This window comes from Hymenobacter fodinae, assembly GCF_004745825.1.
In the GTDB taxonomy this organism is placed as follows: Bacteria; Bacteroidota; Bacteroidia; order Cytophagales; family Hymenobacteraceae; genus Hymenobacter; species Hymenobacter fodinae.
The window spans coordinates 1,264,481-1,322,151 of record NZ_SRLA01000002.1 but is presented as its reverse complement, the minus strand read 5'-3'; the positions used below and the strand labels follow the sequence as shown (position 1 = coordinate 1,322,151).

The 57,671-nt window shown below is 55.3% G+C and carries 45 protein-coding genes (2 of these 45 running past the window's edge); 24 read left to right on the top strand and 21 right to left on the bottom strand.

Annotated elements, in window-relative coordinates; all coding sequences use genetic code 11:
- Nucleotides 1-22, top strand: the end of a protein-coding gene (locus EU556_RS12920; RefSeq protein ID WP_135434507.1) for an MlaE family ABC transporter permease. 710 nt of this gene lie to the left of the window's left edge; the window shows 22 of its 732 coding nt (coding positions 711-732); its start codon lies beyond the left edge, outside the window; its stop codon occupies nt 20-22.
- Nucleotides 23-98: 76 nt separating this feature from the next.
- Entirely contained in the window at nt 99-908 is an 810-nt protein-coding gene (locus EU556_RS12915) for an ABC transporter ATP-binding protein (protein ID WP_135434506.1), read from the top strand.
- Between the two features lie 89 nt (nt 909-997).
- Here the strand turns inward: EU556_RS12915 and EU556_RS12910 are convergent, their stop codons facing one another.
- The 4 genes from EU556_RS12910 to EU556_RS12895 form a co-directional block, all read right to left on the bottom strand.
- On the bottom strand, nt 998-1,549 hold the full coding sequence (locus EU556_RS12910) for a YfiT family bacillithiol transferase (protein WP_135434505.1): 552 nt from the start codon (nt 1,547-1,549) through the stop codon (nt 998-1,000).
- Nucleotides 1,550-1,678: 129 nt separating this feature from the next.
- On the bottom strand, nt 1,679-2,302 hold the full coding sequence (locus tag EU556_RS12905) for a bifunctional nuclease family protein (RefSeq protein ID WP_135434504.1): 624 nt from the start codon (nt 2,300-2,302) through the stop codon (nt 1,679-1,681).
- Nucleotides 2,303-2,425: 123 nt separating this feature from the next.
- Nucleotides 2,426-3,403: an electron transfer flavoprotein subunit alpha/FixB family protein gene (locus EU556_RS12900; protein ID WP_135434503.1), complete on the bottom strand. Its 978-nt coding sequence runs from the start codon at nt 3,401-3,403 to the stop codon at nt 2,426-2,428.
- Nucleotides 3,404-3,505: 102 nt separating this feature from the next.
- Nucleotides 3,506-4,246 (bottom strand): electron transfer flavoprotein subunit beta/FixA family protein, encoded by a 741-nt coding sequence (locus tag EU556_RS12895; RefSeq protein ID WP_135434502.1) that lies wholly within the window; start codon nt 4,244-4,246, stop codon nt 3,506-3,508.
- A gap of 76 nt (nt 4,247-4,322) precedes the next feature.
- Here EU556_RS12895 and EU556_RS12890 point away from each other — a divergent pair, with 76 nt between their 5' ends.
- The 9 genes from EU556_RS12890 to EU556_RS12850 all read left to right on the top strand — a co-directional run bounded on the left by EU556_RS12890 (nt 4,323) and on the right by EU556_RS12850 (nt 17,963).
- Complete coding sequence (locus tag EU556_RS12890; RefSeq protein WP_135434501.1) at nt 4,323-4,661, top strand: tetratricopeptide repeat protein; 339 nt, start codon at nt 4,323-4,325, stop codon at nt 4,659-4,661.
- Between the two features lie 132 nt (nt 4,662-4,793).
- Nucleotides 4,794-5,468, top strand: coding sequence for a response regulator (locus EU556_RS12885; RefSeq protein ID WP_135434500.1), 675 nt, complete (start codon nt 4,794-4,796; stop codon nt 5,466-5,468).
- 149 nt (nt 5,469-5,617) lie between these two features.
- Nucleotides 5,618-6,994 carry a sensor histidine kinase gene (locus EU556_RS12880; RefSeq protein ID WP_135434499.1) on the top strand — a complete coding sequence of 459 codons (1,377 nt, stop codon included), beginning with the start codon at nt 5,618-5,620 and terminating at the stop codon, nt 6,992-6,994.
- A 175-nt stretch (nt 6,995-7,169) separates the two neighbouring features.
- Nucleotides 7,170-8,261 carry an efflux RND transporter periplasmic adaptor subunit gene (locus EU556_RS12875; protein WP_135434498.1) on the top strand — a complete coding sequence of 364 codons (1,092 nt, stop codon included), beginning with the start codon at nt 7,170-7,172 and terminating at the stop codon, nt 8,259-8,261.
- A gap of 305 nt (nt 8,262-8,566) precedes the next feature.
- A complete protein-coding gene (locus EU556_RS12870; RefSeq protein WP_135434497.1) occupies nt 8,567-9,850 on the top strand; it encodes a TolC family protein in 1,284 nt (427 codons plus the stop codon).
- A 2-nt stretch (nt 9,851-9,852) separates the two neighbouring features.
- Entirely contained in the window at nt 9,853-11,007 is a 1,155-nt protein-coding gene (locus tag EU556_RS12865; RefSeq protein WP_245327616.1) for an efflux RND transporter periplasmic adaptor subunit, read from the top strand.
- 97 nt (nt 11,008-11,104) lie between these two features.
- A complete protein-coding gene (locus EU556_RS12860; protein WP_135434496.1) occupies nt 11,105-14,269 on the top strand; it encodes an efflux RND transporter permease subunit in 3,165 nt (1,054 codons plus the stop codon).
- Nucleotides 14,270-14,445: 176 nt separating this feature from the next.
- Complete coding sequence (locus EU556_RS12855) at nt 14,446-16,917, top strand: M1 family aminopeptidase (RefSeq protein WP_135434495.1); 2,472 nt, start codon at nt 14,446-14,448, stop codon at nt 16,915-16,917.
- Between the two features lie 191 nt (nt 16,918-17,108).
- Nucleotides 17,109-17,963, top strand: a complete 855-nt coding sequence (locus EU556_RS12850) for a transporter (RefSeq protein ID WP_135434494.1) — start codon at nt 17,109-17,111, stop codon at nt 17,961-17,963.
- A 78-nt stretch (nt 17,964-18,041) separates the two neighbouring features.
- Here EU556_RS12850 and EU556_RS12845 read toward each other — a convergent pair whose 3' ends face one another.
- Nucleotides 18,042-19,301: a M20/M25/M40 family metallo-hydrolase gene (locus EU556_RS12845; protein WP_167855562.1), complete on the bottom strand. Its 1,260-nt coding sequence runs from the start codon at nt 19,299-19,301 to the stop codon at nt 18,042-18,044.
- 182 nt (nt 19,302-19,483) lie between these two features.
- Here EU556_RS12845 and EU556_RS12840 point away from each other — a divergent pair, with 182 nt between their 5' ends.
- Complete coding sequence (locus EU556_RS12840) at nt 19,484-19,936, top strand: META domain-containing protein (protein WP_135434492.1); 453 nt, start codon at nt 19,484-19,486, stop codon at nt 19,934-19,936.
- Nucleotides 19,937-19,993: 57 nt separating this feature from the next.
- On the opposite strand, the gene EU556_RS12835 is transcribed toward EU556_RS12840, so the two are convergent.
- Nucleotides 19,994-23,443 carry a pyruvate carboxylase gene (locus tag EU556_RS12835; protein ID WP_135434491.1) on the bottom strand — a complete coding sequence of 1,150 codons (3,450 nt, stop codon included), beginning with the start codon at nt 23,441-23,443 and terminating at the stop codon, nt 19,994-19,996.
- A gap of 503 nt (nt 23,444-23,946) precedes the next feature.
- Here EU556_RS12835 and EU556_RS12830 point away from each other — a divergent pair.
- The 6 genes from EU556_RS12830 (at nt 23,947) to EU556_RS12805 (ending at nt 30,030) form a co-directional block, all read left to right on the top strand.
- On the top strand, nt 23,947-24,660 hold the full coding sequence (locus EU556_RS12830; protein ID WP_135434490.1) for an SDR family NAD(P)-dependent oxidoreductase: 714 nt from the start codon (nt 23,947-23,949) through the stop codon (nt 24,658-24,660).
- Between the two features lie 48 nt (nt 24,661-24,708).
- Nucleotides 24,709-26,028: a cryptochrome/photolyase family protein gene (locus EU556_RS12825; RefSeq protein WP_135434489.1), complete on the top strand. Its 1,320-nt coding sequence runs from the start codon at nt 24,709-24,711 to the stop codon at nt 26,026-26,028.
- Nucleotides 26,029-26,098: 70 nt separating this feature from the next.
- Nucleotides 26,099-26,776 carry a TetR/AcrR family transcriptional regulator gene (locus tag EU556_RS12820; RefSeq protein ID WP_135434488.1) on the top strand — a complete coding sequence of 226 codons (678 nt, stop codon included), beginning with the start codon at nt 26,099-26,101 and terminating at the stop codon, nt 26,774-26,776.
- Nucleotides 26,777-26,851: 75 nt separating this feature from the next.
- Complete coding sequence (locus EU556_RS12815) at nt 26,852-28,168, top strand: ABC1 kinase family protein (protein WP_135434487.1); 1,317 nt, start codon at nt 26,852-26,854, stop codon at nt 28,166-28,168.
- A 398-nt stretch (nt 28,169-28,566) separates the two neighbouring features.
- Complete coding sequence (locus tag EU556_RS12810) at nt 28,567-29,424, top strand: dienelactone hydrolase family protein (RefSeq protein WP_245327613.1); 858 nt, start codon at nt 28,567-28,569, stop codon at nt 29,422-29,424.
- A 135-nt stretch (nt 29,425-29,559) separates the two neighbouring features.
- Complete coding sequence (locus EU556_RS12805) at nt 29,560-30,030, top strand: Mpo1 family 2-hydroxy fatty acid dioxygenase (RefSeq protein ID WP_135434486.1); 471 nt, start codon at nt 29,560-29,562, stop codon at nt 30,028-30,030.
- 76 nt (nt 30,031-30,106) lie between these two features.
- Here the strand turns inward: EU556_RS12805 and EU556_RS12800 are convergent, their stop codons facing one another.
- From EU556_RS12800 to EU556_RS12740, 13 genes are all read right to left on the bottom strand, one after another.
- Nucleotides 30,107-30,853, bottom strand: coding sequence for a phenylalanine 4-monooxygenase (locus EU556_RS12800; protein WP_135434485.1), 747 nt, complete (start codon nt 30,851-30,853; stop codon nt 30,107-30,109).
- Between the two features lie 422 nt (nt 30,854-31,275).
- Nucleotides 31,276-31,812 (bottom strand): DoxX family protein, encoded by a 537-nt coding sequence (locus EU556_RS12795; protein WP_135434484.1) that lies wholly within the window; start codon nt 31,810-31,812, stop codon nt 31,276-31,278.
- Between the two features lie 13 nt (nt 31,813-31,825).
- Complete coding sequence (locus tag EU556_RS12790; protein WP_135434483.1) at nt 31,826-32,215, bottom strand: hypothetical protein; 390 nt, start codon at nt 32,213-32,215, stop codon at nt 31,826-31,828.
- Nucleotides 32,216-32,308: 93 nt separating this feature from the next.
- Entirely contained in the window at nt 32,309-33,625 is a 1,317-nt protein-coding gene (locus EU556_RS12785; RefSeq protein WP_135434482.1) for a helix-turn-helix domain-containing protein, read from the bottom strand.
- A 107-nt stretch (nt 33,626-33,732) separates the two neighbouring features.
- Nucleotides 33,733-34,746 carry a 3-deoxy-7-phosphoheptulonate synthase gene (gene aroF / locus EU556_RS12780; protein ID WP_135434481.1) on the bottom strand — a complete coding sequence of 338 codons (1,014 nt, stop codon included), beginning with the start codon at nt 34,744-34,746 and terminating at the stop codon, nt 33,733-33,735.
- A 56-nt stretch (nt 34,747-34,802) separates the two neighbouring features.
- Nucleotides 34,803-35,582: a tryptophan synthase subunit alpha gene (trpA, locus tag EU556_RS12775; protein WP_135434480.1), complete on the bottom strand. Its 780-nt coding sequence runs from the start codon at nt 35,580-35,582 to the stop codon at nt 34,803-34,805.
- Nucleotides 35,583-35,681: 99 nt separating this feature from the next.
- The gene (gene trpB, locus EU556_RS12770) at nt 35,682-36,878 is read right to left on the bottom strand and encodes a tryptophan synthase subunit beta (protein ID WP_135434479.1); all 1,197 of its coding nucleotides are present in this window, start codon (nt 36,876-36,878) and stop codon (nt 35,682-35,684) included.
- Nucleotides 36,879-36,912: 34 nt separating this feature from the next.
- On the bottom strand, nt 36,913-37,581 hold the full coding sequence (locus EU556_RS12765) for a phosphoribosylanthranilate isomerase (RefSeq protein ID WP_135434478.1): 669 nt from the start codon (nt 37,579-37,581) through the stop codon (nt 36,913-36,915).
- Nucleotides 37,582-37,592: 11 nt separating this feature from the next.
- Entirely contained in the window at nt 37,593-38,414 is an 822-nt protein-coding gene (gene trpC, locus EU556_RS12760; RefSeq protein WP_135434477.1) for an indole-3-glycerol phosphate synthase TrpC, read from the bottom strand.
- A 124-nt stretch (nt 38,415-38,538) separates the two neighbouring features.
- Nucleotides 38,539-39,525, bottom strand: a complete 987-nt coding sequence (trpD, locus tag EU556_RS12755; protein WP_135434476.1) for an anthranilate phosphoribosyltransferase — start codon at nt 39,523-39,525, stop codon at nt 38,539-38,541.
- Between the two features lie 102 nt (nt 39,526-39,627).
- On the bottom strand, nt 39,628-40,200 hold the full coding sequence (locus EU556_RS12750) for an anthranilate synthase component II (RefSeq protein ID WP_135434475.1): 573 nt from the start codon (nt 40,198-40,200) through the stop codon (nt 39,628-39,630).
- A 73-nt stretch (nt 40,201-40,273) separates the two neighbouring features.
- Nucleotides 40,274-41,716, bottom strand: coding sequence for an anthranilate synthase component I family protein (locus EU556_RS12745; protein ID WP_135434474.1), 1,443 nt, complete (start codon nt 41,714-41,716; stop codon nt 40,274-40,276).
- Between the two features lie 318 nt (nt 41,717-42,034).
- Nucleotides 42,035-43,345 carry an alpha/beta hydrolase-fold protein gene (locus EU556_RS12740; RefSeq protein ID WP_167855561.1) on the bottom strand — a complete coding sequence of 437 codons (1,311 nt, stop codon included), beginning with the start codon at nt 43,343-43,345 and terminating at the stop codon, nt 42,035-42,037.
- Nucleotides 43,346-44,413: 1,068 nt separating this feature from the next.
- Here EU556_RS12740 and EU556_RS12735 point away from each other — a divergent pair.
- The 3 genes from EU556_RS12735 (at nt 44,414) to EU556_RS12725 (ending at nt 50,247) form a co-directional block, all read left to right on the top strand.
- Complete coding sequence (locus EU556_RS12735) at nt 44,414-47,443, top strand: SusC/RagA family TonB-linked outer membrane protein (protein WP_135434472.1); 3,030 nt, start codon at nt 44,414-44,416, stop codon at nt 47,441-47,443.
- Between the two features lie 12 nt (nt 47,444-47,455).
- Entirely contained in the window at nt 47,456-49,114 is a 1,659-nt protein-coding gene (locus EU556_RS12730) for a RagB/SusD family nutrient uptake outer membrane protein (protein WP_135434471.1), read from the top strand.
- A gap of 92 nt (nt 49,115-49,206) precedes the next feature.
- Nucleotides 49,207-50,247: a SusE domain-containing protein gene (locus tag EU556_RS12725; protein ID WP_135434470.1), complete on the top strand. Its 1,041-nt coding sequence runs from the start codon at nt 49,207-49,209 to the stop codon at nt 50,245-50,247.
- A gap of 84 nt (nt 50,248-50,331) precedes the next feature.
- On the opposite strand, the gene EU556_RS12720 is transcribed toward EU556_RS12725, so the two are convergent.
- The gene (locus EU556_RS12720) at nt 50,332-51,192 is read right to left on the bottom strand and encodes a T9SS type A sorting domain-containing protein (protein WP_167855560.1); all 861 of its coding nucleotides are present in this window, start codon (nt 51,190-51,192) and stop codon (nt 50,332-50,334) included.
- Nucleotides 51,193-51,878: 686 nt separating this feature from the next.
- Between EU556_RS12720 and EU556_RS12715 the strand changes: the two genes are divergently transcribed.
- On the top strand, nt 51,879-52,736 hold the full coding sequence (locus tag EU556_RS12715; protein WP_135434468.1) for an N-acetylglucosamine kinase: 858 nt from the start codon (nt 51,879-51,881) through the stop codon (nt 52,734-52,736).
- A gap of 103 nt (nt 52,737-52,839) precedes the next feature.
- On the opposite strand, the gene EU556_RS12710 is transcribed toward EU556_RS12715, so the two are convergent.
- Nucleotides 52,840-55,734: a DUF4961 domain-containing protein gene (locus EU556_RS12710; protein ID WP_245327611.1), complete on the bottom strand. Its 2,895-nt coding sequence runs from the start codon at nt 55,732-55,734 to the stop codon at nt 52,840-52,842.
- A 195-nt stretch (nt 55,735-55,929) separates the two neighbouring features.
- Here EU556_RS12710 and EU556_RS12705 point away from each other — a divergent pair, with 195 nt between their 5' ends.
- Both EU556_RS12705 and EU556_RS12700 read left to right on the top strand, forming a co-directional pair.
- Complete coding sequence (locus tag EU556_RS12705; RefSeq protein WP_245327608.1) at nt 55,930-56,925, top strand: YfiM family protein; 996 nt, start codon at nt 55,930-55,932, stop codon at nt 56,923-56,925.
- Nucleotides 56,926-57,223: 298 nt separating this feature from the next.
- Nucleotides 57,224-57,671, top strand: partial view of a Smr/MutS family protein gene (locus tag EU556_RS12700; RefSeq protein ID WP_135434467.1) — the beginning only. The gene runs 662 nt beyond the window's last position; only the first 448 of its 1,110 coding nucleotides appear in the window; the start codon lies at nt 57,224-57,226; its stop codon lies off the right edge, out of view.

Here is a 57,671-nt window from a genome sequence, read left to right as displayed (position 1 = left end):
GCTGGCTGCCATTCTGCTCTAATTGGTTTTCAGGGACTTGGGCTTTTCGTCAGCTAATCCTCCACACCCCAAGCCCCTACCCTTCCAAGCTCCGACTCATGATTGAAGTACATAACGTTCAGAAATCCTTCGATGGCAACCAAGTGCTTCGTGGTATCAACTGCACCTTTGAAACCGGGAAGTGCAACTTGCTGCTAGGCGGTTCTGGCACCGGCAAATCGGTGCTACTGCAGTGCATTGTGGGCCTGATGAAGCCTGATATTGGTAGCATCACCTTCGATGGCACCGTGTTCACGAATAATAAGGTGGACATTAAGCAGGAAATACGCCGCAAAATTGGGATGCTATTCCAGGGCTCGGCCTTGTTCGACTCCATGACTGTGGCCGAAAACGTGGAATTTCCACTGAAGATGCTCATGACTGAAATGAGCCGCGAGGAGCGCCTCGACCGGGTGGAGTTTTGCCTGAAGCGCGTGGGGCTAGAAAACGCTGGAAATAAGATGCCCTCTGAAATATCAGGAGGTATGAAGAAGCGGGTAGGTATTGCCCGGGCCATTGCCCCCAACTGTACCTACCTCTTCTGCGACGAGCCTAACTCCGGCCTCGACCCCCTTACTAGCATCAAGATTGATGAACTGATTCACGAAATCACGCACGAGTATGGTATCACGACCGTGGTAGTGACGCACGACATGAACTCGGTAGTAGAAATCGGTGACCATATCATCTTCCTCTACAAAGGGCAAAAGCTCTGGGACGGCAACAAGGACGAAATCCTGAACGCTCAGGTGCCCGAGCTCAAAGAGTTCATCTTCAGCAGCAGCCTCGTGCGCGCCGCCAAGAAGGTAGATGACGAAACCGATGGTGGCCTAGCGGCCGCTACCACCGACGAAGCCATTAATATTTAAGTTAAAGTTGCTTCTACAAACACTAAGCCCGGTCCACTGCAGTAGACCGGGCTTAGTGTTTATATGACGAGTTGGGTTTCCCCAAGCCGTTACCGACGCCACCCTTCCCGGTGCACTAGGTTGCCAATATGAGCCAAGTGGTGCCGGCCGTGCCAAGCGTACAGCACCAGCGCTTGATCGAGCGTGAAGGTGCGCTTAGAGCCGGGGTGATAGAACGTGCGTTGCCATTGGGCATCGGTGAGGTTGCGCAGCAAAAAGGTCCAGCGGATGTGCAGGGCCTCTAATAGCGCCAGCGACACAGCTACGGGCGTGGCTTGGCTGTCGGGCAGTTCGGCCCACAACTGCTCCTCGTAAGGGCAAATGGTAGGCACTTCCTCCGTCAAAGCTAGCTTGAAGCGGGTATAGCTGTTCATGTGCGAATCAGGCAAATGATGGATTACCTGACGTACCGTCCAGCCGCCGGGCCGGTAGGGCGTATCTAGCTGAGCCGGCGTAAGACCCGTTACAGCGGCCCGCACCTGGTCGGGCAGCAGAGCAATTTGGGCGATGTAGGCAGTATGAGCTCCCCTATCCAGTGGCTCATCCGGCAGAACAGGGTGGCCAATGGGAAAGCGCAGGTCGGGGGCAGCAGTTGGTTCCATACAAAGGAATGAGGTAGGTAAGCGGCAAAGTAACAACAACCCGGCAGCATAGTCTATGCCGGAGTGGCCTAGCAACAGAAACGGCTTCCCTTGTGCAGAGAAGCCGTTTCTGTTGCTAGGCCTAGTGCCTTACCCGTTACGCTTGTTTAGCTCGTCGCGGATTTTGGCAGCCTTTTCGTAATCTTCTTTTTCCAGAGCCTGGGCCAGCATTTTGGTTAGCTCATCCAGGGAGACTTGTCCGCTAGGCTCGCGCTGTTCCGCTGGTGGAGCCGTTGGCGTGCCCGGCGTATCGTCGTCATCTTCATCCTCATCATCGGTATCCTCGTCGGCGTTTTCGTCGAGGTCGGAGAGGATAATGCCGGCTTCGCTCAGCACGCTTTCTACCGTGTAGATGGGCACACCGAAACGAAGGCCGATGGCAATGGCATCAGAAGGCCGCGAGTCTAACTCAAACGTTGTGGCCCCATCTGAGCACACAATTTTTGAGTAGAACACTCCTTCTTTTAGGTCGGAAATCAGAACCTCCAGCACCACCACGTGCACTTGCTCAGCAAAAGATTTGAACAGGTCGTGGGTGAGCGGGCGGTTTGGGTTGATTTTCTCTATCTGAATGGCAATACTCTGCGCCTCAAACATGCCAATGATAATTGGCAGGCGTCGGTTGCCAGTCTTCTCGCCCAAAATAAGGGCAAATGAGCCAGACTGCGACTGGCTGGACGAGAGGCCCAGAATTTCGAGCTGAATTTTTTTCACCAGGGAACGTACTGATTTCTGAAGTATTAGACCTTACCGTACTGACTATACGAAAGTGCTAAGCAATTGACGAAAAAGCGAGTTTTTCGCGAATTAATAGACTTTTCGCGCTGCCAGCGTGGCCTAGCCCAGTTCCTTAACGGCCTGGGTTAGTTTGGGCAATACGTCAAATACGTCGCCTACGATGCCATAATCGGCAGCTTTAAAGAAAGGAGCCTCCGGATCTTTGTTGATTACCACGATAACCTTCGACGAGTTTACGCCGGCCAAGTGCTGAATAGCACCCGAGATACCGCAAGCAATGTACAGGTTCGGCGACACGGTAATGCCGGTCTGGCCTACGTGCTCGTGGTGAGGGCGCCAATCCACATCTGACACTGGCTTTGAACATGCAGTAGCCGCACCCAGAGCTTTGGCCAGGTCTTCGATGAGGTTCCAGTTCTCCGGACCTTTCATGCCACGGCCACCCGATACTACTTTATCGGCTTCGGGCAGCAATACGCCGCCGGTCTGCTCCTGCATGATTACCTGCTTGGGAGCATCAGCGAAGTCAGCATCCGTCAGCTGAGCCGAGAACGACTCCACCTGAGCGGTTTTGCCGGCTTCGTGCAGCGCCTCAATGGAGTTTTTCTTCACGGCCAGAATCTTCCGGTCGCTGCTCAGCACCACATCGGCCAGCGCTTTGCCCGAGAAGGCACCGCGCTTCACCGTGAACTGGCCACCCTCATTTTTGGGCAGCTCGATTACGTTGGTAACCAAGCTAGCCTGCAAACGCACAGACAGACGCGAGCCTACGGCAGCGCCAATGTTGGAGTTAGCTAGTACAATAACTTTAGCATCTTCCTGCTGCGCGGCGGCCGCAATCAGCTTAGTGTAAGCGCCGTTCACGAAGTCCTTGAGGCGGGGCTCTGCATCATACAGCACCTTCGTGATGCCTTGTTCGCCCAGCTGGGCCAAATTGGCTTCGGTAGCTTCGCCTACGGCCACGGCGGTAGCCGTGGTGCCAAGCATCTGCGCTACCTGGCTGCCATACGAAGCTACTTCCAGCGAGGACTTCTTTACCTCGCCGCCATCACATTCAACTACTACTAGTACAGACATTTTTCTGGTTGTTTGTTTTTGGTTCTTGGTTTTTGGAGTTCAGGAGGCGCTGGCAGCTGGTTTGGCAAGACCAAACACAACCAGCCAACAACCAAAAACCAATTAGATAACCTTGGCCTCGTTGCGCAGGAGCTTAATTAGCTCGCCAGCATTTTCGGCGGGGATGAGCTTCACACCTTCCTTCTTAGGAGGCAACGCGTAAACGGCCACTTCGGTGCGCGGCGCGTCGCCTACGGGCTCCACAACTTTCAGGGGCTTGGTGCGAGCCGTCATGATGCCGCGCATGTTGGGGATGCGGGGCTCACACATGGGCTGCTGGCAGGAGGCCACGAAGGGAGTGTTTACTTCCACGATTTCTTTGCCACCTTCAATCTCACGCTCCAACGTGGCGGTGTTGCCGCTCATATCGAGCTTCATGGCAGGAGCCACCGTTGGGATGCCGAGCAGCTCGCCTACCATGCCGTGCACCTGGAAGCCATTATAGTCAATGCTCTCCTTGCCCATCAGAATCACGTCGTAACCACCATCTTTGGCGATGCTGGCAATCTGCTGCGCTACGAAGAAAGCGTCTTTAGGGAAGGCATTTACGCGGATGGCATCGTCGGCCCCAATGGCCAACGCTTTACGAATATTAGGTTCTGTATCAGCCTCGCCTACGTTCAAAACCGTAACGGTACCGCCGCCCTGAGCTTCCTTCAGCTCAATAGCGCGAGTGAGGGCATACTCATCCCATGGATTAATAACGAATTGCACGCCGGCCTTGTTAAACTCCTTATTATCGGGCGTGAAGGCAATTTTAGTGGTCGTGTCGGGCACGTTGCTGATGCAAACGAGAAACTTCATCTACGGCTGCTTGTGGTGGAGGAGAAACTAGGGGAAAGTCCCAAATTTGGGGCGAAGATACTGAAAATACTACCTGATGGAAACCACGCCAAGCCGCTTACAGCAACTGCTCGCCTTCTACGAAGACGACCCAAATGACCCCTTTACCATCTACGCCATTGCCACGGAATACCGCGAAATAGAGCCAGAAAGGGCCATGGAGTACTACAATAAGCTGCTTGCCGAGCATCCGGACTACGTGGGCACTTACTACCACGCCGGCAAGATGCTGGAGTACTTACACAAGCCCGACGAAGCTGAAAAAGTTTACCGGCTAGGCCTATCTGTAGCCCGCCGTGCAGGGCAGATGCACGCCGCCAGTGAGCTGCAACAAGCCCTAAATCAGTGTCTGGGCCTTGATTACGAAGACGATTAACAAACCAGGAGGCCGTGCAGATCGGTAACAGAATAGTAACCACTCACTCCAAGGCGCCAGTTTTCACAATATTTTTTCGCCTCGAATATTATTTGCCATTCGAGGGCAACATTTCTTTGCCGGTACTCCCCTATGAAAATTCTGCTCGTTGAGGATGAGCCCAAGGTTTCGGCGTTTATCAAGCGCGGCCTAGAGGAAGAGGGCTTTGAGGTAGAAGTGGCCTACGATGGGCGCTTTGGGCTGCAGCTGGCACTGGCTCATTCTTACGAGCTGATCATTCTCGACGTCATCCTCCCCTACCATAGTGGCCTAGAAGTGCTGGAAAACTTACGGAAACAGGATCAGCAAACGCCTGTGCTCATGCTAACGGCTCTGGGTACTACCCAAGATAAGCTGCATGGCTTCGGGGGTGGTGCCGACGACTACCTGGTGAAGCCCTTTGATTTTCCGGAACTGGTGGCGCGGGTACGTGCCCTAACCCGTCGCCGGGGCCAGCAGGTAAAAAGCTCCCTCATTACGTTTGCAGACCTCACGCTGGATACGGCCGCTAAAACCGTCAGCCGCGACGGGCACCAGATCAAGCTCACGGCCCGCGAATTTGGGTTGTTGGAGTTGTTTATGCGCCATCCCGGCCGGGTGCTGAGCCGCGCCGAAATTGCCAGTGATGTGTGGGAAGAGTCGTTTGATGCCGGCTCGAACGTAGTAGATGTGTACGTGAACTACCTGCGTAATAAAGTAGATAAAGGCTACTCGCAGAAGCTGTTGCACACGGTGGTAGGCATGGGCTATGTGCTAAGAAGTGAGTAGAAAGCTCGGTGAGGAGGTGATGCACTTTGTCTCATACTAGGCCACTCGTTCACGCATAGTCCCCCTCTTCGTTTCACGCTAGACAACGTGTTTATTAGGCCTGCCTCCCTTCCCTCCCCAATTTTCAGCTTGTCAGCCATTTATCCTGCATGACTATCCGTAACCGCCTGACGTGGCTTTTCCTTGGGATTGTGGCCTTTATTCTGCTGGCTGCGATGTCGGTGGTGTATATTTTACAGGCCGACTATACTCATGAGGAGTTTCATCAGCGCCTGCGCGACCGAGCCGAGGTGACGGGCTACGTGTTTCTGGAGCAAGATGAGCTACGGGCTGATGCCTTCCGGGCTTTTCAGCACCGTTACCTACGTACGCTCACCGGAGAGGTGCTGCAGATCTATAACTCGAAGCTGGAACCGCGCTTCATTGAAGCAGACAACCGCATTAAGATTCCGGAGAATATTCTGGCGCGCATTCTGGTTGAGAAAGAAGTGTATTTCGACTTAGGCCCGCGCCAAGCGGTAGGCCTCTTCTATAATGATAACCAAGGGCAATACATCATTGTAGCTGCCGCCGTAAACCGGTCCGGCGCAGCGCGGCTCGAGTACCTTGCCACCATTCTGTTCAGCATTTTTGTGCTGAGCCTGGTGGTGATTTACGTGGCTGGGCGGGTGTTTGCCGGTCGGGCCTTGGCCCCCATTGCCGCCGTTAATGACCAGGTAGACCGCATCACGGCACAGGACCTACACCTGCGCGTAGATGAGAAAATCAGCCATGAGCAGGATGAGCTGACCCGGTTGGCGCGCACCTTCAACCGCATGCTGGAGCGCCTGGAAGAAGGGTTTGAAAACCAGCGCACTTTCGTTAGCAACGCTTCTCACGAACTTCGCACCCCGCTCACAGCCACTATTGGGGAGATTCAGGTGCTGCTGGGTCGGCAACGGGATGCTACCACCTACCAGGAAGGGCTGGCCTCTGTGCTGCACGAGCTGCAACAGCTTAAATCCCTTATCAACAACCTACTAGAGCTAACGCAAGCCAATACAGCCAGCTCAACCGGTGAGGTTATCCGGCTGGATGAGCTACTTTGGGAAGCCCGCGAAGCAGTAGCCCCCGACCAGCGCCGTCGTCTGCAAATCAATCTGCTTGACCTACCCGAGGACCCGAGCCACCTCGAAGTTCATGGTAACCGCCAACTGTTAAGCCGCGCCCTGACCAATCTGTTTGATAATGCCCTCAAGTACTCGGGTCCGGAGGCGCCTGTGCTCGTGGAGTTTGCCTACCGGCAAGGCCACAGCTACTTGCGCATTCAAGACCACGGCATTGGCATCGGGGAGAAAGAGCTACCCCAGATTTTCCAACCCTTCTACCGCGCCGACAATGCCCGCAATGTAATCGGCCATGGCGTAGGCCTGCCCCTTGCTCGCCGGATTCTGGAGCTGCACGGCGGCACCCTGCATATTTCATCGCAGCTAGGCCAGGGGACCGTGGCTGAAGTAACGTTTTTTAGCAGTGAAAGACTGGCCTAGCGAGCGGTGTAAATCAGCCTTTACCGAACATACATAGCATCTGCGCAAGCCTGCTTGTACACCCAAAATGTAAGTCTATACCCGTTTTTAAGCCTTTCTAATCGGTTTCTAATCTACTTCTAACTGGGCTCTAATATCCGGACCGTAAGCTTGCAGGATTCATTTCCTACGTCTTATGATCCACTCCGTTCGCCTCACTCCCTTTCTTCTACTTTTCTTGGGCCTGGGCATTAGCAGCTGCTCTGAGGAAGATACAGACGCTACGCCAGCGGAAACCACACCTGCGCTAACGGCCGCTCTTGCCCGGGCTACCACCGACAGCGTACAACTAACCCCCGTGCGGTTTGATTTGCACCTCGAAGGACGGGTAGAACCCAATGTCGACCGCACAACGGAGGTATTTCCGCTAGTGAGCGGCGTGATTGAGCAAGTGCCGGTATCCCTCGGCGACCGGGTAACGCGCGGCCAAGTGTTGGCCGTTATCCGCAGCACCCACATGGCCGAGCTAGAACAGCAGCGGACGGAAGCTGAAGTGAACCTGACTACTGCCCGGCAACGGCTGTCGGCAGCCAAAGCTATGCACGAAGATGGCCTAGCCTCTGCGCAGGAGCTGGCCCTGGCCCGCGCCTCCCTACGCAAAGCGCAAGATGAGCTTACACGCATGCGCCGTCAGACCGAGGTATATGGCTCTGCCGGCGGCCGGTATATGGTGCGGGCCCCGCAGGCGGGAATTATCACGGAGAAGAAAGCGACGACGGGTATGCAGTTTTCGCCAGAGCAAATTGGTAGCCTGTTCACCCTAGCCGACCTCAGCGACGTATGGGTGCTGGCCGATGTGTTCCAGTCAGATATTGAGAAGGTGCGCACTGGCCTAGCCGTGCAAGTGCGCACGCTCAGCTACCCCGATACCGTGTTTGCGGGCAACGTAGACCGGGTATTTAACCTGCTGAACCCCGAGAGAAAAACCCTGAAGATTCGGGTGCGGCTGCCCAACCCCGACCACCGGCTGAAACCTGGGATGTACGCCCGCCTGCGATTGCAGCATACTACCTCGGAGCAATTACCTGCCGTGCCTTCTACCAGCTTGGTGTTTGCCAACGGCCAACACTATGCCCTAGTGCTGCAAAAAAACCGCCAAGTAGAAACCCGTCCGGTGGCAGTGCAGCATGCAGCCGGGGGCGTCAGCTACTTGAGCAGTGGCCTAGCACCCGGCGAGCAAGTTATTACTAGCAATCCGCTGCTCTTATACAAGGAGCTCAATGACTAGGCTACCTACCCCTGGGGCTGATTCCATCAAGGGCACCTGCCCACTTGGAGCTTACGAGCCAAACGCTGTTCCACTATCCTGCCAGTGGATGCGCCTGGCCATGTCCACCTCAGAGCGGGAGTTGCAGCTACCAGGCTTAGGAAGCGGAACTTCCGACGCATATTTTGAGAACAAAAGCTTCGTTTTTGATGCAAAAATGGGCTTTTTGAAAATATTTTCAGGTTCTAATCAGTTTCTAATATACCTCTAATTCGGGCCTAATATGGCCACAGTACACTTGCATATCCCTACATCGAAAACAGGATATGCAACGCTTTCTTTTGGCACTGTCAGCCTTCGTGCTGCTGGGCGCTACCCGCCTCTTTGCCGCCGCTCCCCTCAGCGCCGACACCGTGCGCCTCACCTTACCTGAGGCGGAACAACGTTTCACGCAGAACAACTTAAACCTGCTGGCCCAGCGCTACAACGTATCGGCGGCCGAAGCGCAGATTCTGCAAGCGAAACTCTGGGACAACCCCACCATCTCGCTGGAGCAGAATACCTACAACCCGCACACCCACAAGGTGCTGGACGTTACCAAAACCGGTAACTCCATTGTGCAGGTGCAGCAGTTGTTCGCCATTGCGGGCCGCCGCAAAGCCGCCACGGGCGTGGCCCAGCAGAACGCTTTGGCCGAGCAGTTCAACTTTGAAGATCTGCTGCGTACCCTGCGCTACCAGCTCCGCAGCACCTACTACGACCTGTACTACAAGCAGCAGAGTGTGGGCGTGTACGACAAGGAGGTAGCGAGCTTTCAGCGCACCGTAAACCTCTACCAAGGCCAGTACAACAAGGGCAATATTGCCCTGAAAGAGGTCATCCGGCTGAAGGCGTTTCTGTTTCAGCTGCGCAATGAGCGCCAGGCTCTGCTGAACGATATTGCTTCGGAGCAGGCCGACCTGCGCATCCTTATACGCGACTCCAGCGGCACCTACTACGTGGCTACCGCCGATGAGCAACGCCTGAGAGCCCTGACTCTGGCCGGACGCAGCGAAGAACAGCTCATCGACTCGGCTCAAGTAAACCGCGCCGACCTAAAGGCGCGCCAGGCCACCGTGCAACAGCAAACCCTGAACCTGCGCTATCAGCGCGCCCTGGCCACCCCCGATCTGGCCGTGGGCTACGTGTACGACCGCGCCGGCAACTACATCCAGAACTACAACGCTGTAACCCTGGGCATTGCCATTCCCATCCTCAACCGTAACCAGGGTAACATCCGGACGGCCCAGAGCCAGATTGAAGTTAGCAAGGCCCAGCTCAACCAGCAGCAGCTCGTTGTGCAGAACGATGTGCAAGAAGCCTGGCGCCAAGCCCGCCAAACCGACCAGCTCTTCCAAAGCGCCGACCGCGAAACCAGTGACTTCGACCGCCTGATGAAGGGCATTGATGAGAGCTACGCCAAGCGCAACCTCACCATCGTGGAGTTCCTCGACTTCTACGAGAGCTACAAAAACAACCTGGTACAGCTCAATAACCTGCGGGCTAGTCGCGTGCGGGCCTTCGAGCAACTCAACTACGCCGTGGGCCGCCCGGTGTTCAACGCCCAATAAGCATGCGCGCCACTTTCCCAACCTCCTCCCCTACCATTTTCTCCTTGTTCACTATGTTTCGCTTTGCCACCCTGGCCACATCGTTGGCCCTTCCGCTCGCCCTGGGCTTGGTGGGCTGCTCAAAATCAGAAGATGCCGATGCGCCGCAGAAAGCCGAAGCTGGCTTTTCTATGTCGGACCAGATGCTGCGGGAGCTGAAGATTGACACGGTACATGCTACGCCTGTGCGGAACGAGTTAACTCTCTCGGGCCAGATTGCTACCGACGGCGACAAGACCGTGAAAGTATATCCGCTGGTGGGGGGCGTGGTGGAGCAGCTCAGCGTAGAGCTCGGCGACCACGTAACCAAGGGCCAGGTGCTGGCCGTGATTAAAAGCGGCGAAATAGCCGATCTGCAAAACCAAAGCAGCAGCGCCGGCACCGACCTTGACATTGCCCGCAAAAACCTGCAGGTGTTAGAAGACCAGTACGCGGCAGGCCTAGCCTCGGAGCGCGATGTGAGCCTGGCCCGCCAGGAGCTGCGCAAAGCCCAGGGCAATGTGGGCAAGAGCCGTAAGCAGCTCGGCGTGTACGGCGTATCAGCCGATGGTACTTACACGCTACGGGCCCCCATTTCGGGCTTTATCACGGAAAAAAACGTGACCGACCACATGCAGTTTAACGCTGACAATGTGGGCAACTTATTCACCGTCAGCAACCTCGACGATGTATGGATTATGGCCAACGTGTTCGAGTCGGACATTGCTAAGGTGAAGGAGGGCTACGCTGCCGATGTCACTACGCTCTCCTACCCCGACAAGCACTTCACCGGTCGCATTGATAAGGTATTTAACGTGCTCGATCCCGAAAGCAAGGTAATGAAGGTGCGCGTGCGCCTGCCTAACCCCGGCTACCTGCTTAAGCCTGAGATGTACGCCCAAATTAAGGTAGAAAACACTGAAAATAACAAGATGCTAGCCGTGCCCGCCAAGTGCGTGGTGTTTGACAAGGACCGCAACTTCGTGATGGTGTTCAAGGACCGCAACCACGTGGAAACCCGGGAAGTGGGCATTTACAAAACGGTAGGCGACGTGAGCTACGTGCAGTCGGGTCTGAAGGATGGTGAGCGAATCATTGCCCAAAACCAGCTCTTGGTGTACGACGAGCTGAACGATTAATGCTAGAAAGCCAGCCTCTTCCTTTGCTACTGTGGGCTAGGCCACCCTTGCCTACTTTCTAGCGCTACGCTATTGCTTTCTAGCTTCTTCATAAGCCATGAATAAATTCATCCAAGGCATCATTGCCTTTTCGCTCAAGAATCGGGGCTTTGTGTTCCTCATGACCCTCGCCACCATAATTGCCGGGGTAATGAGCTACCGGAACACGCCCATTGAGGCCTTTCCGGACGTTACCAACACCGAAATCACCATCATCACGCAGTGGCCCGGCCGCTCGGCGGAGGAGATTGAGAAGTTTGTAACGGCACCGATTGAAATTGCCCTCAACCCGGTGCAGAAGAAAACCAGCATCCGCTCTACTACCCTCTTCGGGCTGTCGGTGGTGAAGGTAATTTTTGATGACGGTGTAGACGATGCCTTTGCCCGCGTGCAGGTAAACAACCTGCTCTCCCAGGCTGACCTGCCGGATGGCGCCGAGCCCGACGTGCAGCCGCCCTACGGCCCCACCGGCGAAATCTTTCGCTACACACTGAAAAGCAAGAATAAAACCACCCGCGAGCTAAAAACCCTGCAAGATTGGGTGGTGGAGCGCAACCTGAAAGCTGTGCCCGGCGTGGCCGATGTGAACAGCTTTGGCGGTGAAGTGAAGGACTACGAAATCAGCGTGAACCCCGGCAAGCTCCAAGACCTAGGCCTCACCCCCCTCGACCTCTACAACGCCATTCAGCGCTCCAACATCAACGTGGGCGGCGACGTGATAAACCAAGGCCAGCAGAACTACGTGGTGCGCGGCATCGGCCTCTTGAACAACATCAGTGATATCAACAACACCGTCATCAAGAACGTGAACGGGGCGCCCATTCTGGTGAAAGACGTGGCTCTGGTGCACGAGTCGGCGCTGCCGAAGCTGGGCAAGGTGGGCCGTGGCCTCAACGACGACGTGCTGGAAGGCATTGTGGTGATGCGCAAAGGTGAAAACCCCTCTGAAGTTATTGCCCGCCTGAAAGACAAGGTAGCCGACCTGAATGAGAAGATTCTGCCTTCCGACGTGAAGATTCAGACCTTCTACGACCGCCAGCAGCTTATTGACTTCTCCACGGAAACCGTAATTCACAACCTGCTGGAAGGCATTGTGCTGGTGACGGTTATCGTGTTCGTGTTCATGGCTGATTGGCGCACCACCGTCATCGTGTCGGTTATCATTCCGCTGGCCCTGTTGTTTGCTTTCATCTGCCTGCGCTTGAAGGGCATGTCGGCCAACCTACTGAGCATGGGCGCTATCGACTTCGGTATCATCATCGATGGGGCCGTGGTAATGGTGGAAGGCCTGTTTGTAGCTCTCGACCACAAGGCCCACAACATGGGCATGGAGCGCTTCAACAAGCTCGCCAAGCTAGGCCTCATCAAGAAGACCGGCCGCGACATGGGCAAGGCCATCTTTTTCTCCAAGGCTATCATTATCACGGCGCTGCTGCCCATTTTCTCCTTCGAGAAAGTAGAGGGCAAGGTGTTCTCGCCCCTGGCCTGGACGCTGGGCTTTGCTCTGCTGGGCGCGCTCATTTTTACGCTCACGCTGGTGCCAGTGCTTACCTCGCTGCTGCTGAAAAAGAACGTGGTGGAGAAGGATAACTTCTTCGTGCGGGGCATCAACCGCGGGGCCCAACGGTTCTTCGCTTTCACCTACGCCCGTAAAACCGCCAGCCTGTTGGTTGCCACGGTGGCCGTGGTGTTGGGCATGGGCGCCTTCCACTTCCTGGGCTCGGAGTTTTTGCCCGAGCTGAATGAGGGCTCTATTTACGTGCGGGCTCAGTTGCCGCTGAGCATTTCCTTGGAGGAAAGCAACAAGCTGTGCAACGAGATGCGCCGGGTGTTCCTCTCCTTCCCAGAGGTGGGCGACGTGGTAAGCCAGACTGGCCGCCCCAACGATGGCACCGACCCCACCGGTTTCTACAACAACGAGTTCTTGGTGCAGCTCAAGCACACCCCCGAGGTACAGGCCGAGATGAAGCACAAAGACAAGAGAGAGGCTCTGATTGAGCACATGAAGGAAAAGCTTAACCGCTTCCCCGGCGTAGACTTCAACTTCTCGCAGCCCATTACCGACAACGTGGAGGAAGCCGCCTCGGGCGTGAAAGGCTCCATTGCGGTAAAAATATATGGTACCGACCTGAAGCTGATGGAGGAGAAAGGCCGGCAGGTGTACGGCGTTCTGAAAAACATCAAAGGCATTGACGACCTGGGCGTGTTGCGCAACATTGGCCAGCCCGAACTGCACGTGGAGCTAGACGAAGGCCGCATGGCCAGCTACGGCGTGAGCAAAGCCGACGCCAACGCGGTGCTGGAAATGGCCGTGGGCGGCAAGCAGGCCTCGCAGATGTACGAGGGCGAGCGGAAGTTTCCCATTCGGGTCCGGTATCAGGAGCAGTTCCGCCAGAGCCCCCAGGAAATTGCGGCCCTGATGGTGCCTACCCAGAACGGTAAGACCATTCCCCTCTCCGAGATTGCCACTATTGGGGAAGTAAACGGCCCCTCCCTCATCTACCGCGACGACAACCAGCGCTTTGCTGCCGTGAAGTTCTCCATCCGGGGCCGCGACATGGGCAGCACCATTGAGGAAGCTCAGCGCAAAGTGAACCAAGTGGTAAGCCTGCCCAAAGGCTACACGATGAAGTGGACCGGCGACTTTGAAAACCAACGCCGGGCCACGCAGCGCCTAGGCCAGGTGGTGCCCGTTTCACTGGCCCTGATCTTTTTTATCCTGTTCATTTTGTTTGGGAATCTGAAGGATGCTGGCCTGGTGCTGCTGAATGTGCCGTTTGCCATTATTGGCGGCATTGCGGCCTTGCTCATCACCCACACCAACTTCAGCATTTCGGCCGGCATTGGCTTCATTGCCCTCTTTGGTATCTGTATCCAGAATGGTGTAATCCTGATTTCGGTGTTCAAGCAGAACATGCTCCGGAAGATGAGCCTCGACCGCAGCATTGCCGACGGCGTAACCAGCCGGGTGCGCCCCGTGGTGATGACGGCTCTGATGGCTACCATTGGCCTGATGCCCGCTGCCATTAGCACAGGCATCGGCTCCGAAACCTCTAAGCCCCTGGCCATTGTGGTAATTGGCGGCTTGATAACGGGCACCATCCTGACCCTGTTTATCTTCCCGCTGATCTTCGAGCGCACGTATCGCGCCCAGCACACCCACTACGGCGACGACCCGACGCTGCACCCCGAGCGGCACTCAGAGCCGGCATTAGCTCACTAAAACCAATTGTGTGGTACTACAAACATCGGCCGGCTCTTAGCCGGCTGTTGTTTTTTGGGCCCACTGACTCGGTGTTACTCCTCTGCTCTCATCTGAAATGCAACTGCACTCTCACGTAGCGCATCTGTGCAGAAAAGTTTGCAACTAGCAACCCAATCCTATTCTATCTTCCTTTCATGACCAAAGCTTTCCTGCTAGGCCTAGGCCTGCTGGGCGCGGCACCTGCCTTTGCCCAAAACCCGGCAGCCCGTCCCGACTCAGCTGCTCTGCTACCCTACCGCGAATCGGCCCGTAAAATCAACGCCCTGGTGCACACCAAGCTCGATGTGCGTTTCGATTACGCCAAGCGCTACCTCTACGGCCGCGAGTGGCTAACTCTACAACCAGTGGCCTACGCCACCGACTCATTGCGCCTCGACGCCAAGGGCATGGATATCAAGTCGGTGACGATGGTAAATGGTACGGATGCCAAAACCCTGCGCTTCGATTATAACCAGGAGCAGATGCTGGTGCATCTGGACAAGCTGTACACGCCCGGCCAGCAGTACACCGTATACATTGAGTACACCGCCAAACCCGATGAGCTGAAGGTGAAAGGCAGCGCTGCTATTTCCGACGCCAAAGGCCTGTATTTCATCAACCCCGACAGCACCGAGGCGGGAAAGCCCCGCCAGATCTGGACCCAGGGTGAGACGGAAGGTTCTTCGGCCTGGTTCCCGACCATTGACCGGCCTAACCAGAAAACCACCGCCGAAATCAGCATGACGGTGCCCGCGCGTTACGTCACGCTCAGCAACGGCCGCCTCGACTCGCAGAAGGCCAACAACGACGGCACCCGCACCGACACCTGGAAGCAGGAGCTGCCCCACTCGCCCTACCTCTTTATGATGGCCGTGGGCGACTTCAAGATTGCCAAAGACATATGGCGTGGCAAGGAAGTGAGCTACTACCTCGAGCCTAAATACGCCCCCTTCGCCAAGCAGATTTTCGGTAATACGCCCGAAATGCTGGAGTTTTTCTCCCAGCGCCTGGGAGTAGATTACGCTTGGAACAAGTACGCCCAGATTGTGGTGCGCGACTACGTGAGTGGCGCCATGGAAAACACCTCGGCCACCCTGCACGGCGACTTTGTGCAGAAAGATGCCCGCGAGCTGCTGGATGCTGAGTATGCCAACGGCGAATCGGTAATTGCCCACGAGCTGTTCCACCAGTGGTTTGGCGACCTGGTAACGGCCGAAAGCTGGAGTAACCTGACGGTAAACGAGTCGTTTGCCGACTTCTCCGAGGCGCTCTGGGCTGAGCACAAGTACGGCCAGGATGCCGCCGATGCGCACGCCTATATGAACATGCGCAACTATCTGCGCAGCCCCGCCGATGCCCAGAAAAACCTGGTGCGCTTCCACTACGCCGATAAGGAAGACATGTTTGACCTGGTGAGCTACCAAAAGGGCGGCCAGATTCTGAACATGCTGCGCAACTACCTCGGCGACGACGTGTTCTTTGCGGGCCTGAAGAAGTATCTCACCGACAACAAGTTCGGCAACGGCGAGGCTCACCAGCTGCGCCTGGCGCTAGAGGCCACCTCGGGCCAAGACCTGAACTGGTTCTTCAACCAGTGGTACTTCAGCTCGGGGCACCCCGTTGTGAGCATTGACTACGGCTGGGATGCCGCCCGCAAAGAGCAAACCGTTACCATCAAGCAAAACCAGCCGGGCCAAGTGTTTCAGTTGCCGCTGACTGTAGACCTGTACGTGAACGGCAAGCCCCAGCGCCACACCGCTATGCTGCGCCAGCGCACCGAAACCCTGCGCTTCCCAGCGGCCAGCAAACCTAGCTTGGTAAACGTGGACGCGGAGAAAGTGCTGCTATGGCAGAAAACCGATAACAAGCCCTTCGAGGAGTTTGTGTATCAGTACAAGAATGCCCCTCGCTTCGTTGACCGTCGCGAGGCCGTAGCCGCCGCCGCGGCACGTCCGGCCACCGATGCTGCCGCCCGTGCCCTGCTGATTTCGGCCCTGAATGACAAGTATAGTGGCCTACGTCAGTCGGCGCTGGCAGGCTTAAAGCTCGATGATAAAGCCGTGCAGAAAGCTGCCGTGCCAGCCCTGCGCCGCCAGTTGGCCCAAGAGAAAAACACCAATACCCAAGCCGCTATTCTGACTGCTCTAGGCCAGTTGAAAGACAAAAAAGACGAGAAAGTCTTCACGCAGTCGCTCAACAGCCAATCGTACGCCGTGCAGGGTGCCGCACTGAGAGGCCTAGCCTCGGTACAGCCGGCCAAGGCTTTGACCCGCGCCAAAACGTTGCAGGACGACACGCACAGTGCTATTAGCAATGCCGTAGCCAGCGTATACGCCCAGCAGGGCGACGCTAGCAGCTGGAGCTTCCTGCGCAGCCGCTACGATGCCGCTGGGGTGCAGGGGAAATTCAACATGTTGGAAAGCCTGACCACCTTCATGACTCGCATCAACGACGCTACTGTGCTACGTGAAGGCACGGAGCGAATGCAGAAGCTTGCCATCGAGTACAAGAAGTACGGCGTAGATGAGCCCATCTTGGGGCTGCTAGATAAGGTAAGTAAAGCTAAGCCCGCCGATCAGCAGGCTACTGTGCAGCAAGCTATGCAAGCCATTAAGCAAGCACCCTAGACCAGTATAAGTTATTGGCTTTTTATCTAAGCGCCCCAGCTGAGCTGGGGCGCTTTCTTTTACGCTAATCTGGTAGTTAGCGGCTAGTTAGGCTTGGTGTATAGGTGCCGCCGACTACGATAATTTCTGCTATAGGTTTCACGGTTTCGCAAAAAATCGAACCATTAAAGTTTGAAACGTGTCGAAGGGAAATGAGAAAGACCATCCTGCTGACCGCCGCCGGGCTTATGCTCGCCGGCTCGGCCCGCACCCTGGCCCAGACCACTGACTATCGGTTGGATAATGGCGAGTCGCCATTTGTGCGCCTGATTCGCCCGGACCGTCCGGGCCAGACCATCACCACGAACATGCTGTACCCGGGCCAGTTTCAGATAGAAACTGGGCTGAACAGCTACGACCGGACTAGCAGCGTGGGCTACGCTGGCCGCTCCGCTTGGGTCAATACGCTGCGGGTGGGCTTCTTCAATCATATTGAGCTGCGCGCTACTCAGAATTACTTGCTCACGCCGGGCACCGCTAGGCCACTTAACAGCGAAGGAGCTCCAACTCCTTATGCCGGGCCAACGGGCTTTGCTCCGCTAAATGTAGGCGCGAAGTTTTTGGCTTCTACGGTGCAAAATAGCCGCTCCCAGGTTGTGGTGCTATTGGATATGAACCTGCGCAACGGCGACGCCAGCTTCGGTGAGAAGCAGTATGAGCCCGGTGGGCGGCTGCTCATATCACAGCAACTTGGGCAGCGCTTTGGGCTGGAAGGCAACTTCGGTTTTCGGCAACGCGGCTTTAAAGCCGAGGGCACCAAACAAGGACAATACCTCACCACCTTGGCTCTCAATGGGCCACTCACGGCCAGCAACCACGTAGGGTTCTTTGCTGAAACGTATGCCACGTGGCAGCGGCAGCAGGGCTGGTTACCGGGCGTAACCTCGGGTCTGTACTGGCGCCCCCTACCCGGTCTCCGCTTCGACGTAACGGCGGGCCATGGCCTGACAGGTGCCGCGGGTGGCTTCAACATCGGGGGCGGATTAAGTGCCCGCCTAGGCAAGTAGCCACCATTGAAAAAGCGCTAGGCCACTCTGCACGTGTTTGCAGAGTGGCCTAGCGCTTTTACGCAGACTGATAACTGTCTACTGCTTCACTTGCTCAGGGGCAATGCGTGTGGGGGTTTGTTTGCCAGAAATGATTCCGGCGGCACTACGCCCAACGGCCGAGATTACTGCAGTCATGTTCGCCAAATCCAGTGATTCTACCTCATCATTCACGCTGTGGTAGAGCTTGTCGGTTGGAATCTGGTCGGTGCTGATGGTGTGAGCCGGCACGCCCAGCCGAGCCAGCGTGGCGTTATCGGACCGATAGAACAGGTTTTGCTCGGGATACGGGTCGGCCTCGAAGCGGAATACTGCCCCCTTGGTATTTTCCTGCAGCAATTTGCCGAAGTCTGACTTATCGAAGCCTGTGATGAAGGCAGTATTGGGACCGAACTTAGCTTGCTTGCCGATCATTTCGATATTGAACATGGCCACCACCTGCTTGGGGTCAAGCTGCTGCGAGAAGTAGCGGGCCCCGAAACCGCCAATTTCTTCGGCAGCAAAGGCCACAAATACCAAGGTGCGGGCATTGTCAGCCTTCTTCTTAAAATACTCTGCCAGCGCTACTACAGCGGTAGTACCGCTAGCGTCATCATCGGCGCCATTGGCAATAGAGTCGCCCTGCACTGCCGGAATGATGCCTAGATGGTCGTAATGTCCGCTGAATACAACTTGCTCCGTGGCACGAGCAGCATCTTTCCCAGGTAACACGCCCACCACATTCCGCAGCTCTACCGTCCGGATGGTGGTAGTTGCGGCCACCCGAAACTTGACGGGCGCCGGCGGTGGAGTTCCTAGCACAATTAGAGTGGTAAATTCAGCGGGTTTGTCGGCCCGTAAACCGCCTCGCTTCACGTATCCGGCCAACCGGTTGAAGGTAGCCGCGTGGCTGGGGTCCACAAACACGATGCTGTTCTCGCGCGGCTCCAGCAAGGGTCGTACCTCCCGCATCAGATTACCGTCGGCGGCCACGGTTACCATCTTAGGCACTGGCTCATCAGAGTCGGTCCAGTTTAAATGAGGCTTACCCGAAATCAGCAGCATCTTGTCGGGTGTGATGTTGGCGCCGTTTATATTCACAAATGCCGCCGCCGTCCGGACCTCATACGTTGGGAATGATTGGGCATAGCTGGTCAGGCCGGGTAGTGGCTCTAGGCCTATGCGCTTAAACTCGGCGGCCAGAAATTCGGCAGCCTTTTGAGCCCCTGGCTTTCCTGATGCTCTCCCCTGCATATCATCGGCGGCCAGCGTGCGCAACACCCGTTCAACGGTAGCCGGAGCAACTCCCGGGGCGGGCACAGCAACAGTTTTTCTCTGCCCCAGCGCAGTTTGCGTACAATAGAATAAAAGGGAGATAAAAAGGAAAGTTTTCATGGCCGAATGTAGCCATTTTGTCCTATTCCAAGCTAGTGTTAGACGTGCTTCCCACGTCATTTTTCAGCCCGGATTTGCATTTTTGTTGCACCCTAGTCACCCACCTTATGCAACAGGCTCGCCCACTTTTCTTCACCGGCTTCATTCTCAGCTTTTTACTTAACTCCTGTCAGCCGAAGCTTAGCCATACCGTTTCTAGCCCTACTCCTCCACCCGCTACTCTGCATACTACCCGATGGCTGCTCTACCGGCTCGAGGCTCAACCCATACCGGCTAACCCTGAGCGGGAAATGTACCTGCAACTCAGTGCTACTGAAACTCAGGCCGAAGGCCAGGCCGGTTGTAACCGATTTAGGGGGGCTTTTACTCTACCCTCAGGAGGAAAACTCCAGTTCGGACCGTTGCTCTCCACCAAAATGGCTTGCCCTGAGCTCACCTTGGAGAACCGGTTCCTGAATGTGCTGAACAATACCCGCTCCTACCGCATCAGCGCCGACACGCTGCGCTTGTACAGCGAAACAACCGTAGCGCCGCTGGCCGTATTTCTGGCCGGGAAATAAGAAGGGGCTTTCTAGCGTAGAAAGCCCTTTCTTACTGACCTAGGCTATGCTATAGCTTTAGGCCAACGTCAGCACCAGATCATCAGAGTTAACTAAGGTACCTTCGCCGAGGTGCAAGCCCTTTACCACCGTGTCTTCGTTGGCGGTAATGGTGGTTTCCATTTTCATGGCCTCGATGATGAAGAGCGGCGCGTTGCGTTTCACTTCTTCGCCGTCTTTTACCAGCACCCGTGAGAGCATGCCTTGCAGGGGCGCCCCAATCTGCTTAGGATTTGCTTTATCGACCTTTGCATTGTGCACGCGCACCACTTCCACGCTGTTGTCGCGGATTTCTACGTTTCGGGTCTGGCCGTTGAGGTTGAAGAAGATAGTGCGGTTGCCGTCATCGTTTACCGGGCCAATGGACTGCAGGCCTACGATGATGCTTTTGCCCTTGGCAATATCAATGATGGTTTCCTCGCCGGGTTCTAGGCCATAGTAGAACACTTGGGTCGGGATGATGCTCACCTCGCCGTACTGCTGTAGGTGGGCCCAGTATTGCTCGAACACTTTAGGATAAAGCAGCCAGGAAAGCAGATCGGTGAATTTGCTGCGCGTCCCGAACTTCTCCTCAAACTTCTTCCACTCCGCCTCGAAGTCAATGGGGGCCAGGTGCTCATTAGGGCGGTCGGTAAAGGGCTGCTCGTCTTTCAAAATGGCCTTCTGCACGTCGCTAGGCCACCCTCCTTCCGGCTGGCCAATATCCCCGCGGAACAGCTCCCGCACCGACTCTGGGAAGTTGAGGCTCGGACCTTTCTCCAGCACGTCGGCCGTAGTCAGGTTGTTGGAAACCAAGAATAGGGCCATGTCGCCGACTACTTTCGAAGAAGGCGTCACCTTCACGATGTCGCCGAAGAGCTGGTTAACGTCAGCGAAGGTGCTCTTGATGGTTTCGAACTTATCCAGGAGGCCTAGCGCCGCGGCCTGGGGCCGCAGGTTGGAGTACTGCCCGCCCGGAATTTCGTGCTGAAACACTTCGGAGGTGCCCGCCTTCAAGTCTGACTCAAAGGGGTAGTAATGCTCCCGCACGGTTTCCCAGTAGTTGGAAAACTCGTTGAGGGAATATTGGTCGTACTCGCGGTGGCGCGGCTGGCCCCGCAGCATCTCCACAATGCTGTTGAAGTTAGGCTGGGAAGTGAGACCAGACAGGCTGCCCAAGGCCACGTCAATCACATCTACCCCAGCCTCAACCGCCTTTAGATAGGTGGCAGCTTGGAGGCTGCTGGTGTCGTGGGTATGCAGGTGAATGGGCATGTCCACCGTGTCGCGCAGGGCCGTGATGAGTTCCTGGGCGGCGTAGGGTTTTAGCAGACCAGCCATGTCTTTAATGCAGAGAATGTGCGCCCCGGCCTCTTCAATCTGCTTGGCCAGGCGCAGGTAGTACTCAAGGGAGTATTTGCGGTTTCGCTTGGGGTTGAGAATGTCGCCGGTGTAGCAGATGCTGGCTTCCGCGAGCCGGTCAGTTTTGTTGCGCACGAAGCCAATGCACGCTTCCATGCCCGGCATCCAGTTCAGAGAGTCGAAGATGCGGAACACGTCGATGCCGGTTTCGGCGGCCTGCTGCACGAACCGCTCGGTAAGGTTATCGGGGTAGGCTTTATAGCCCACACCATTAGCCCCCCGGATAAGCATCTGAAGCAGAATGTTGGGCACGGCCTTGCGCAGCTTGGCCAGCCGGTCCCAGGGGTCTTCGTGCAGGAAGCGCAGGGCTACGTCGAAGGTGGCTCCGCCCCAGCACTCCAAAGAGAAGGTTTGGGGGTGCTGCTTGGCGTAGCGCTCCGCCACCTTCAGCATATCAAAGGTGCGCATGCGCGTGGCCAGTAGGCTCTGGTGGGCGTCACGCAGGGTGGTATCGGTGTAATGAATAGCATCATCGGCCCGCAGCCACTTGGCAAACTCGTCGGGGCCTAGCTCGGTGAGCTTATCCTTGGTGCCGGGCGTGTAGGTTGCGCTGGGGTCGTATTGAGGCAGGCGGGGCTTGCGCAGCTCCCGTTTATGATCCACGTGACCTTTCACGTCGGGGTTCCCGTTCACAATTACGTCGCCGAGGAAGCTGAGCACCTTGGTGGCGCGGTCTTGGCGGGCCTTGAACTTGAACAGCTCGGGGTGGTCCTTGATGAAATCAACGTTGGCCTCCCCCGCCGCAAACACGGGGTGGGCAATGATGTTCTGCAGAAACTGAATGTTGGTCCGCACCCCGCGCACCCGAAATTCGTCGAGCGTCCGGGCCATCTTCTGGGCCGCATCGGCCAGCGTGGGCGCGTGGGTTGACACCTTCACCAGCAGGGAATCAAAGAACGGCGACACCTTCACGCCGGTATACACCGAGCCCTGATCGAGACGAATACCAAAGCCCCCCGCCGAGCGGTAGGCTGTGATGGTACCGTAGTCGGGTTTGAAGTCGTTCTCGGGGTCTTCAGTGGTGATGCGGCACTGAATGGCCACGCCGTTCTTCATCGGCTTCACATCCGAGCCTAGGCCTATCTCCTTGTCGCTCAGCCGCCGCCCGTCGGCAATATGAATCTGGGTTTTGATCAGGTCGATGCCCGTAATCATCTCCGTTACGGTGTGCTCAACCTGAATGCGGGGGTTCACCTCGATGAAGTAGATCCGGTCGTGCTCGGGGTTAACCAAGAATTCCACGGTGCCCACGTTGTTGTAGTTCACGGCCCGGCCCAGGCGCAGCGCGTACTCATACAACAAGTGACGCATGTGGTCGGGCAGGTTGAGCGAGGGCGCTACTTCTACTACTTTCTGGTAACGGCGCTGCACGGAGCAGTCGCGCTCATAGAGGTGCACTAGGCCTCCATGGTTGTCGGCTACGAGCTGCACTTCAATGTGCTTAGGTCGCTCTACAAACTTCTCCAGAAACACCGTGTCGTCGCCGAAGGCCTTCAGAGCCTCGTTACGGGCCTCGAAAAAGCCGCGCTCCAGCTGTTCATCGTCGCGGATGACGCGCATGCCCCGGCCACCACCGCCCGCAGCAGCTTTGAGCATTACGGGGTAGCCAATGCGGTGCGCCTCGGCCAGGGCTACCTCAATGTCCGTCAGGTCGGCTTCGCTGCTCTCGATGATGGGCACTTGACATTGCACTGCTACTCGCTTGGCAGCCACTTTGTCGCCGAGAGCCTCCATCACCTCGGGGCGCGGCCCCACAAAGATGATGCCCTCCTCGCGGCAGCGCCGAGCCAGCGTAGCGTTTTCACTTAGGAAGCCATACCCCGGATGAATTGCATCCACACCGTTTTCCTTCGCCAACCGAATGATGCCTTCGATATCCAGATACGGTTTCAGCGGCTCATCATCGCGCCCGATCTGGTAGGCCTCATCGGCTTTGTAGCGGTGCAGGGAGTAGCGGTCCTCGTAGGTGTAAATGGCCACCGTGGTGATACCTAACTCAGTGGCCGCTCGCAGTACACGAATGGCAATTTCGCCCCGGTTGGCGACCAACAGCTTACGGATGTTCATACGAAACAGCAGAGTTTAAGGAAGTAAGGAGGTGAAGCAAGCTACGCAAAGCGCACCACAGAGTTAGCGAATTTTAGCTGAAACTAAATTTTTCGCAATATACCCTGGCTTTAATATGAGGACATTCAAGAAATTTTCTTGCCTGATTACAAGCATATTTCTGCCCCTTACCAGTTCGGCACTTCCCTCACTGCTTATGTAAGGAGCATTGATAAAGTCCCCTGGCTGTCATCAGAGAGATGCACACAAAAGCAGTTATTATGCGTTAGCCAGTCCCTCATCAATCGGCCTTATACCCTCTGATTAGCAGAAATTTGACTGAAAATATGGTATAAGGAACGGACACTGAAGCAGTGTCGCGTGGTAGGCTAAGGCAATTTGGCAAGATGATGAATTGGAGACGAGAAGGCAAACCGACCGGCTGATTTGCTACGATGCCCACAGGCGTAAACTTTCTCTGAAAAGTTCAGTTAGCAACTACTGCCTCTCACCTGAACTGTATCATGCAATTTGCCGACAAGAACATCCTTGTAGTAGGAGCCTCCTCCGGAATAGGCCTAGCCACTGCCCGCCTGCTGCACGAGCTGGGCGCCACCCTATTTACCGCTTCCCGTCATCAGTCGCCCGAGCTGACCGAACTCAATACCAACTTCCTGGAAGTGGATGTAACGCAGCCGCTAGGCCAGTTGCTAGACGGTTTGCCCGAGGTACTGCATGGCGTGGTATATTGCCCCGGCAGCATCAAGCTGCGCCCCTTCGAGCGCATTCCGGCCGAGGATTTCCGTAGCGACTTTGAGTTGAACGTGATGGGTGCGGTGCAAATTCTGCAGGCTACTATGAAGCGCCTCAAAAAGGCCAACGGGGCCTCGGTGGTTCTGTTTAGCACGGTGGCCGCCGAAACGGGCATGGCATTTCACACCAGCATTGCCACTGCTAAGGCGGCGGTTGAAGGACTAACTCGGGCACTAGCCGCCGAGTACGCCGCCAGTGGCATTAGAGTGAATGCGGTGGCGCCTTCCCTCACCAACACTCCCCTGGCGGCTGCGCTTTTGAGCACGCCCGAGAAGGTAGAAGCCGGTGCCAAGCGCCACCCCCTGCAGCGCATTGGTGAGCCCCAGGACCTGGCCTACATGGCCTCTTTCCTGCTCTCCGACCATAGCTCCTTCATCACGGGCCAAATTATGCCCGTAGACGGAGGCATGGGCAAATTGAAGTAACCTAAGCGCACTCACCCCTGACTTCACCATCTACCGTTGGCCTCACAGATGAAAATTGCTCTTTTCTGGCACCGGCGCGATTTACGCATCCACGACAATGCAGGCCTAGCGGCGGCGCTACACAGCGGCTATCCGGTAGTGCCCTTGTTTATCTACGACCGGGAAATCCTGGACCTCCTGCCCAGCCGCCGCGATGCACGCGTCACGTTCATCTATGATCAGGTGGAGCGCCTGGCTCGGGAAACCGCGCAAGCGGGTGGCACCTTCCTGGCTCGGTACGGGCGTCCGTTAGAGGTATTTGAAGAGTTACTTACGCGCTATGAAGTAGCGGCAGTGTATACCAACGAAGACTATGAGCCTTACGCCACAGTTCGCGATGGGGCCGTAGCGGAACTGTGCCAGCGCCACGGGGCCACTTTCCAGGCTAGCAAAGATCAGGTCATCTTCGCCAAGCGGGAAATCTTGAGTAAGTCAGGTACCCCCAACCGCACCTTCAGCTCCTACCGCGACGCGTGGCTGGCCAAGCTGCGTGATGAAGACTTGCAGGCCTACCCTTCAGCGGAAATGTTTAGCAAAGAGCGGCTAGGCCGCTTGCCCGATGCCGAGCCTAGGCCTAGCCTGGAAAGCATGGGCTTCGAGCGGTTTGAGCAATTTGTGCCGGCGGCGGAGCTTCCAGATGAAGCGGTGGTGCGCAACTACCACCTTACCCGTAACTCGCCGGGGCAGGTGAATAGCAGCACCCGCCGCTCAGTGCACTTGCGCTTTGGTACCCTCAGCGTGCGGGAGCTCATGCGCCAGGCCCGCGACCTGAACCCCAAACTGCTGGCCGAGCTGATCTGGCGCGACTACTTCATGATGCTGCTCTGGCACTTCCCGAACACCGCCACCGAAAGCTACGACCCGCGCCTGCGCCACGTGCCCTACCGCAACAACGAGGAGGAATTCCAGGCCTGGTGCGAGGGCCGCACGGGCTACCCACTGGTAGATGCGGGTATGCGCGAGCTAAACCAAACCGGCTACTTACCCAACCGCGCGCGCATTGCGGCGGCGGGCTTTCTGGTAAAGCACCTGCTCATCGATTGGCGCTGGGGCGACAAGTACTTCGCCGATAAGCTCCTCGACTACGACATGGCCCAAAACGTGGGCAACTGGCAATGGATGGCGGGTACCGGCGTAGTAGCCGCGCCATGGTTCCGGGTGTACAGCCCGCAAAGTCAGCAGGAGCAGTACGACCCCACTTTTGCCTACGTGTGGCAGTGGGTGCCGGAGTTTGGCACCTGTGACTACCCCAAGCCCATCGTGGACCATAAGTTCGCCCGCCAGCGCGCCGTTGACACCTTGCGCGCTGCCTATCAGGCGGCTGGCTAGGCCACTTTCTTTCTGATTTACCGCTGAGATAGCCGAACTACCCACCCCTTCTGCCGGTTATACTTCTACTATGGAACAGCAACCTTCGCCCGCCGCCGAGCCCGAAACCACGGCTACTCCCGCCGACCGCATCAAGCAGGCCTACCTCGACTATGTGCTCCGCAAGGGCAAGCCGCCGGTATCGGTGTATAAGCTCACTCAGAAGCTAGGCCTGCCGGAGCAGGAGTTCTACCGGTATTACGCCAACTTCGCGGCCATCGACCGGGAGCTGTGGGCTGACTTTGGCCGGGAAGCACGCGTAACGGCCGCCAAGGAGCCGGTGTGGGCCCAGTATGGTGCCCGCGAGAAGTTGCTGGGCTTTTACTACACCCTCTTGGAAGTGCTGAAGCGTAACCGCAGCTATGCGCTCAACTCCCTGCACCGCTCCATGCCAGAACTGCCCGGCCTGACGCCCCGGGTGCTCGACGATTTCCGGCAGGATTTTGAGGTGTTTGTGGGCGAGATTCTGCGCGATGGTCGCCGCACCGAAGAAGTGGCTAACCGCCCGCTGGTGCAAGACCAATATCCGCGTGCCTTTTGGCAACAAGCTCTATTTGTGCTCGGCTTCTTCGCCAAAGACGATACCATTGATTTTGAGCGTACCGATGCGGCCGTGGAGAAGGCTGTCACGCTCAGCTTTGATCTGGTAGGTCGCAACACCCTCGATTCCGCCGTGGATTTTGTGCGTTTCCTGGTGCGCCGGAAGTAACGTTTTCGCACGCTCGCTTTGTTTGTATGAGTGGCCTACAGTACTGTAGGCCACTCCTTTTTGCTACAGCCTCTAATGGAAGAACCCCAAAAGTCTCTCTCCTCCCTGCCTACAACCAAAGTGGCGCGGGCGGCCCGCTTCGCTAAAACCGGCCTCAACGTTGGGGCCAACTATGTAAAGCACTACGCCAAGCGCGCCGTGGGAGCCGACTCTACTTCCGAAGACCTGCACGCCGCCAATGCCGCGGAGCTCTACGGTGCCCTGAGCGAGATGAAAGGCTCGGTGCTTAAAGTGGCCCAGATGCTGGCCATGGAGAAGAACATTCTGCCTACTGCCTACGCCGATCAGTTTGCGCAGGCCCAGTATCAGACTCCCCCCCTTTCGGGCCCGCTGGTGGTAAAGGCCTTTCGAGATGCCTTTGGAAAGTCGCCGTTTGAGGTGTTTGATGAGTTTGATTTGCAGGCCCGGCAAGCCGCCAGCATTGGGCAAGTGCATTTCGCCCGCAAGGGTGACCTAGCGCTGGCCGTGAAGGTGCAGTACCCGGGCGTAGCCGACAGCATTCACTCCGATATCCGGCTAGTGAAACCCATTGCTCTGCGCGTACTAGGCCTCTCCGAAGACACGGTGCGCCCGTACCTGGAGGAGGTAGAAACTCGCCTCATTGAGGAAACCGATTATGCCTTGGAGCTGCGCCGGGGCCAGGAAATTGCGGCTGCTTGTGCTGGCCTGGCGCACCTGCAATTCCCTAAGTATTACTCAGAGCTTTCTTCTGCCCGTATCCTGACCATGGACTGGCTGCCCGGCCAGCACCTAAAAGAGTTCCTGGCTACCGACCCACCCCAAGACGTACGCAACCAGCTAGGCCAGGCCCTCTGGGACTTCTATATGTTCCAGCTCAACACCCTGCGCACCGTTCACGCCGACCCCCACCCCGGCAACTTCCTGCTACGCTCTAATGATGGAGGTACTTTAGGCGTGCTGGACTTCGGCTGTGTAAAGGAGATTCCCGAGGATGTGCACCGGCTCTTCACTGCCCTCCTCGCCCCCGAAACTCTAGCCGATACGGCGCTGCTCACTACGCTGCTGGAAGAAGCCGGCGTGGTGCGCCCCGAAGATGCACCTGCCAAACGCACGTTCTACGTGAGCACCATGCAGGCTTCCCTAGAGCTGGTGGGCCGTCCGTTCCGCCAAGCTACGTTCGACTTCGGCGACCCAGCCTACTTGCAAAGCCTCTACGCTCTCGGGGACGACCTGATGCAACAGCCCGAGCTACGGCAGCAGCGCGAGCCCCGTGGCTCCGAGCACTTTATCTACCTCAATCGCACCTACGTAGGCCTCTACGCCCTGCTCACGGAGCTGCGCGCCTCCATCAGAACGGCACCACTGGCCTAGAACAAATAGATAATACCGTCATGTCGAGCTTGTCGAGACATCTTGCGTGCTGAGATTGTGGTAGTAATCATACCGGCCTAGAACACTATTCCAGCACTTCATCCTGACGTAGGAAGGCTCTTCTCAGGCATGAACGACTGGCCTAGCGCCTCGTGCTAACCTGATAGGATTCTTCGCTCGACTCAGGATGACTTGCTTCTAGGTTGGGTTAGCCTGGCAACGTCAGCACGCGAGATGTCTCGACAAGCTCGACATGACGGGCTATTTTCCAGCTGATTCTATCCTAAGCCAGTGTGCACACTGAAAACCTAATTACGACTTGTGAGTTTATGCTGCCAGTCCAGTTTTCCCGGCCGGAAAGCTGGACTGGCTTTTTATACTCTCTCACTTCCCCTCTTATGAAGAAATTCTGGACCCTTTTTGGGGTGCTGCTGAGCACCGTTACCATGGCCTCGGCCCAAAGTGCTCTGAGCTGCTGCGCCAAACCGGCTACTGCCACAGAGGCCTTTGCCATGCTGGCCTCTAACGAGGATTTCTCTGGTGGCCATGATGCCCCCCTGCCCTACACCTACGCTGGCGAGGGTGAAACTATTGAGTTCAAAACACCCGATGGGCAAAGCAGCAAGGCGTTTGAAATTAAAAGCAACGTCCGCTCCGATAAGTACCTGTTCGTGATTCACGAGTGGTGGGGCCTCAATGACTACATCAAGAAGGAAGCGGCCCAATATGCCAAGGATCTGCCCGGTGTAAACGTCATTGCCCTCGACCTTTACGACGGTCAGGTGGCCACCGACCCCGACCAAGCTGGTAAGCTCATGCAGGGCGTGAAAACCGACCGCTCCCAGAATATCATCAAAGGCGCTTTGCTGTATGCAGGCCCGAACGCCAAAGTAGCCAGCGTGGGATGGTGCTTCGGGGGCGGCTGGAGTCTGCAAACAGCTCTGCTAGCTGGCCCCAAAGCCGTTGGCTGCGTGATGTACTACGGCATGCCCGAAAAAGACGTAGCCAAGCTCAAAACCTTGAATACGGATGTGCTGGGCATTTTCGCTACGCAAGACAAATGGATTAACCCCGAAGTGGTAGCCCAGTTTCAGAAGGACATGGCCGCCGCCAAAAAGAAGGTAACCATCAAGAACTACGATGCCGACCACGCCTTCGCCAACCCATCTAACCCCAAGTACAACAAAGCGTACGCCGCCGACGCTCACAACGCAGCCGTGGCCCACCTGAAGAAAAACTTTAAGCTGAAAGGCTAAGCCTATCGTCTGCCAAAAGCATCATTGACACAGCAAAAGGAGCTACCCGGGTGGGTAGCTCCTTTTCTTTTATGCCTACAAAAAAGTATCTTTTGTCGAAGCCCTGATCCTCCACCCATTCCCACTACCACCACCATGACTGCCTTACCAGCTTTGCTTTCTGTATACGGAGAGAGCCACCAAAACCCCACCAACAAGCTGGTGCACTGGGTATGTGTGCCACTAATCATGTTCTCTATCTTAGGCCTGCTCTGGTCTATTCCGGTGCCAGACGCGTTGCAACGTATAAGCCCCTGGCTGAATTGGGGCACGTTGGTAATGGCACTGGCCATCATTTATTACCTGCGTCTGTCGGTACGGCTGGCCATCGGGATGCTGTTTGTGTGGTTGCTGATGGCGGGCGCCTTACGCCTGGTGGATGCTGGCGGCGCGCTGCCGCTCTGGGCCGTTTGCCTGATCGTGTTTGTGCTGGCTTGGATTGGACAGTTCTGGGGGCATAAAGTGGAAGGTAAAAAGCCCTCTTTTCTGAAAGACCTCCAGTTCCTGCTGATTGGTCCGCTCTGGCTGCTGCATTTCGTATATCGCCGCTTGGGCTGGCACTACTAACAGCCACCTACTCAACCAGAAGGGCCAACTTACTGCAGTAAGTTGGCCCTTCTGGTTGAATGAATTTACTGGCAGCCTATTCCACTGGCTTCAGCTGCCAGTTGGAGGCCAACAGCGCGGCCAACTCGGCTACGCTTTCGGTGAGTTGCTCCCAGCTGTTAAGCAGGAAGTACTGGTCCTGCAGATGAGCTTCGCTGTAAGGCGTTTGGAGCACGGTAGCCAAGTCGAAGGGGTAGCGGCGCGTAACATCACCGATGCAATGGTGAATTTCACCTGACGACGACAGCAAACCGGCCCCGTACATGCGGGTTTCGCCGCGCTCCTGCACCAAGCCAAACTGCACCGTGAAACCGTACAGCCGCTCCAGCCGCGTCAGGGCCACCTCATCGTCGAGGTGCTGAGCGGCTACCTGGCCTAGAAAGTGCAGAAAGTCCGCGAAGGCCTTGTCCATGAGCAGGGGCACGTGACCGAACACGCCGTGGAACAAGTCGGGCTCCTCAATGAAGTCGAACTGCGCCATAGTCCGGATCCAGACGGTAGCCGGAAACTTGCGCTGGGCCAGCAACCCGAAGAATTCGGCGTCGTTCAGCATGCCTTCTACGGGCTCCAACTGCCAACCGGTGGCTTTATACAACCTCTGGCTGACCTCCTCGAAGTTAGGAATAGCATTGCGGTGGAAGCCTACGGCCTCCAAGCCTTTAGCAAAAGCTGAGCAGGCCCGCTTGTGCAGGAGAGCCGTCTGGCGGTCAAACAATACTTTCCAGACCAACTGGTCCTGCGTCGTGTACCGATCGTAGTGCTGCTGAAGCATGGCTGTAGACATAAAAAAAGGCCCGATTTCCTTTCGGAGTCGGGCCTTTACTGGTTTTCAGAGGTGAAGTAGCATGTTGCTCTTAGCTTCCGTACCGGCACTGCAGCCCGACTTCATCCTGCATGGGACGAATATTAGTTAGGCAGACTTGCTTCGCGGAGTAGTTAAACATGATGGACAAATATAGTAAAATATAAAAACAAGATGTTCTATGATGGCCCCTTTATTTTTTCAGGCCCTTAAGATAGATACTAAACTCAAATATCTTTTATCACCTTAAGAATGGTAGGCATAATTATAAAATGCATCTATTTTCATCAATACACCCCGTCTGTTTTGACCCCGTTTGTGAATTATTTTTATTTCTCAAGATCAGAGTAGAGAACTTGTAAAGCGTAATGCTTCGATGCTTTCATCAATCTTTAAGGCTCATCTTACAAGCTACCCGCCGCAACTGGCTTACCCCAGCGCAGCTGTTTAAGCCAAGCAGTTGGTTCGTCTATTGCTCTATCTAGTGAATAACGGCCTCCACCCAACACCGTAAGCAGCACAAAATTCCAAAACAACGTCTGTTGGTAATACATGCCTAGCAGTAGCTCTGGCTTATCGTACCAGATAAACGCAATGACGAAGAACTGGAAGGCCAGTTGAAACGAGCTCAGCCGCGTGAACAGGCCTAGCGCAATGAGCAGGCCGCCCATAAATTCACCCCAAACGGCTACTACCGCCCACCAATAAGGAGAAGGAAAGGTGAAGCCTAGCCCAGCTACTTGTTGCACAAACCAGTCGGACGGACCTAAGGATGCGCCGGTGTTGAGCTTACCCATTTCCGTAGCGGTGTAGAGACCTACGAGCTTCGACCAGCCCGCCCCAATGGCAATGGATAGGCCTAGGTGCACCCGAAACAACAGTAACACTACATCGGCGGCGCGCGAGGGCATTACTGCATACCCAAACAGTAGATTTTTCATGATCCAGGCCCGCTTAGAGTTTACCGTTTGGTTCGTAGCCCATGCTCAGGTTCGTGTCGCCCGTGATACGCAGCAGTAGATTGGCTTTTTGATTTGAGGGATTGAGCAGCAAAGCCGATGACCCTGCCATGTACCGCAACGTGGCCGACTGGCCGGGTGCCAGCGTAAAGCGTCCGAAAATGCCGCCGCCCCGGGGCCGCTCTTTGAACTCTACCGGGACTTTGCCCACATTTTTGGCCACCACTTTGAAGGCTCCGGGCTGACTGCCCCCCAGCACAAACTGCTTGCCTGGTTCAATAAACAAGTTGGAGTTGAGGCTAGCCCAGCCCGCGGAAACGGCGGTGCATACGACGAGCAACGTCAGCAGGAAGGCCCAGGGACGGAAAGGAAATACGGTACGCATAGCAGTAGAGGTTGAGGTGAAACATGTCCTAAAGAAACAGGCCTAGCTCACCCCAAACGCCCCATTTTACAGCCTGAGACGTCTCAATTTATACTATGCGCCTTCTGGGTTGCCGTCTTCCCGCGCAACCTCACTGGGCGTGATGCCTCGCAGCTTCTTGAACACCCGATTAAACGTTGACTTGGAGTTGAAGCCAGACTCCAGAGCTACGGCCAGAAGCGTATAGTGCCGGAAGCGGGGGTTACGCAGGCGCTGCTCCGCCTCCTGCACCCGGTACTCATTAATAAAATCGTTGAAGTTTTGACCACAGCCGGTATTGATAACCTTGGATAGCCAGGAGGTATTGGTCTGGAGCTGACTGGCCAACTCTCCCAGGGTCAGCTCCGGGGCCAGGTAGGGCCGCTGGCTTTCCATGTGGCCTAGCAGGCGGGTGGTCCAGCGGGTTAGCTCAGCAGAAGCATCGGGAGCAGTTGTGGCAACTGGCAGCGGCGCTTCTGCTACTAGCGTGTTGGTGGTACTGCTGGTAGGCGCAAGCACGGGCGCAGCCTTCATCTGCAGGTCTGGCTCCGCTTCCTGCTCCGACACAGCTATGTCTGGGGCTACCAGCGGAGGCTGAAAGTGTAGGCTCGCCAACCGGTGGCCAGTGAGCAACCCAGCAATACTGAGGTAATAAATCAGCAGCCCAGTAAACAAGTAATCGTACCAGGCTTGATAATAGTTGAGGGGGCTGACGAAGGCATCAACCAAGCTAAAAACCAGCGCTACCCCTGTGCTTATTGATACGGCCACTAACACATTCCGCAGCCACCGGAACCGGATTCGGTCAGTATCGGAGAAGTTGTCGTTGAGGTAGTGGGCATACGCCCGGTACTCCCGCAGTGTCCGGACGCTGTAGGCCACTACCAGCAGATACCCTACTATATCAAGCCAATAGCCGTATGGAGTTTCGTCGGCCCAGGCTGCTAAGGGCCCCTTCGTACCAAAGTGCTCTGGAAGTGGCCGCTCTTGCAACAGATGCCACCAGCCTATATCAGCAATTAACAATAATAGGCGCAAGGCCAGATAGGCCAGTGCCGGCGCAAAATGCCACCAGTGCGAACCTCGAAACCTGAACTCGTGATTGGTGAGGCTGCGGAAGTAGAAGTACAGCACCGGCCCTACCGCCAGCCAGTTGCTGAACGGAAAGTAAAACATGAACGTGGAGTAGGCATCGTGCGAGTCGTACCAGCCCGCAAAGCCTAACATCCACTGCGCCAGGCGCAAGGTTTCTAGTAGAAGTAATAGCGCCAGCCAGCCATCCGCGGCCGACTCTTCGCGCCCACGCCGCACCCACAACACCCCGCTACCCACTAGGCCCTGCACAAAAAATGGCAGTAGCAGTCCGCTGTATACGCTGAAGGTGAATTGCATGAGCGGAAGGTACAAACCCTTCGCAGCCAGACAATAAAAAAGCCGTTCGACACACCACAACTCCTGTCGTGAGGCGCCAAACGGCTTTTTAGGCCACTTGATAAGGGCTACTCTAGTTCCTGGCGCACGGCGTACACCTTGCGCAGATTCCGGATGAGGCGCTCTGATTCCTGGAAGTTTAGGGTTTGGGCGCCATCCGAAGCTGCTTCTTCCGGCTTCTCGTGGGCTTCGTAGATGATGCCGTCAGCGCCGGCCATTACGCCAGCCAGCGCCATCGTAGGCACGTACTCCCGGATACCGATGCCGTGGGAAGGGTCGACGATTACGGGGAGGTGAGTTTTTTCCTTGAGGATAGGCACCGCGTTCAGATCGAGCGTATTGCGCGAGGCGGTTTCAAACGTGCGGATGCCCCGCTCGCAGAGAATCAGCTTCTCGTTACCGCCCGAGAAAACGTACTCCGCCGACGACAGTAGTTCTTCCAACGTGCCAGAGATGCCGCGCTTAATCATCACGGGCTTATCTACGCCGCCCAGCGCATCCAGCAGGTTGAAGTTCTGGGTGTTGCGGGCACCTACCTGGAATACGTCCACGTAGTCGTGCATCTCTTCTACCTGCGAAACCTGCATCACCTCCGTGATGATCTTGATGCCACGCTCCCGCGCCATCTGGTGGAACAGCTTCAGGCCTTCCATGCCCAGGCCCCGGAATGAGTAGGGCGAAGAACGAGGCTTGAACACGCCACCCCGCATAATGCGCACATCGTTGTCCACGAGGTGTTGCATGATGAGCTCCATCTGCTGCTCGCTCTCAATGCTGCAGGGGCCCGCGGCCAGCGTGAGGTTGCCCTCCCCTATCCGCACCCCGTCACCGAGGTCGAGCACCGTGGGCCGTACGCGCCACTTCCGGCTTACCAGCTTGTAGTCATCGGACACGCGGTGAATGTCCAGGATGCCGGGCAGCTGGCCGATGGCGCGCAGATCAATATCCGCTTTGCCAATGGCCACCAGGTAGTGCGCCCGCTGGGTTTTTACCTCCGTGGCTTTGTACTTCAGGTCTTTGATACGCGCCAGAATATCCGCTTTGGCGGTTTCGGCGATAGTGGGTTCAAGTTGAATGATCATGTGCTAGAGGGGCTCCCGCAGTGGAACGCCAAGGTTTTCGGTTGCGGCGGGAGAGTTTACTTGAGAACGGAAGAAATAAACCGGGTGGCAGCGGCGGGAGCATCCTCCACGCCTTCCAATGCCCGAATAAGAGCTGAGCCAATGATGGCCCCTTCGGCATGCTGACAGGCCTTTTGGAAAGAAGCTTTGTCACCGATACCAAAACCAATGAGGCGGGGGTTACGCAGGTTCATGGCCTCAATGCGCTGGAAATAGGCTTCCTGCACACCTTCGGCCTGGGTGTTTTGCCCGCCCGTAGTGCCGGGGCCCGATACCAGATACAGGAATGAGTCGGTTAGCTCATCAATGCGGCGAATACGCTCAGGCGCGGTTTGGGGCGTGATGAGGAACACGGGCCGCAGGTTGTACTTGCGGAAAGTCTCCTGGTACTCGGCCACGTAATCATCCAGGGGCAGGTCGGGCAGAATGACGCCATCTACGCCGGCGTTAGCAGCTTCGCGGCAGAAGTTCTCCACCCCAAACTGCATTACCGGGTTCAGGTAGCCCATTAGCAGAATCGGGGTTTCGGCTACTTCCTGCCGGATATTCTTTAATTGGCTGAACAGTACCCGCATGTTCATACCGTTGGCCAGGGCCACTGTGCTGCTTTGCTGAATTACTGGGCCATCGGCCAAGGGGTCCGAAAACGGCATACCAATCTCAATGAGGTCGGCGCCAGCGGCGGAAATGGCTTTTATAAGGGGCACCGTGGCATCGAGCGTGGGGTAGCCGGCAGTGAAGTAGATATTCAGGAGGTCTTTTCCCTTTTTCTGGAAAGCCTGTTGGATTCGGTTCATGAGGTGGTTCTCGCGGAAGTTCGTAGAAGTTGCGCGGAGGTACGCGGAGGTAGTTCATCTGCGAACCTCCGCGTAACCTCTGCGCCCTCTGCGTGCTAATTACAGAATGGTGTCGGCGTACTTGAGGTAGGTTTCGAGGTCTTTGTCGCCGCGGCCGGAGAGGTTTACCACTACTACATCATCGGGGCCGGCGCCCAACTGGCCTAGGGCCGCCAAGGCATGGGCAGTTTCGAGGGCCGGGATGATGCCTTCCAACCGGCTCAGTTCAGCCACGGCGCGCAGGGCCGCCTCGTCCTCAATGCTAATAAACCGCGCCCGACCAGAATCGGCCAAGTAGGCGTGCAACGGCCCAATGCCTGGGTAGTCTAGGCCTGCCGACAACGAATAGGGCTCGGTAATCTGCCCATCTTCATCCTGCATGAGCAAGGTGCGCGAGCCGTGAATAATGCCCGGCTTGCCCAGCACCGACGTAGCCGCCGAATGACCGGAATTCACGCCGTGCCCGGCTGCTTCTACCGCCACTAAGTTCACCGAAGGCTCTTCGAGGAAATGATAGAACGCACCAGCCGCATTCGAGCCCCCGCCCACGCAGGCCACCACGTAGTTGGGCAGCTCAGAGCCGGTTTTCTCCAACAGCTGCTTGCGCATTTCCTCGCTGATTACGGCCTGCAGGCGTGCCACCAGATCGGGGTATGGGTGCGGACCTACCACTGAGCCAATGATGTAGTGCGTATCCACGGGGTTGCTAATCCAGTCGCGGATGGCTTCGTTGGTGGCATCTTTTAGGGTACGGCTGCCACTCATAGCGGCGCGCACCTCAGCCCCCAGCAGGCGCATACGGTACACGTTGGGCTTCTGCCGCTCCATGTCGATTTCGCCCATATACACAATACACTGCATCCCCATGAGGGCGCACACCGTAGCCGTAGCTACCCCATGCTGACCGGCGCCGGTTTCTGCGATGATGCGGGTTTTGCCCAGCCGCTTGGCTAGCAGAATCTGGCCTACGGTGTTGTTTACCTTGTGGGCCCCGGTGTGGCAAAGGTCTTCGCGCTTCAGAAATACGCGCGTATTATACTTCTCCGACAGGCGCTTTGCCTCGAACAGCGGCGTGGGTCGGCCTACGTAGTCGCGCAGCAGTTGCTGGTATTCCTCCTGAAACGCGGGCTCGGCCATGATGTCCAGGTAATTTTGGCGCAGCTCTTCCACGTTCGGGTAGAGCATCTCGGGAATAAATGCCCCGCCAAACTGGCCGTAGTAGCCGCGCTCCGTAGGTTGTTGGTAGGTTGTGCTCATGATGAGGTTGATTGCTTATTGATGCCGCCGGGCCTTAACCGCGGGGCCGGAGTTTGGTAAATAGTTGCCGGAGCAAGTCGGCGTCCTTCACCCCGGGCGCCGTTTCAAACCGACTGTTCAGATCCAGCGCGAACAGGCCCGGCAAACGCAGGTTGCGTAGGCTGTCGGCGTGGGCGAGGTCTAGGCCACCCGCCAGGAAGTAAGGCACCTCCAGCGGATAGCCTGCTAACAGGCTCCAGTCGAAAGTGGTGCCGTTGCCACCGGGCTGCTCGCCCTTGGTATCGAAGAGGAAGTAATCGACGTGGCTTACGTAGGGCGTCAGTTGGTCGAAGTTAAAGTCGGCCCCAACCGAAAATGCTTTCACCACGGCTAGGCCACTTTCCCGCAGTTCCTGGCACTGGGTCGGGGCCTCGTGGCCGTGCAGCTGCACCAGATCCAGCCCCAACTCCCGCACGCGCCGCCTGATTTCCTCGGTGTTTTCGTTCACAAACACCCCCACTTTCCTGATGCCCGCGGGCAGGGCAGCCAGCGTCTCGGCACTCAACTCCTCCCCCACGTAGCGGCTGGACTTCGGGTAGAAGATGAACCCCAGGAAATCGGGCTGCAGCGCCGCCACGGCCGCTAGGCTCGTGGGCTCACGCATGCCACACACCTTTATATAAGGAGTACCAGCGGGCGCGGATGTAGCAGGAGCGGTTGGCATGCGTGCTAGGTCTATAACAGCGTAATGGCTTCGGTAGCGCGCAGTTGCTGCACTAAGGCGGCGCAGGCTTTCTCGGGCCGACTGTGGCGCATGAAGGTTTCACCCATCAGGAAGCCACGGTAACCTACGGCGCGCAGGGCTTCAATATCGGCGGCGGTCTGTAGGCCACTCTCCGTCACTTTCACGAACTCATCTGGAATACGCTGGGCCAACTCACCGGAGGTATCCAGGCTCACGGAGAAATCGTGGAGGTTGCGGTTGTTTACGCCCACCAGTGTCACGGCGTCGGGGTGCAGGGTTTTGTCGAGCTCCTCGGCATTGTGAATCTCGAGTAGCACCTCTAGGCCCAGGCTCTTGGCAAACCGCCCGAGGCGCAGTACTTCCTCGCCCGAGAGCACGGCCGCAATCAGCAGAATGGCATCGGCCCCAATGCTCTTGGCTTCCAGAATCTGGTACTCATCCACGGTGAAGTCTTTGCGCAGAATGGGGCAGAAATTGTAGCGCCGGGCAATGGTCAGGTCCTCGTTTTTACCCCCGAAAAACTCCGTGTCCGTCAGCACGGACAGCGCCGAGGCGCCCGCCTGCATATAGCCCAACGTGGTCCGCTCAACGGGGGCGTGCGGATTGATAAAGCCTTTGCTCGGCGACTTGCGCTTGAATTCGGCAATAATGCCGCTTAGGTCGTCGCGTAGCAGGTAACGGCGCAGGCTCAAGGGCTGCGAGTCCATATATAGGCTTTGCTCCAGCTTTTTGGCAGGCACCAAATCGCGACGGGTCGCTACTTCCTGGCGCTTGTGGGCAATGATTTTCTCCAGAATGGTGGGAGTACTCATAATTTCTAAGGGTTAGCCCGCTTAACATTGGGGCTTAAATGAGAAGTGTGACGCCGTGGTATGGGGTGAAACCAACACTGGCCTAGAATGCTTCCGCTTTCGTGAAAACTAGTGTCTATCTGGCCTAGGCCAGTAAGTTGCGGAGGGCTTCCCGCGCCCGGCCCGAATCCAGAGATTCCTGCGCCGTGGACAGGGCTTCCGTCATGCTGAGCTCAGGCTTTACACACTGAATAGCCAGGGCAGCGTTAGCGGTTACCACAGCGCGTTGGGCAGCCGTGGCCCGCCCTTCCAGCACATCCAGGAATAGCTTCGCCGACTCTTCCACCGTCTGCCCCCCAGCCAGCTCAGCGGCTGTAGTGGCGTTTAGGCCGAAGTCGGCGGCAGTTACAATTTGCTCGCCGGCGGCGGAGGCAACTTTGGCAGCACCCGTCAGGGAAATTTCATCGTAGCCATCGAGAGCGTGCACTACGGCATATTGGGTTTTAGTTTGCTGCAGCAGGTAATGATACAGGCGCAGCAGCTCCAAGCTAAATGTGCCCGCCAATTGGTAGCGCGGCCGTACTGGGTTGACCAGAGGGCCCAGAATGTTAAAGAAGGTGCGCATGCCCAGCTCCCGGCGTACCGGCCCGGCATGGCGCATGGCCGGGTGAAACGATGGGGCGTGCAGAAAGCAGATGTTGGCGCGCTCCAACTGCCGCTTCAGCACATCATTCGGCACGGCGAAATCAACGCCCAGCTTAGCCAGCACATCTGAAGAGCCGCATACCGAGGAAACCCCAATGTTACCGTGCTTAGCCACTTTGTAGCCAGCCCCGGCCACCACAAAGCAGGCCAGTGTGCTGATGTTGAGCGTGTCTTTGCCGTCGCCACCAGTCCCCACAATGTCCACTACTTCATCGGTTCCAAGCTCGGGGTCGCGAGATAAATCCAGCAGCGCCGCGCGGAAGCCCGACAGCTCCGGCACCGTGATGGGGCGCATGCGGTACACAGTCATGAAGGCGGCCATTTCGGAGGGGTTGGCCTGCCCCTGCCCGATGCGGTACATGGCTTCGCGCGCTTCGGCGTACGTTAGGGCTTGCTGGTCAAATAATTGATTGAGAATCTGTTTCACGAGGGAAGCCTCTGGGGTGGATTGCTGAGGCAGTTGAATGAGAGAAGCGAAGAAATGGGCATTGTCAGATGATACGAAACAGGCCTATTGGCCTTGTGGCTATCAAGACAGCCAGTTCTTTAGCATCTGGTGCCCGTGCTCCGTCAGGATAGACTCGGGGTGGAACTGCACGCCGCGCACGTCATACTCACGGTGGCGGAAAGCCAGCACCTGTCCGTTGGCATCCAGCGCCGTCACTTCCAGCTCAGCGGGCATGCTTTCCGGCTGCACGCTCCAAGAGTGGTAGCGCCCCACCCGGAACTGCCGGGGCAGCCCCTGAAACAGTTTGTCTTCCTCCTCAGTGGTAAGGCTGGCATCGGTGGCAATGCCGTGTAGCACATCGGGCAGGTTATACAACTCGCCGCCGAAGCTCTCAGCAATGCCCTGGTGGCCTAGGCACACGCCCAGCATCCGCTTGGTGGGCGCGTAACGCCGGATAACCTCTGGCATCAGCCCCGCTTCAGAAGGCAAGCCCGGACCAGGCGACAAGAGCACCGCGTCGTAGGCCTCTACATCTTCCAGCGTCAGCTTATCATTACGGATGACGGTGGTATCGGCTCCGTACCCCAGTTCGCGCAGCACTTGCACGAGGTTGTAGGTGAAGGAGTCGTAGTTGTCAATGACGAGAATTTTCATGGCAATATGGGCACAAGGTGGGCGTTGCGCGCCGCTCAAAGGCAATAGGTTCAGCTACTTGAGAAAGTTCAGATTAACGATTGGGGGTAGTGAGTTTCTCCCCAATCTGCTCGGCCTCTTTCAAGGCCTTGCGCAACGCTGCTAGTTTATGATGCACTTCATTGAGCTCGGAGTTGATGTCCGAAGCAGCTACCACGCCAGCGCCGGCCTGGAAGTACAACTGCCCCGCCGTGCTGAGGAAGGAGCGAATCATGATGGCGTGGTTGAAGTCGCCGTTGAAACCTAAGTGGCCAATAGCGCCGCCATAGTATCCGCGGCCCGTAGGCTCTAGGCCATCAATGAGCTGCATGGCGCGGTGCTTGGGGGCGCCCGAAAGCGTACCGGCCGGGAAGGTATCGGCCACCACTTGCAGGGAATTGGCCTCGGGAGCTAGCGTGGCATTTACCTCACTTACTAGGTGAATAACGTGCGAGTAAAACTGAATCTCGCGGAACACCTTTACCTGTACTTCGTCGCCGTGGCGGGCCAGGTCGTTGCGGGCCAGGTCCACGAGCATGGTGTGCTCGGCATTTTCCTTGGGGTCGTCGGCGAGCTTCTGGGCCAGGGCAGCATCCTGGGCGTCGTGACCGGTGCGGCGGAACGTGCCGGCAATGGGGAACAAACTGGCTTTCCGGCCTTTTATCAAGAGTTGGGTCTCGGGCGAAGAGCCGAAGATTTTGAAGTTGCCGTAATCGAAGTAAAACAGGTACGGCGAAGGATTGATGGAGCGCAGGGCCCGGTACACGTTAAACTCATCCCCCACAAACCCTTGCTGAAAGCGGCGCGAAAGCACAATCTGAAACACGTCGCCGCGGCGGCAGTGCTGCTGCCCTTGCGCAAGCACTTTCAGGAACTCCTCATCGGTCTGGTTGGTCTGCTCCGGCCCGCTGGTCTGGAAGCCAAACTCCGGCAGTGAGGGGTTCCGAATCAGATTTACCAACCTGCCTAGGCCATCTTGATCTACGGCCTCCCCTTCCAGCGTGTGCTCAAACACATACAGCTCATTCCGGAAGTGGTTCAGCGCAATAACGTAGCGGTAAGTGCCGTAGATGATATCCGGAATTTGGCCGGCGGCTTCCTTCTGCTCATTCAGGGTCAGGTCTTCGAAGTATTGCACCGCCTCGTAGCCCAGGTACCCGAACAGGCCGCCCGTAATAAAGTCGAAGCCCTGGTCTTCCGTTTCGAAGCACGCGGCAAACTCCCGTAAACGGTCCAGGGCCTGCCGGGGATCCACCAGCGTTTCCGTGGTCACAGAATCATCGGGGAAGGTTTGCTTTACTACACCGCGCTGTACCTCAAAGCGCGCTAGTGGGTCGCAGACGAGGTAGCTAAAGGCATTCTGCTGGCCATGATAGTCGGAGCTTTCCAGCAGCAGGCAGTTCGGGTACCGGTCGCGCAGCCGCAGGTATAGGCCTACGGGAGTTACGGTGTCAGCCAGTACGCGCAGGTGGCGGGTAGTTAAGCGAAATGATTTCATACAGGAGTGAAGAGCTGGTTGTGGAGGCGTTGCGCGGCGGACAATAAAAAAAGCCCGGCGAGGCGGCCGGGCTTTCTGTTAGTTTGCTACGAAGAGGTTGTCACTTGTCTCTAACGCACGCACAGGCTGTCCCGTCCGGAATTTCCGAGGGGCCACCACCAAGCTTGCAGAGTCATGTGAGAAGTCATTGCCAAATGTTAGAGGCGTTGAATGCTGCAAATGTACAGCGGGCATTTTACGGAACAAGTACTTTTTAGGTTTTCCGATTGAAAATTCTGCATTTCACAGAGTCGTTCTTTTGCAACTTAACACTATAGGCTACTTTTTCACCAGCAACTGTTGACCCGCTTGCTTGTCCGATAACACACGCAACAGGTAATTGCCTGGCTCTAACTGGCCTAGGGCAACAGTGGTACCAGTGGTTACTTTCTTTTTCAGCACCACGCGCTGCGCCTGATCCAGAAGCTCTATCCTTCCCTTCTTTGTGGGTAGATGTATAGTCAACTGATTTTGCTCCTGATTTAGATAAGCGCTGTATGCTAGGGGTTTTCCACCTAATCTGTAATTATGGCTAGTCCCATCCTGCTCGTACAGCCACCGGTAGGCCGCAGGAAACTCCCGCTTCCAGAACCATTCGGCGTGCTTGCCATCAGCAGGGGTGCTGTAGGCCATGTTGCCCGCGGGCACGCCGTTGCGCTGCAGTGAATCACGCATAGCCTGCATCAGAGGCACCATGGTTTCGCTTTCCGCAGTCCCGCTCACGAAGTAGAATCGGGTAGCTGGGCTAGCCGGATGCTGACGCACATACTGAAACAGAGAGTCTTTAGCGAACCAGAAAGCCGGCGAAAACACACCTACTTTACTGTACACCTGCGGGTACCTGAGCGCGGCATAGGTAGAAATAAGTCCGCCCATACTGCTTCCCGCTAGGCCAGTAAACTCCCGCCCAGTGAGCGTGCGGTAGTGCGCATCAACGTACGGCTTCAACGTATGCACTAGAAAATCAACGTAATGCTCGCCTTGGCCACCTCCATATTCTGTATTTCGCCAGGGAGAGAGCTCATTCAGGCGCTCAGCCCCGCCGTTATCGACTGCTATTACGATGCAGCCCGCATCGTCTAATCCTTTTTGCTGCAGTTGGCTCAACGTTTCGTCTACCCCCCATTCACCAGAAAAGCTAGTACACGCATCAAACACGTTCTGTCCATCATGCATGTATAACACTGCGTAGCGCTTGGCAGGGTTACTGTTATAATCAGTAGGGAGATACACCCAAATGCGGCGTTTGCGCTCTAGCTGCGGAATGTAAAATGCCGTATCGAGTATCTGTACGTTCGGCTTTTGGGCGGTGCTCACGCATGCATTCTCCTGCTTCATGGGGCCACCATCTTTCCACCCAGCCACTTGTAAGGCAATAACGACACGCTGGTCCTTAACTACCAGGTGCCGGTTAGGTATATCCTGATGCTGCGCATCAGTTTCCGCAGTGTTCCAACTGCCTCTTGTGAGTTTAAATTCAAGCTCTCCTGTTAGCGAGGCAGGTAATGTGTACTCATACTTTCCGTCGGCACCGCGAGTAAAGGCATAAGCCTTATTAGCCGGTTGCCACCCGTTGAAGCTCCCTGCCATATATATAGTAGCGGCTGCCGGAGTTTGTGCTGGCACTTGTACCAACCGCAGTACTGTTTGGGCTCGCGACGTGCAGCTAAGCAGCAGCAGTATCCCAGTTGATATAAGCGATTTCATCGGAGTAATGACAAGTCTATGCAGTGAATGTAAATGTCGTTGCCATGCTCTATAGTCAACTTGCTATTCAAGAGATATCAAGAATTTTTAACCATAAATGACCCGATTTATTACTTAAATACAACCTGTATTTTTCTTAGAATTTACTACGTCTTGTAAAGCTTGGCTCCTAGTAGTTTGGAAGTTCAAAAGACTAAATCATCGCTGAACTTCTCGGACTCAGCATTCATACTTCGACTAGGCCAAATGCACAAAAAAACTTCTACATCGAAGCTAAGATATATGCAAAAAACAAGTCGTGATTTTTATAAGTATCCTCCCATTCCACTACGCCTACATTGATTCGGTTAGTGCAACATGTTTTGCTAAAACGTCTCAGCTACTTACTACCTACGCAGCTATAAATCGGCTTCAGTTACCTCCTACAACAACAATTAAGAAGTCAGATATGGTAAATTACTACTATGACGCAATTGATCTTTCTACATACCGTCCTATCAGCTTCAATTCAATACAGCATCAATAATTGTTAACGTAGCATTATACACTAAACTCTAGATTTTCACTCAAATTTTGTGTTTTATTTAGCACATATAGCACTTTACGAGCCAATATCTACTATTAAAGGTAATAAAATATACTGTACAAGCTAACTTTAGCACCCTAAAGAACACATAGAGTAAGTGAGTATTTAGTTACCTATCACACCATACCAGCAAAAGCCAGATTATTGCTATTCCGAGAGTAAGCCGTTACTCATTGTTTTTGTCCTTAACAACATCTTAACTTGCGCTGTTTCCGAAAGGATTGGCGACTCTAAACTTTACTCTAGCGGTGTCTAATTTCACCGTCAATCTCACTCTAGCCTCTGAGATTGAAGCGTAGAGTCGCCACGAATTCCCACCCCGGCAAGTCCGGAAAAGTCCATTTCAACCCCCTAAACTCTTTTCAATGAAACACCCTTATCTAGCGAAACTCGGGTTTCCGCTATTGTGCGCTGGCGTTAGCGTCAGCAGCGCCTACGCACAGGGGGTCGGCACGGTAAGTGGCCGCATCCTAGACGAGAAAAATGAAGGGATGCCCGGCGTAACCGTTCTGATTGAAGGTACTACGCTTGGTGGCTCAACCAACTCCGATGGTACCTTCTCTATTCAAGGAGTACCTGCTGGTCAGCACACTATCGTTACGTCATTCGTGGGTTACACTACCCGCCGGCAAACGATTGCGGTAACATCTGGTCAGAACACTACCGTGGCTCCTATCTCGCTAGCCGAGAACACGACGCTACTTAATGAGGCAGTAGTAGTAGGCTACGGTGTGCAGCGCCGGCAAGATGTAACTGGCTCTATTGCTACTGTACAAGCCAAAGACTTTGTTCCTGGTCAGGTTACCAACCCGGAGCAGTTGGTACAGGGTAAAATTGCGGGGGTTAATATCACCACCGGCGGCGGTGCTCCTGGTGCAGCTACGACAATTCGTATCCGGGGTGGCTCTTCACTCAACGCTAATAATGACCCATTGTTCGTAATCGATGGGGTACCAGTAGATAAAGGAGGCATTAGTGGAGCTAGTAACCCACTTACGCTTATTAACCCAAATGATATTGAGTCGGTAACCGTGCTGAAGGATGCTTCAGCGTTGGCTATCTATGGTAACCGCGCTTCCAATGGTGTGGTGCTTATTACCACGAAGCGAGGTGTACAGGGAGAAAAGCTTACTGTAAACTTGTCGTCTCAGACTTCAGTTTCTCGTCCGTTCAGAACGTACGAAGTGTTGGGCGCTGATGAGTTGCGTACTTTAGTACAGGCTAATGCCTTGCCCTCACAGGCTGCTACCCTCGGCAACGCCAATACTGACTGGCAAAAAGAAATCTTCCGTACCGCCGCCACTTACGACAATACTGTTAGCCTGACGGGTAACATTGGCAAAGTGCCGTTCCGTGCATCTTACGGTAACCTCTACCAGGACGGTATCGTCATCACGAACAAGCTGAAGCGTAATACCGGTTCGTTGAGCCTGTCACCAGTTCTCCTAGACGGGCACCTGCGTGTTGATGTAAATGCGAAAGGCACTCAACTAGAGAACCGCTTTATAGATAATGGAGCTATTGGTGGAGCCATATTCTACGACCCCACCCAGCCGATACGAGCTTCCGAGGCTCAGTATTTGCCCTACGGCGGGTACTTCCAATACCTTACTCCAAATGGTGTGCCCTTGACACTTGCCCCTGGCAACCCAGTGGCAGCCCTTCGCAACACCAATAACATTAGCGAAGTGAAGCGCTTCATCGGCAATGTGCAGCTTGACTACAAGTTCCACTTCCTGCCCGATCTGCGTGCGAACCTAAACTTGGCCACTGACTTGTCGCGTGGTTCTGGCTCGACTACTAACTCGGTTACCGACTTCAGTAACTTTAATAGCGCTGCTACTAACGTTAACCAGAACGGTCGTTACTCGCAGTATAAGCAGGACAAGGATATGCGCCTGCTAGAGTTCTACCTGGCCTACAATAAGCAGCTTGGCGAGAATACTAAGTTTGATGTGCAAGCCGGTTACTCATACCAAGACTTCGAAACGCAAGGCCCCCTGTACTTGCCTTACCGTTTTGACCGCACCACACTATTCACGGCGGGCCAGACCCTAACGGTAGCAGGTTATTACGATCCATATCGCCTTATCTCGTATTTCGGCCGTACCAACCTTACCATTAAGGATCGTTACCTGTTAACGGCTACTTTGCGTAACGATAACACCTCCCGTTTTGCTAGCAACAACCGGAGCGGCTACTTCCCCGCTGTCGGCTTGGGCTGGCGCCTCAAAGGCGAAGAGTTTTTAGCTAATAATGCTACCATCACGGAGCTGAAATTACGGGCGGGCTATGGTATTACTGGTCAACAAGAAATTGGTGGGCCATTCGATTTTCTGCCTCGCTACGTGACAGGCCGCTCTACAGTGCAATATCAGTTTGGAGTAGATGCTAACGGGGCGCCACTTTTTGTTACTACGCAACGCCCATCCGGTTACAACCCTGACTTGAAATGGGAAACCACGACTACCTACAACGTAGGTTTAGACTGGGGACTGTTCGACAATCGTTTGTCGGGTACCGTAGATGCATACCAGCGCGTATCTAATGACCTGCTGGCTAACGTGTTCGTACCAGCCGGCGGTTTGGCTAACCAACTTAACCGAAACATTGGCTCGTTGCGTAACCGTGGCGTAGAGGTTGCCTTGAACGCCATACCCGTGCGGACAGACGACTTCACTTGGGATTTAAACTTCAACGTAGCCTACAATAAGACCAAAATCACGGACTTAGGTACGCAACAGGAAAACTTCCCGGGTTACTTGGTAGAAGGGATTCCTGGTGGTACCGGCGGTACTGTGCAGGTAAACTCAGTAGGCTTCCCAAACAACGCCTACTATGTATACCAACAGGTATACGGGCAGGATGGACGTCCGGTAGAAGGTGTATATGTTGACCGTAATGGCGACGGTGTTGTAAATGAGCAGGACCTATATCGCTACAAGCAGCGTGCTCCGTTGTATACTTTTGGCCTTTCGACCAACTTCGCCTATAAGAAGTTTACACTGAACGCAGTACTACGTGCCAACGCTGGCAACTACGTGTACAACTCACTGGCGGCTAACCTTGGCAACTATGCCAATGCAAATACTGCTACCGGATTTGTTGGTAACCTGCCGATCGGTATTCGCGACACGGGCTTCCGGACTCAGCAGTTGCTTTCTGACTACTATGTAGAGAATGGCTCCTTCATCCGGGGTGAGAATATCACCTTAGGCTATAATGTGGGTAAAATTTTCCGTGAGGGGTCGAATCTTCGTCTGACTGCGGCTGTTCAAAACGTATTCCTGATTACTAAGTACAAAGGCCTCGATCCGGAGATTTTCAACGGAGTTGATAACAACTTCTATCCACGTGCCCGCACCTTCACTTTCGGCCTGAACGCTAGCTTCTAATCCCATCCAACCATGAATAAATTTTTAATCCGTGGCTTGGCAGTAGCCACTACAGGCCTAGCCCTCACTGCGGGCTTGACATCCTGTAATGACCTTGACCTCAAGCCTAAATATGAAACTACGCCTGACCGCGTGTATGTAGACCTCAACGGCTACCGCGCTGTGCTGGCAAAGGTATATGGCGGCTTTGCCGTGACTGGCCTAGGCTCTGACGATAATGGAGCTTCCGGTGGCGGCGACGTAGGCGGCATCGATGAGGGTACTTCCGACTATATCCGTCAGCTGTGGAGCGCTCAGGAGGTCTCTACCGATGAGGCCATCTTGGCTTGGGGCGACCCAGGTGTGCGTGATTGGCACAACATGAACTGGACGGCTTCCAACCCTCTTATCCGGGGCCTGTACTACCGCATCTACTATGAAATTGCCATTGCTAACGAGTTCATTCGGGAGTCAAGCGATGACAAACTTTCTTCTCGCCTAAGTGGGAATGATGTAGCTAGCGCAAAACGCTTCCGGGCTGAAGCTCGCTTTCTGCGCGCAGTGGCCTACATGCACGTACTTGATTTGTACGGTGGTGGCCCGCTCGTGAAAGACACCGATCCATCGGGGGTATTTACTCCTCCTTATGGCACGCGTCAGCAGATATTTGATTACGTGGAGAGCGAACTATTGGCCCTGAGCAATGATGCTGACTTCGCTGAACCTCGCACTAATGAGTATGGTCGCGTAGACAAAGCTGCCGCTTGGGGCATGCTTTCGCGTCTGTACCTAAACGCACAAGTTTACACCGGCACTGCTCGTTTCACAGATGCTGCTACGTACGCTAAGCGAGTGATTGATGTGCCCGGTTATGCTCTATCAAGCGCCGCGGCAGGTAATGTTTCTTCGGCTTACGGCCGTCTCTTCCTCGCCGATAACAACACGGCTCCTGCCCGCAACGAAATCATTTGGCCTGTTACTTTCGATGCTAACAATACTCGGAGCTTCGGAGGTACGACATTCTTGGTGAACGGCTCTACTAGCTCAAGCAACTCTACCTGGAAGTCTAAGGTTGGTATGCCGCAGGGCGGCTGGGGCGGTATGCGTGCTACTCGCAACCTGTTCCAACTATTTCCCGATACGGCACTTGACCGTCGGGGCCGTTTTTGGACTCAGGGCCAATCGTTGGAAATCAACGACATTGGCAACTTCCCTGAAGGATATGGCGTGTTGAAATTCCGTAACGTTACTTCAACAGGCACCGCACTAGGTGGTTCGCAGAGCCAGTCTAGCGTCGATTTCCCCATGATTCGTTTGGCGGAAGTAATGCTGAACTATGCAGAAGCTGTAACCCGTGGTGGAACCGGTGACGCAAATCTGGCTCGTACGTATGTTAACCAGATCCGTCGTCGTGCCTATGGACTACCTATCAATACGGCTAGCACCGTGGCTGACGTAGCATCTATCACAACTGCTTCTCTACTAGATGAGCGGGGACGGGAGCTCTTCTGGGAAGGCTACCGCCGGACGGACTTGATCCGGTATGGTCGCTTCGTAGAAGGTACCTACTTGTGGCCTTGGAAAGGTGGCGTGAAGGACGGTCGGGGTGTAGAAGCGTACCGTGTGCTTTACCCACTGCCAGCTTCCGACCTGACCGTAAACTCCAACCTGCGGCAGAACCCTGGCTATTAATTGATGTGCTTACTAAACCGGGAACTGACCTAGGCCAGTTTCCGGTTTAGCGCAAACATTCAACCGTCAATTCCCACTTACATCAGCATAATATGAGCCACTTTACTAAACTTGCAGGTCTTGGCTTGGCTGCCACCCTGCTTCTTGCTTCTTGCGAAAAAGACGAGGATCGGGCAATTATGCAGCCTGGTAGCTCTCTCGCCGTTACTCCCTCTACCAATTCTGCTGTTCTTCTACAAGCCAATGCGTCTGCAAATGCTGTAACCTACAATTGGAATAAGGTGGAATTCGGCTATCCAGCAGCCGTACAATACACATTGCAGTTCGATAAAAAAGGAGGGGATTTCAGCAATCCTATCGAAATCAACGCTGCTAACTCTACTACTCGTGTTCTTACAGTAAGTGAACTGAATAGTATTTTGTTGAAGTTAAAAGTGGCACCAAACACTGCTGGAGCCATTGATGCTCGCGTGAAAGCCAGCGTGGGTGCTAATGCTGCGCCGGTAATTTCACCAGTATCTACGTTCACGGGCACACCATATCTTGTCTTTATCGAGTACCCCTCGGTATATGTACCAGGTAGCTATCAGGGATGGGCACCAGATAAAGCCCCTTTCTTAGCTTCCGTAAATAACGATAAGAAGTACGAAGGGTACCTGAATTTTCCAGATGCCTCTACAAGCTTTAAAATCACCCCTGCTCGTAACTGGGATAATGATTACGGGGTTGATCCAGCCGGGCCTGCAGGTACTCTAAAAGCAAAAGGCGGTGACATTACTGTTACTGGACCTGGCTACTACCGCTTCAACGTAGATCTGAACACGTTGAAATACACAGCTACTAAAACTACTTGGGCAGTTATTGGTGCTGCTACTCCTGGTGGCTGGGACAAAGAAACGCCGCTGGTGTTTGATCCGGTTAAACAGGTCTGGACGGCAACGTTGGCACTTAAAGCTGATGAGTTAAAGTTCCGCGCTAATAATGCTTGGGATATTGACCTAGGGGATAATGAACCTGATGGTATTCCAGATTATGGTGGAAAGAATATTAAAGTTTCTGCCGCTGGTACTTACACCATCACCCTTGACTTGAGCAAAGGTGCTGGTAACTATAACTATTCAATTGAGAAGTAGTCGCTAGCTCTCAATGCCACATAACAAAGCAGGGCCGCTGTATAAGCGGCCCTGCTTTGTTATGTGGCATCGTTTGTTGTAGCACTACTGCAAGCCAACCTGACGAGCAGCTACTCTTTCTCCCACCTGTACGCGCACCATATAAGTACCAGCGGCTAGTTGCCCTCGCTTAATCTCCGTCTGGTGTTGCCCTACCTGCTGCATGTTTGAAACGGTATGCACGGGTCGGCCCAACAGGTCTAGGAGGGTAATTTGTACTGGCTGGGCACGGTCAATTACTGAATAGCTTACGGTTACGTTCCCGCTAGAAGGGTTAGGGTAGGCGCTCAGTGATACAGCTAGCTCATCTGCTTTCTTAGTGGCGAGGACAGTCCCCCCCGTTACTCCAATAGTAAGGGTAGCCGCTTGTATTCCCGGTATGTTGGCAAAATCAACGGTGTTGGGTGGGTTATTACCGGCGCCACCTAGATTTGGAGCTCCTGCACCAGGCAACGGATATCCGGCATCAGTAGGCAGCGGCGCGGTGTTCTGAGGAATAAAGTCACTGGAGACGTAGCCGCCATCGGAATTGCTCTGCAACGCAAAAATCCTGATGGTGCCCCCAGTAGCGGCAATATTCATGGCTGCACGATCTACTTCTACCTCCCAACCATATGAGCCAGCTGCACCGGTAGCATTACCCGGGTTGGAAGAAAGCTTACCATCAGCGGTGTTGCGGTATGCCATGCGGGCCCCCGCTAAAGCGGCAAAGCTTCCTGCTGCATCCGACGCCGAAATAGTAGTTATTGCTCCAGTACTACCGTTGAGGGAAGTTGTCCCGAGAGTTTTGTCAGTGGCAGATGAGGAGGAAGTATACACAATGGCCTGCGGTACCAATTGCCCTGCCGTGCCGGTGCCAGTTACCGCAATAGCCACATCAGCGTCCATGTCGAGCTTAGCGCTCATTTTTTGAAACGCCGTAGTAGAGCCTGCAATAGTGGGCAACGGTGCGGCACTACTGGCCCCTGTTATCCCAGGCCGGTCAATGAAAAGTTGGAAGGAGCTGTTACTCCCAATATTGCCACCGGCCGTAGCACTACTTTCTAGTGTTCCAGCTAAAAAGAAATACAGCTTATTGGCATCCGCTGCTGCATATAGGCTTACCAAACCCATATCCCCGAAGCCGTGCGAACCTGTATAGCGGCCTACCAACTGATAATTTGTGGCGCTTATCTCAGTAGCGTTCAACACTCCGTCCACGGTTATCTGGGCATGAGAGCTAAGTGATGCTAAAGACAGTGCCGCCGATAGGGCAAGAGTAGATCGTTTGTGCATGTTGTAATTATGATAATGGGCGTGAGGATGATAGACCTGCTAGGTACCCGAGAAGTACAATAGCTGGTTCCAAAATAGCATCTTATACTTGGTTGCGTGCTATTTAGATATAGACTCAACGATATTATTCTGATAAAACGATATAGCAACACGCTAAGCCCTATTTTAGCGCATAGCAGAAAAAGACTAGCATTCGTCAATTCAGCATTTTTATCTGCCGAAATCTTTTCCGTGTTTCGTCCTTCTTATAACCGTACTTTGACTCTGGCTTGCCCGGAGTGTGCGGCTACATGGTTTTTCTCACCTTTCTGACTGATATGATTCTTATTGCCGACGGTGGCTCTACCAAGAGCAGCTGGTGCCAGCTTGATGAGGCTGGCAACCGCGTATATTTTAATACCGAAGGGTACAACCCCGATTTCATCACCACGGAAGCCGTAGTGGCCTCGCTGGATAAGAATTTACCAGAAACGTTGCCGCGCCAGAAAGTAACGGAAGTACATTACTACGGGGCGGGGGTATCGTCGGAAAAGAAGGCTGAAATAATTGCCAAGGCCATGCGCCAGATTTTCCCTGAAGCCAAGGTGATTGTCGACCACGACCTACTGGCCTCGGCGCGGGCACTGCTAGGGCGCAAAGCTGGTTTTGCAGCCATCCTGGGCACAGGCACCAATTCCTGCCTCTACGATGGCAACAAAATCACTTACAACGTTGACTCGCTGGGCTATTTCCTCGGCGACGAAGGAAGTGGTTCATTCATTGGCAAGCGCCTGTTGCGCGATTACCTGCGCGGCCTGCTGCCCGATGGCCTACAGGAAATTTTCCGGGAGGAGTTCAACCTCACGCGCGAGGATATCCTAGATCGGCTTTACAACCAGCCCCTACCTAACCGTTTCCTGGCCAGCTTCGCCAAGTTCACCTACGACCATAACAACATCAGCTACTGCCGCGAGATTGTGCTGCAGGGCTTCGAGACGTTCTTCGCCAATATTGTGCGGCACTACCCGCACTACCAGGACTACACGTTCAACTGCATTGGCTCAGTAGGCTACAACTTCCGCGACGCTCTTTCCCAGGTAGCTCGCGACAACGGTATGGAAGTTGGTAAGATCATCCGCTCTCCTATCGATGACTTGGTAACCTTCCACGAGGAGGAGCTGGCCAAATCGAAATAAATGTTTGCTTCAACAAAAAAGCCCGCTCTTTCAGAAGAGCGGGCTTTTTTAGTGGCCTAGGCCAGTTGACAGAGCAACTAGCATGATAGCAGATAGGCTTAGCCTAGTGTTGTACCACTAGCCGCACGGTTTGCTGCTGTGTACCGGCGTTCAGGCGCACCATGTACACGCCATTGGCTAGTTGTTGCACAGGAAGTTGCAATTCATGCGTGCCCGCGGCCTGACGGCTTGCTACGTTACTAGTGTGCACGGTAGCGCCAAGCAAGTTGGTTACCGTAACGCTAACCGGGGCCGACTGGCCTAGCGCGTAGCGTACGGTAGCAGTGCTTCCGGCCGGGTTAGGCAGGGCTACTACTTGCAGCGCTGCGGCATCGCGCTGGCGCTTACTAGACAACACCGTACCCGTAGGCACCGAGATTTTGCGGGAAGTATACACCGCATACTGGCCGGGAGCCAGCGTGAGCGGGGCAGCAGTATTTGTAACTACCAGCGGCTCACCCGTCAGGTAATTGTACCAGGTACCAGCCGACTGGAAATTAGGTACCACAGTTGCCGACTGTACATCGAAGTTGCCCACGATGGTTACGTTCAAACGAGGGTCAGTGAGTTGGATAGTTTTAACGCCGCCGTTCATGCTTTGTGTGTAGCTAGCCGGATTTTCAAACACGGGCTCTTGTACCTTCAGAGCAATCAGGCTGCGGTACACATCGTAAAGATGACGACGGTCAGCATCCTTGTAGTAATTCCACTCAGGCAGCTTGTTGCCTAGCTTGCAGTTGTCGGTACCATAGGGCTGGGGTACCGTACCATCGGGGCAGGAGAAGATAGACTTGTCATAGCCAACTTCACCAAATTGCCAGATCATCTTGGGGCCAGGTACCGTGAAAAAGAAGGCTGCCGCCAACTCCTGCCGGGCTAGCGCCGTGGCCAGGTTCTTAATATTATAAGTACCCGCTGCATTGCCGAAGGCGAGGTTCTTGTACATCAGGCGCTCCTCGTCGTGGCTCTCCATGTAGGTCACTAGATTGGGCTTGCTCCAGCCACGCCCACCTTGGCCAGCACCATAGTAGCCGTAGCTCAAATCGGCTTTGCTGTTGACGTAGCCCATGGTAGCCTCGTTGTAGTTGTCGGTCATCTTGCCCCACAACATCAAGCCCATATCTGACAGCGCTTTCTCCTCATCGTTGTTACCCAGGTGCTCCAGAATAGGATACACGTTCGGGTCAACGCTCACTAGAAAATCGTGGTATTCCTTCCAGATGTTCACGCGCGACTGGTCGTACTGCGACCAAGCACCAGCCTCAGTCGTTACCTTCTGAGTAAAGCCCTTGCTAAGGTCGAAGCGGTAGCCATCGATGTTATATTCCTTCAGCCAGTACTCCATCACGCGCTTGGAGAAATACTTGGTGTAGGCGCTTTCGTGGTTGAAGTCGTACCCTACGTTGAAGGGGTGGGTAGCGTCGCGGTTGAACCAGGGGTTGTTAGCGGCGGGTTTGTCGCCATCAAAGTACATCTGCACCATAGGGCTCTGGCCAAACGACTGATTCAGCACCATATCCAGCACCACGGCAATGCCGCGCTTGTGGCACTCGTCAATGAAGCGCTTCAGCTCATTTTTGGGGCCGTAGTACTTATCGGGGGCGAAGTAGAAGGATACGTTGTAGCCCCAGCTTTCATTGCCCTCGAACTCGTTCACGGGCATCAGTTCAATCACGTTTACGCCCAGGCGCTGCAGATACTTGAGCGTATCGGATAGGGTCTGGTAGTCGTGGCGGGCAATAAAGTCACGGGGCAGTAGCTCGTACACCACCATATCTTCCCGCTTGGGCCGCTGGAAATTAGTGGCCTGGAATGCGTAGCTGGGCGCGTTGCTTTGCAGCACCGAGGCAATACCACTGGAAGTCTGGGTTGGGTACGGCTTTAGGTTAGGATACGTGACGGCCGGAATGTACTTATCGTTTTCCGAGTCAAGCTGCTTTTCGGCGTAAGGGTCGGCCACACGCTGCGTCTCGTTTACCAAAAACTGGTAAGCATATTCCTGACCAGCGGTCAACCCGTCAATCTGCACCCACCAGCGGCCATTCTCCGCATCGGTAGCACTGGTTTTCTTGAGCTGATATGCGGCATCAGGCTGCCAATTGTTGAAGTCGCCAATCACGTAGATAGACTCTTTGCCCGGCGCCGTAAGGGAAAGCACGGCCGAGGTGCCACCATTCAAGTAGGTTACGCCGTCTTTGCGGGCACCGGTAGGCAGCTCAGCCGTGGCAGTAGCCGTGCGCACCACTACGTAAACCGTGCTCGATACCGTGGTAGTGCCATTGTTGGCCGTAAGGCGCAGCTCATTGCGGCCCGACTGCGAAACCGGTACGTTAGCCGTTAGGGTAGTGGCGTTGGTTTGCTGGGCTACCTGCGCACCATTGAGCGTGAGCGTAAGCGTAGCAGTTGCAGAGGCAACTCCCGATACACTAACGGTGGCGCCGCTATTGATAAAAATAGGGTTGTTGTTCTGCACCGCCGGGCTGGTAAACCGCACTTCCAGCGGGGCCGACTGCTGCGCCACATCCACAAAAATGTCGGAGTTGTTGTCACCCTTGCCCTGGGGGTTGCCGCCGGCTCCGCGGAACACCATAGCCAGCTTTAGAATGGCTTCGGCGTTGGTTAGGCCAGGGTAATAGGTACGAGGCGTGAAAGTGATGCTGTACTTGTTGTTGCCCAGCGCGGTCATCTTTTCCTCAGCCGAAGGCGAGTTGAAACTAGAGCCTTTCACGTGCTTCCAATCGGAGTTGGAAGTGCTCTGATTGGTGATAACACCGGTCCAGATGTACACGTCGCCGGTGTAATTGGCTAATGCTTTATTGCCCTGGTTGGCATCAAAGATCAGCGTTACGGCGTCCGTGTCGCGAAAAAAGGTGGGTTGCGTGGTAACTACCTGGGCCCACGAAAGGGGCATTCCAGCCAGAAAAGCCACTAATCCCACTAAAAGTCGAAGTGTTTTCATGGAACAGCAGGGGTTGGGAATTTTGGAAAGAAGGGTGAGGTATTAATGCCCTATTGACTTGAGAGAACCTCTAGCAAGTTACACTCAATGCAAGGGAGCATTAAAGATACAGTTCTAGGCCAGTTGGCCCAAGGTCACTGTGCCATTTATTGTAGATTTGGCGCTGCTACTCCTCACCTCCTGCTCCTATTTCTTATGCCCCTTCCCCACCCCCGGTTCCGGTCCGGTACTAGCATGACCTGGAAATGGGCGGTGGCTTTTTTCCTGGGGGGGCTGGGGCAGGCCACTGCGCAAGCTCCTACACCCAGTAGTTCGTCATTGCAGGGGCCTCTGGCGTTGGCCCAACCCCGCTGGGGTGCTTCTTCCTTCACTCCCGATACCAGCCGCCTTACTCGCCGCCTTCCCCTGCTGGCGGGTGGCCTAGCTCTTAGCTACACTGGCTCTATTTACTTGCTAGGCCAGGCTTGGTACACCGGCGAGCGAACGAAATTTCATTGGTTCAACGACTTACCGGAGTGGAAGCAGATGGACAAAGCGGGCCACTTCTGGGGGGCCTTCCACGAGAGCCGGGGGGCGGTAGATATGTTGCGCTGGGCTGGGTTGTCTGACCGCAAAGCTATTTGGTATGGGGGCTTCGTGGGGTTTCTGCTGCAGAGCCCAATTGAACTGCTTGATGGGCGCGACCCGGAATATGGGGCCTCGGCTACCGATTTGGCTGCTAATTTTCTAGGCTCGGTGGGCGTGATTGGGCAGCAGCTGGCCTGGAATGAAATTCGGATCATGCCCAAGTACTCCTTTCATACCACCCGCTACGCGCGACTGCGGCCCAACGTGCTCGGGAAAAGCTTAGGCGAGCAGTATCTAAAAGATTACAACGGCCAAACCTACTGGTTGTGCGTGGATGTAGGAGCGTGGCGCTTCGCCGAAAGCCGCTGGCCCCGCTGGCTGCAACCAGCTATAGGTTACGGAGCGCAGCAAATGGTGTATAATGACCGCAACACCAACCGCGCGCTAGGCCTCTCAGCTTACCGGCAGTTCTACTTAAGCCTCGACGTGGATTTGCGCCGCATCCCAACCAGGAGCAAATTGCTGCGCCGGGTGTTTTACGTAGCCAGCATCTTCCACTTACCCGCGCCAGCCTTAGAGTGGAACCCACGCCGGGGTTTTGTAGGCCATGCCTTATACTACTAATGGGTTACTGGCAGGCCGCCCGGCTTAGCTAAGCCAGCACGTGAACCAAGACGCTTGCTGTTAGTGGTCCCCCTCTCCTAAGCATTTATTGCTGGGGCACCTGCTCACGGTATTCGGTTGAGAGTCAACCATTCTTTCAGGCCCAAGCTTACCATACTTAATGGTTGCAGTACGGACGAGTGGCCTAGCGCAGGATTTCACCGTTTCATTGGCGAACTTTACCCTTTCCACGTTATACCGTGGAGAGGCTTTCACTTAGTTATGAAAGCCGTTTACACAGCGAAAAAAGCAACGATACATGAACGTAGGAGATAGAGTAAGGCTGCTCACGGGCCGCGAGGAAGGCATCATCACCCGCCTGCTCGACAACGACCTGGTAGAAGTAGCCATCGACAATGACTTCACCATTCCGGTTTTGCGCAGGGAAGTGGTTGTGGTGGCCGCCGAGGAAACCAAAGCCTTTGGGCAAAGCGCAGCATCGGTGGCGGCTGAGAAGAAAGCGGCCTCCAGCGGCGCGGCGCGGGCAGCCCAGGCCGCGGGTGCGACTCCTGCCCCAGCGGCTCCTAAGAAGTCGGAAGGGCCGGCGGGGCTGCCCAGTGCTAAAAATGCACCTTCCACTGTGCAGAAAGGCGTGTATTTAGCCCTCACCCACCAGTCGCCGGAGCTACTGGCGCTTCAGCTCATCAACCACACCGACCGCGATGTACTCTACACCTTCGGGGAAGAGCGCAACGGCCAGTACCGGG

What these genes read in the sequence shown, in the direction of transcription:
- EU556_RS12750 (WP_135434475.1), bottom strand. Translation starts at nt 40,200, where the DNA reads ATGAAAATTCTCGTCATTGACAACTACGACTCCTTCACCTACAACCTC.
- EU556_RS12795 (WP_135434484.1), bottom strand. Translation starts at nt 31,812, where the DNA reads ATGAAAAATCTACTGTTTGGGTATGCAGTAATGCCCTCGCGCGCCGCC.
- EU556_RS12855 (WP_135434495.1), top strand. Translation starts at nt 14,446, where the DNA reads ATGACCAAAGCTTTCCTGCTAGGCCTAGGCCTGCTGGGCGCGGCACCT.
- EU556_RS12840 (WP_135434492.1), top strand. Translation starts at nt 19,484, where the DNA reads ATGCAACAGGCTCGCCCACTTTTCTTCACCGGCTTCATTCTCAGCTTT.
- trpA (WP_135434480.1), bottom strand. Translation starts at nt 35,582, where the DNA reads ATGAACCGAATCCAACAGGCTTTCCAGAAAAAGGGAAAAGACCTCCTG.
- EU556_RS12835 (WP_135434491.1), bottom strand. Translation starts at nt 23,443, where the DNA reads ATGAACATCCGTAAGCTGTTGGTCGCCAACCGGGGCGAAATTGCCATT.
- EU556_RS12785 (WP_135434482.1), bottom strand. Translation starts at nt 33,625, where the DNA reads ATGCAATTCACCTTCAGCGTATACAGCGGACTGCTACTGCCATTTTTT.
- trpC (WP_135434477.1), bottom strand. Translation starts at nt 38,414, where the DNA reads ATGAGTACTCCCACCATTCTGGAGAAAATCATTGCCCACAAGCGCCAG.
- EU556_RS12870 (WP_135434497.1), top strand. Translation starts at nt 8,567, where the DNA reads ATGCAACGCTTTCTTTTGGCACTGTCAGCCTTCGTGCTGCTGGGCGCT.
- EU556_RS12825 (WP_135434489.1), top strand. Translation starts at nt 24,709, where the DNA reads ATGAAAATTGCTCTTTTCTGGCACCGGCGCGATTTACGCATCCACGAC.
- EU556_RS12800 (WP_135434485.1), bottom strand. Translation starts at nt 30,853, where the DNA reads ATGTCTACAGCCATGCTTCAGCAGCACTACGATCGGTACACGACGCAG.
- aroF (WP_135434481.1), bottom strand. Translation starts at nt 34,746, where the DNA reads ATGATCATTCAACTTGAACCCACTATCGCCGAAACCGCCAAAGCGGAT.
- EU556_RS12900 (WP_135434503.1), bottom strand. Translation starts at nt 3,403, where the DNA reads ATGTCTGTACTAGTAGTAGTTGAATGTGATGGCGGCGAGGTAAAGAAG.
- EU556_RS12715 (WP_135434468.1), top strand. Translation starts at nt 51,879, where the DNA reads ATGATTCTTATTGCCGACGGTGGCTCTACCAAGAGCAGCTGGTGCCAG.
- EU556_RS12910 (WP_135434505.1), bottom strand. Translation starts at nt 1,549, where the DNA reads ATGGAACCAACTGCTGCCCCCGACCTGCGCTTTCCCATTGGCCACCCT.
- EU556_RS12745 (WP_135434474.1), bottom strand. Translation starts at nt 41,716, where the DNA reads ATGAAATCATTTCGCTTAACTACCCGCCACCTGCGCGTACTGGCTGAC.
- EU556_RS12860 (WP_135434496.1), top strand. Translation starts at nt 11,105, where the DNA reads ATGAATAAATTCATCCAAGGCATCATTGCCTTTTCGCTCAAGAATCGG.
- EU556_RS12850 (WP_135434494.1), top strand. Translation starts at nt 17,109, where the DNA reads ATGAGAAAGACCATCCTGCTGACCGCCGCCGGGCTTATGCTCGCCGGC.
- EU556_RS12705 (WP_245327608.1), top strand. Translation starts at nt 55,930, where the DNA reads ATGCCCCTTCCCCACCCCCGGTTCCGGTCCGGTACTAGCATGACCTGG.
- EU556_RS12710 (WP_245327611.1), bottom strand. Translation starts at nt 55,734, where the DNA reads ATGAAAACACTTCGACTTTTAGTGGGATTAGTGGCTTTTCTGGCTGGA.
- EU556_RS12790 (WP_135434483.1), bottom strand. Translation starts at nt 32,215, where the DNA reads ATGCGTACCGTATTTCCTTTCCGTCCCTGGGCCTTCCTGCTGACGTTG.
- EU556_RS12890 (WP_135434501.1), top strand. Translation starts at nt 4,323, where the DNA reads ATGGAAACCACGCCAAGCCGCTTACAGCAACTGCTCGCCTTCTACGAA.
- EU556_RS12725 (WP_135434470.1), top strand. Translation starts at nt 49,207, where the DNA reads ATGAGCCACTTTACTAAACTTGCAGGTCTTGGCTTGGCTGCCACCCTG.
- EU556_RS12895 (WP_135434502.1), bottom strand. Translation starts at nt 4,246, where the DNA reads ATGAAGTTTCTCGTTTGCATCAGCAACGTGCCCGACACGACCACTAAA.
- EU556_RS12720 (WP_167855560.1), bottom strand. Translation starts at nt 51,192, where the DNA reads ATGAGCGCTAAGCTCGACATGGACGCTGATGTGGCTATTGCGGTAACT.
- EU556_RS12820 (WP_135434488.1), top strand. Translation starts at nt 26,099, where the DNA reads ATGGAACAGCAACCTTCGCCCGCCGCCGAGCCCGAAACCACGGCTACT.
- EU556_RS12875 (WP_135434498.1), top strand. Translation starts at nt 7,170, where the DNA reads ATGATCCACTCCGTTCGCCTCACTCCCTTTCTTCTACTTTTCTTGGGC.
- EU556_RS12915 (WP_135434506.1), top strand. Translation starts at nt 99, where the DNA reads ATGATTGAAGTACATAACGTTCAGAAATCCTTCGATGGCAACCAAGTG.
- EU556_RS12885 (WP_135434500.1), top strand. Translation starts at nt 4,794, where the DNA reads ATGAAAATTCTGCTCGTTGAGGATGAGCCCAAGGTTTCGGCGTTTATC.
- EU556_RS12830 (WP_135434490.1), top strand. Translation starts at nt 23,947, where the DNA reads ATGCAATTTGCCGACAAGAACATCCTTGTAGTAGGAGCCTCCTCCGGA.
- EU556_RS12740 (WP_167855561.1), bottom strand. Translation starts at nt 43,345, where the DNA reads ATGGCAGGGAGCTTCAACGGGTGGCAACCGGCTAATAAGGCTTATGCC.
- EU556_RS12805 (WP_135434486.1), top strand. Translation starts at nt 29,560, where the DNA reads ATGACTGCCTTACCAGCTTTGCTTTCTGTATACGGAGAGAGCCACCAA.
- EU556_RS12880 (WP_135434499.1), top strand. Translation starts at nt 5,618, where the DNA reads ATGACTATCCGTAACCGCCTGACGTGGCTTTTCCTTGGGATTGTGGCC.
- EU556_RS12735 (WP_135434472.1), top strand. Translation starts at nt 44,414, where the DNA reads ATGAAACACCCTTATCTAGCGAAACTCGGGTTTCCGCTATTGTGCGCT.
- EU556_RS12810 (WP_245327613.1), top strand. Translation starts at nt 28,567, where the DNA reads ATGAAGAAATTCTGGACCCTTTTTGGGGTGCTGCTGAGCACCGTTACC.
- EU556_RS12865 (WP_245327616.1), top strand. Translation starts at nt 9,853, where the DNA reads ATGCGCGCCACTTTCCCAACCTCCTCCCCTACCATTTTCTCCTTGTTC.
- trpB (WP_135434479.1), bottom strand. Translation starts at nt 36,878, where the DNA reads ATGAGCACAACCTACCAACAACCTACGGAGCGCGGCTACTACGGCCAG.
- EU556_RS12730 (WP_135434471.1), top strand. Translation starts at nt 47,456, where the DNA reads ATGAATAAATTTTTAATCCGTGGCTTGGCAGTAGCCACTACAGGCCTA.
- EU556_RS12815 (WP_135434487.1), top strand. Translation starts at nt 26,852, where the DNA reads ATGGAAGAACCCCAAAAGTCTCTCTCCTCCCTGCCTACAACCAAAGTG.
- EU556_RS12765 (WP_135434478.1), bottom strand. Translation starts at nt 37,581, where the DNA reads ATGCCAACCGCTCCTGCTACATCCGCGCCCGCTGGTACTCCTTATATA.